Raw genomic sequence first — 55791 nt, 5'->3', positions numbered from 1 at the left:
CTGATCGGCAGGATGCTCGCGCTACCCCAGGGCGCCGCGCTGACTGCACCATTGCCCGGCTGAGGCCCCTCGAGATCGACCACCGGATGGTTGGCAACGAAGGGCGCCAGATGCGCCTTGACGCCGATCGGCCCCATGCCAGGGCCGCCGCCGCCATGCGGGATGCAGAAGGTCTTGTGCAGGTTCATGTGCGAGACATCGGCGCCGATGTCCGCCGGACGCGCCAGCCCGACCTGCGCGTTGAGGTTGGCGCCGTCCATGTAGACCTGGCCGCCCTGGGCGTGGATCGCCGCGCAGATCTCGCGCACGTTCTCCTCGTAGACGCCGTGGGTCGACGGATAGGTGATCATCAGACAGGACAGCCGCTCGCCAGCCTCGGCGGCCTTGCGCTTGAGGTCCTCCAGGTCGACGTTGCCGGCCTTGTCGCAGTCGACGATGACCACCTTCATGCTGGCCATCTGGGCCGAGGCCGGGTTGGTGCCATGCGCCGACGAGGGAATCAGGCAGACGTCGCGCTGCGGCTCGCCGCGGCTCTCGTGATACTTGCGAATCGCCAGCAAACCGGCGAACTCGCCCTGGGCGCCGGAGTTGGGCTGCATGCTGATGGCGTCGAAGCCGGTGATCACGCACAGCCAGCGCTCGAGCTCGTCGATCATCAGCCGGTAGCCGACCGCCTGCTCGCGCGGAGCGAAGGGGTGCACGTTGGCGAATTCCGGCCAGGTGATCGGGATCATCTCGCTGGTGGCATTGAGCTTCATGGTGCAGGAGCCGAGCGGAATCATCGCCTGGTTCAGCGCCAGGTCCTTGTTCTCGAGCTGCTTGAGATAGCGCAGCATCTCGGTCTCGCTGTGGTGCGCATTGAACACCGGGTGGGCCAGGTAGCCGCTGGTGCGCTGCAGCTCATCCGGGATGCCGCTGGGCAGCTCCCCGGCATCGAGTTCGGCGAGGTCCAGACCATGGTCAGCGCCGAGGAAGATCGCCAGCAACTGCTCGACGGTCGCTTCGGAGCAGGTTTCGTCGAGGCTCACGCCGAGCTTGCCGCGGCCCAGCACACGCAGATTGATGCGCGCCGCCACGGCGCTCTCGATGATCGCAGTCTGCGCACCGCCGACCTCGAGCGTCAGGGTGTCGAAGAAGTGCTGGTTGAGCCGCACGACACCCTTGCGCTCCAAGCCGGCAGCCAGCAGGCAGGTCAGCCGATGCACCCGCTGGGCGATACGCTTGAGCCCTTCCGGCCCGTGGTAGACGGCGTAGAAACCGGCGATGTTGGCCAACAGCACCTGCGCGGTGCAGATGTTCGAATTGGCTTTCTCGCGGCGGATATGCTGCTCTCGCGTCTGCAGCGCCATGCGTAGTGCGGTGTTGCCGCGCGCGTCCTTGGACACGCCGATGATGCGTCCGGGCATCGCGCGCTTGTAGTCGTCACGGCTGGCGAAGTAAGCCGCATGCGGACCACCATAGCCCATCGGCACACCGAAACGCTGCGTCGAGCCCAGCACCACATCGGCGCCCAGTTCACCCGGCGGGGTCAGCAGCAGCAGGCTGAGCAGATCGGCCGCGACGCAGGCCAGCGCCTGGCCGGCGTGCAGCTGCTCGATGAACGGGCGCAGGTCGCGGATCTCGCCGTGGGTATCCGGATATTGCAGCAGGGCACCGAACACTTCCTGCTGGGCCAGTTCTTCCAGCGGAGCGACCGTCAGCTCGAAGCCGAAGGCCTCGGCGCGGGTCTGCACCACCGAAATGGTTTGCGGATGGCAGTTCTCGTCGACGAAGAAGCGATTGCTCTTGCTCTTGGCGACACGCCTGGCCAGGGTCATCGCCTCGGCGGCAGCGGTCGCCTCGTCGAGCAGCGAGGCATTGGCCAGATCGAGCCCGGTCAGGTCGATGACCATCTGCTGGTAGTTCAGCAGCGCCTCCAGCCGCCCCTGGGCGATCTCGGGTTGATAGGGCGTGTAGGCGGTATACCAGCCGGGGTTCTCCAGCACGTTGCGCAGGATGACAGCAGGCGTGAGCGTACCGTGGTAGCCCATGCCGATCAGGCTGGTCCACAACTGGTTCTGCTCGGCATAGCCACGCAGCTTCGCCAACGCGGCCGGCTCGTCGAGCGCAGCGGGCAGCGCCAGCTCACCCTGCAGACGGATGGCCGGCGGTACCGTCTCGTCGATCAGCTGATCGCGGCTGCCCAGGCCCAGGGCCTCGAGCATCGCCTGTTGCTCGCTGGCATCCGGCCCGAGGTGGCGCCGCAGGAAGGCGTCAGGTTGCTGAAGTTGTGAAAGATTCGGCATATGCGGCATGGCGGTACTCTCAAAAACCGAAAGCCCCGACGAAGCGGGGCTTTTGCATGGAATCAGGCTTGTGCGCAGGCGGCCTCGTAGGCGGCGGCGTCAAGGAGCTTTTCGAGCTCCGCCGGGTCGCTCGGCTGCAGTCGGAAGAACCAGCTGCCATAGGGATCGCTGTTGACCTGCTCGGGCGAGTCGGTGAGTTGTTCGTTCACCGCGATCACCTCGCCGGAGACCGGCGCGTAGATGTCCGACGCAGCCTTCACCGACTCGACGACCCCGGCCTCCTGGCCGGCGCTCAGGGTGCGGCCGACTTCCGGCAGCTCGACGAAGACCACGTCGCCCAGCGCCTCCTGGGCGTGGTCGGAAATGCCGACGCTGATGCTGCCGTCAGCTTCGAGGCGGGCCCACTCATGGCTGGAGGCGTAACGCAGATCGCTGGGGATGTTGCTCATCTTGTAAGGTCCTCAAGGCTGTCGACAGTGGGTGACGCGGTTGGCGCGAGACGTCTGCCGAATTTACACCAGTACCTTGCCGTGACGCACGAAGGTCGGCTGCACCACGCGTACCGGATACCACTTGCCGCGAATCTCGACCTCGGCGCGCTCGCCGGTGCCGGCCGGCACCCGCGCCAGGGCGATCGACTTGCCAAGCGTAGGCGAGAAACTGCCGCTGGTGATTTCACCATCGCCCAGCCCGGCGACCCGCACAACCTGGTGCGCGCGCAGGACGCCACGCTCTTCGAGAACCAGGCCGACGAGCCGTGGCAGATCGCCCGCAGCGCGTTGCTGCTCGAGCGCCTGGCGGCCGACGAAATCCCGCTCGGCTGGCTCCCAGGCCACCGTCCAGCCCATGTTCGCGGCAAGCGGCGAGACGTCTTCGTCCATATCCTGGCCGTACAGATTCAGGCCGGCTTCCAGGCGCAAGGTGTCGCGCGCGCCCAGGCCGATCGGCGGAATGCCGGCGCCCACCAGTTCGCTGAGAAAGTCCGGCGCCTGCTCGGCCGGCAGAATGATCTCCAGGCCATCTTCGCCGGTATAGCCGGTACGACCGATGAACCAGTCTCCCTCGGCGAGCCCCTGGAAGGGCTTGAGCTGCTCGATCAGGCTGGCACGGTTCTGGTCGACCAGCTCGGCGGTACGCTCGCGGGCGCTGGGCCCCTGGATCGCCAGCATGGCGAGCTCCGGTCGCTCGCGGATCTCTACCGCGAACCCCTCGGCCTGCCGCTGCATCCAGGCAAGGTCCTTCTCGCGGGTGGCGGCGTTGACCACCAGGCGATAGCCCCAGTCGGTGAGGTAGACGATCAGGTCGTCGACCACTCCGCCGCGCTCGTTGAGCATGGCGGTGTACAGCGCCTTGCCGACGCTCTGCAAGCGCGCCACGTCGTTTGCCAGCAGCCGCCGCAGGTAATCGGCAGCCTGCGCACCGGCGACGTCGACGACGGTCATGTGCGACACATCGAACACCCCACAGTCACGACGCACCTGGTGATGCTCCTCGACCTGCGAGCCGTAGTGCAGCGGCATGTCCCAGCCGCCGAAATCGACCATCTTGGCGCCGAGCGCGAGGTGCTGATCGTAAAGGGGAGTACGCTGACCCATGGGTGTCTCCTTCCGGGCAGGTCGCCGAAGCGGCTGGGTGTGACGGGCGATAGGACCGGCCCGCGGGGGGCCGGCGTTCGAATTGGCGCGCATTGTAGCCCCAAGGTCATGACAGGTCACGGCGCGCTGTCGGCGAGCTCAGCGCCTGGCCGAACGGCGTATCAGCAGCACCACCGGCAACAACCCGACCAGCACCAGCGTCAACGCCGGCAGCGAGGCACGCGCCCACTCCCCTTCGCTGGTCATTTCGAAGATGCGTACGGCCAGCGTGTCCCAGCCGAAGGGCCGCATGATCAGCGTAGCCGGCATCTCCTTGAGCACATCGACGAAAACCAGCAGCGCGGCACTCAGGGCGCCGGGCAGGAGCAGCGGCAGGTAGACCCGCAGGAACAGTGCCGGCCCACCGACGCCCAGGCTGCGCGAGGCCTGCGGCAGGGAAGGACGGATGCGCGCGAGGCTGCTCTCCAGCGGGCCGAAGGCAACCGCCATGAAGCGGATCAGGTAAGCCACCAGCAGCGCGCCGAGGCTGCCGAGCAGAATCGGCTTGCCAGCCCCGCCCAGCCAAGTCGACAGCGGAATCACCAGTTCGCGGTCGAGGTAGCTGAACGCAAGCATGATCGCCACGGCCAGCACCGACCCCGGCAACGCATAGCCGAGGTTCGCCAGCCCCACTGCGGCGCGAATCGAGCGCACCGGCGCCTGCCGGCGAGCAAAGGCAAGCAGCAGGGCGACGCCCACCGTGACCGCCGCAGCCAGTCCGCCGAGCGACAGGGTGTGCATGATCAGCGCGGCATATCGCTCATCGAGATCGAAGCGTCCGCGCTGCCACAACCAGGTCAACAATTGCAGGACAGGCACGACGAAGGCACAGAGAAACACCAGCACACACCAAGCGGTCGCGGCGAGCGCCTTCCAGCCGTGCAGCCGATACAACGCCGCGCTGCGCGCGCGCTCGTTTGCCGGCCGCGCCGCACCGCGGGCCCGCCGCTCGCCGTAGAGCACCAGCATCACCGCCAGCAACAGCAGGCTGGCTAGCTGGGTCGCGCTGGTGAGGCTGAAGAAGCCGTACCAGGTCTTGTAGATCGCCGTGGTGAAGGTATCGAAGTTGAACACCGAGACCGCACCGAAGTCAGCCAGGGTTTCCATCAGGGCGAGGGCCAGCCCCGCACCGATCGCCGGGCGCGCCATTGGCAGCGCGACGTGCCAGAACGCCTGTAGCGGCGACTGGCCCAGCACCCGTGCCGCCTCCATCAATCCCTTGCCCTGGGCCAGGAAGGCCGAGCGTGCCAGCAGGTAGACATAGGGATAGAAGACCAGCACCAGCACGACGATCACCCCACCGGTCGAGCGCACCCGCGGGAAGCGGATGTCGCTGCCGAACCATTCGCGCGCCAGGCTCTGCACCGGCCCGGCGAAATCCAGCAGGCCGATGAAGACGAACGCCAGGACATAGGCGGGAATGGCGAAGGGCAGCATCAGCGCCCAGTCCAGCCAGCGCCGCCCGGGGAATTCGCACAGGGCCGTCAGCCAGGCCAGGCTGACCCCGAGCAGCGTCACGCCGATCGAGACCCCGGCCACCAGCGTCAAGGTATTGCCGAGCAAGCGTGGCATCTGGGTTTCCCACAGGTGCGACCAGATCTCGCGGTCGACCTCGTGCCAGCTGAGCAGCAAGACGCTGAGCGGCAACAGAACCAGCGCGGCGACGGCAAAGGCGATGGGATACCAGCGGTGCTCGACGGGATGGGACACTCGGGCCTCGGCAGCAGGAAAGACGACGCCCCCATGGAGGGGGCGTCGAGTATAACGGCATCAGCTCGGCAATCTGCGGGAAAGCGCCCCGGGCGCTCACCCGCACCAGACCTCAGTTCCAGCCAGCGCGATCCATCAGCTTGATCGCTTCGGCCTGGCGCTTGCCGGCGACTTCCACCGGAATGGTGTCGGCCTTGAACTCGCCCCAGCTGGCAACCTCGGCTGACGGCTTCACCGCCGGATTGGCCGGGTACTCCATGTTGATGTCAGCGAAGATGCTCTGCGCCTGCGGCCCGGTCATCCACTCGACCAGCTTGCGCGCCGCTTCAGGATGCGGCGCATGCTTGGTCAGACCGATGCCCGAGAGGTTGACGTGTACGCCGCGGTCGCCCTGGTTCGGCCAGAACAGCTTGGCCTTCAACTGCGGATCGCTCTTGTGCAAACGGCCGTAGTAGTAGGTGTTGACGATCCCCACATCGCACTGGCCGGCATCGATCGCCTGGATCAGCGCGGTATCGTCGGCAAAGACATCGGTGGCCAGGTTGTCGACCCAGCCGCGGATGATTTCTTCGGTCTTCTCCGCGCCGTGGGTCTCGATCATCGTCGCGGTCAGCGACTGGTTGTAGACCTTCTTGCTGGTGCGCAGGCACAGGCGGCCTTCCCAGTTGTCGCCCGCGAGTGCCTCGTAGGTAGACAACTCGCCTTCCTTGACCCGCTGCGGCGAGTAGACGATGGTCCGCGCGCGCAGCGACAGGCCGGTCCAGGCATCGCTGGAGGAACGGTACTGAGCCGGAATGTTCTGCTTGACCACCTCGGAGTCGAGCGGCTGCAGGATGCCCATCTGCTCGGCCTGCCAGAGGTTGCCGCCATCGACAGTCAGCAAGAGGTCGGCAGGCGTGTTCTCGCCTTCAGCCTTGAGCCGCGCCATCAGCGGCGCTTCCTTGTCAGTGATGAACTTGACGGTCACACCGGTCTTTTCGGTATAGGCGTCGAACACCGGCTTGATCAGCTCGTCGATACGCGACGAATACACCACGACTTCATCGGCCGCCTGCACGGCGCCCGACAGGGCCGTCAGGGTCAACGCGGCGAGAAAACCTTTGCTTGCCTGCATGTAGCGTGCCTCTTGCGGAGCTTGGGAGAGCCAAATAATAGTGAATGTTATTTAGCTTCTCAATGCGACATTGGGCGACCGCCTGTCGCAGCGTGTTTCAGGCGCGCGCCAGCTCCGGCAGATCACTGGTCAGGCCCAGGGCCTGCCGTACGAACATCGACTTGAGCTCGGGCAGCGCCTCGACGCCCTTGAGCCCGGCGTTGCGCAACCAGCGCAGCGGCAGCGGATCGGCCTGGAACAGACGCTCGAAGCCCTCCATCGCCGCCATCATCGCCAGGTTGTGCGGCATGCGACGACGTTCGTAGCGTGAAAGCACGCGCAGCTCGCCGGGCCGCTCGCCGCGGGTCAGCGCCGCGTGCAGCACCTCGGCCAGGGTCGCGGCATCGAGCAGGCCAAGATTGACACCCTGCCCCGCCAGCGGATGGATGACGTGCGCGGCATCGCCGACCAGCGCCAGGCCGGGTTGCACATAGCGCTTGGCGTGACGCTGGCGCAGCGGAATGCACAGCCGCGGATCGACCGATTGAATCTCGCCCAGACGATATTCGAAGGCCCGACCCAGCGCAGCGCGGAACGCTTCGTCATCGAGCGCCATGAGCCGGCGCGCCTCCGGCTCGGTGCACGACCAGACAATCGAGCACCAGTGCTGATCGCCGGCGCGCTCGAGCGGCAGAAACGCCAGCGGGCCATCATCGGTGAAGCGCTGCCAGGCCGTGCGCAGGTGGGGTTCGGCGCAGCGCACACTGGTCACGATGGCATGGTGCAGGTAATCCCACTCGCGCGTCTCGCAGCCCGCCAGACGACGCACCGTCGATTGCGCGCCATCGGCCGCGACCACCAATTCCGAGCGGATCCGACGGCCGTCGGCCAGTTCGATCTGCCAGCCCGTGCCATCGCGCTCGAGCGTCTGCAGCGATGCATTGCCGAGCAGCTCGATCTCGCCCCCGGCGCGCAGGGCGTCGAGCAACGCGTCCTGCACCACGCGATTCTCGACGATATGCCCGAGCGCCTCGGCATGCACCGACGCAGCGGAGAAGTGAATCTGCCCGGTGCCTGATCCGTCCCATACCCGCATGTCGGTGTATCGACAGGCGCGGCGGGAGACGATGCCGGGCCAGGCGCCCACGCGCTCGAGGATGCGCTGACTGGCCATCGACAAAGCGCTGACCCGCGGCTCGAAGGGCGCTGCCGCTTCGAAAGCCGGCACCTCGAGCGCGCCGGCATCGACGACCAGAATGCTCAGCCCACTACCGGCCAGGGCCAGCGCGAGCGTACTGCCGACCATGCCGGCGCCGACGATGACCAGATCCGCCTGCATCTGCTTCTCCTTTGGGCGCCCATCGCGCACCGGCTGCAAGATTGTGATTGGTGCCCGCGACTCAGCGCGGTCGTACGCCAAGGCCCATCGCCTGACGGGCGAACCAGCGCTTGGCCGGCGGCAGCAGGTCCAGGCCGATCAGCCCGAGACTGCGCCCGGCCGAGACGAAGGGCCCCGAGTCGCCGAAGAGCCGGGTTACCTGATCGGAAAACCCCACGGTAATCCACTGATCGCGCTGCTGGCGCAGCGCATAGTCATGCAGCAGCGCCGGGTCACCCAACGGCGCACGACTGCTTAGCAGCGCATCGGCCAGTGCATCGACGTCGCGCAGCGACAGGTTGTAGCCCTGCCCGGCGATGGGGTGCAGGCTGTGCGCCGCATTGCCGAGCACCACCAGCCCGCTGCGCACCTGCTCCTCGGCTTCGACCAATGCCAACGGATAGAGGTGGCGTGTACCGACCTGGCGGAAGCCGCCTAGGCGAAAGCCAAAAGCCTGCTGCAAGGCTTCGAGAAACGGCGTGTCATCAAGCAGCGCCAGCTGCTCGGCATCGGCATGCGAGCGCGTCCAGACCAGCGCACAACGATCATCGGGCAACGGCAGCAAGGCCATGGGCCCCTGCTCGGTGAAACGCTCGTAGGCCAGGCCCTGATGCGGCTGGCCGGGCGTGACATTGGCGATCAGCGCCGTCTGCCCATAGGGCCGACGCCGCACATGAATACCCAGCTGCTCGCGCAGGGCCGAACGCCCACCGTCGGCGAGCACGGCGAGTGCGCAGTCGAGCGTCGCGCCATCGGCAAGGGTCAGGCGATAACCCGTCTCGATCGGTTCCAGCGCCGCGACTTCCGCCGGGCAGCGGCGAGTGATGACCGTATCGTCCAGCGCCTGCCAGAGGCAGTGGCCGATCCAGGCGTTCTCGACCACATAGCCGAGCGCCGGCACCCCTTCGTTCGAGGCATCCAGCCGGGTCGCGCCGAACTTGCCGCGCTCGGAGACATGGATGCGCCGGATCGGCTCGGCGCGCCTGGCAATCTCGGCCCAGATGCCGAGGCGCTCGTAGATCAGCCGGGTGCCATAGGACAGCGCCGTGGAGCGGGCATCGTAGCTCGGCTGGTATTCATCGCCAGGTGCGAAAGGCTCGATCAGCTGGATCATCCAGCCGCGTTCACGGGCGCCGGCCTGCAAGGCCAGCGCCAGGCTGGCGCCTACCAGCCCACCGCCGATAATCGCCAGTGTGCTCAAGTCAGAGCCCCTCTTCTCGCACAGCGGCCATCAGCGCCTCGATCTCCTCGACGCGCTTGGGCACGCCGCCGGTCAGAACCTGGCAGCCGGTCTTGGTGACCACGACGTCATCCTCGATGCGCACACCGATTCCCCGCCAGCGGCGCTCGACGTTCTGGTTGTCGGCCGCGATGTAGATGCCGGGCTCTACGGTCATGCACATACCCGGCTCGAGCTCGCGCCAGACGCCGCCCACCTTGTAATCGCCGACATCATGCACGTCCATGCCCAGCCAGTGGCCGGCGCGATGCATGTAGAACGGCTTGTAGGCTTCGCTGGCAATCAGCGCATCGACCTCGCCCTGCAGCAAGCCGAGTTCGACCAGCCCGGCCGTGATGACCCGCACGGTGGCTTCGTGGGCCTCGTTCCAGTGCCTGCCTGGCGCGATGTGCTTGAACGCCTCCTCGTTGGCAGCCAGCACCAGCTCGTAGATGGCCTTCTGCTCTGCCGAAAACCGGCCGTTGACCGGGAAGGTGCGGGTGATGTCGCTGGCGTAGCAGTCGATCTCGCACCCCGCGTCGATCAGCACCAGGTCGCCGTCCTTCAGCGGCTGGTCGTTCTCCCGGTAATGCAGGATGCAGGCGTTGCGCCCGCTGGCGACAATCGAGCCGTAGGCCGGCATCTTTGCCCCGCCCTTGCGAAACTCGTAATCCAATTCGGCCTCGAGGTGATACTCGAACAAGCCAGGGCGCGCCGCTTGCATCGCCCGCACATGCGCCCGCGCGGAGATCTCGGCCGCGGCCTGCATCACCTTCACCTCGGCCGCCGATTTGTACAGCCGCAGATCATGCAGCAGGTGGTCGAGCGCGACGAACTCGCTGGGCGGCTGTGCGCCCTGGCGGGCCTTGGAGCGAATGGTCTTGATCCACTCCATCAGCCGGTGGTCGAACGACTCGTTGCTGCCGATGGCGTAGTAGACGCGCTCGCGACCTTCGATCAGGCCGGGCAGGATGTCATCGATGTCGCCGATCGGAAAGGCATCGTCGGCACCGTAGTCGCGCACTGCGCCGTCCTGACCGGCACGCAGCCCGTCCCAGAGCTCGCGCTCGGGGTCGCGCTCGCGGCAGAACAGCACGTATTCGCCGTGTTCGCGGCCGGGAATCAGCGCGATCACCGCTTCGGGCTCGGGAAACCCGGAGAGGTACTGGAAGTCGCTGTCCTGGCGATAGACGTGCTCGACGTCCCGGTTGCGGATGTACATCGGCGCGGCAGGCAGGATGGCGATACTGTCGGGGCCCATCTGCTCCATCAGCGTCTTGCGCCGACGGGCATATTCCGATTTCGGGATGCGAGTCATCGGGACATCTCAGTGCAAGGAAGGTTTGGCGGTGGGCGGCAGAGGCTTGGCGCATTCGGCGAACAGCAGCAGCGGCGCGACGCGCAGGTACTCCATCACCTCCATGTAGTCGTTCTCGCCGTCCTCGGACTCCTCCAGCGAGTCCTGGATCTGCGCGATGGCAGCGAGATCCTGCAGCACCTCGCGCGCCTCGTCGCTCAGCGCACGATCACCCGCGGTCAGGCCGAAGCCGGCCAGGAAACCCTGACACCACTGGCCGAGGGCCACGGCGCGCTCGGTCAGGCTGGCCTCGTCGCTGGGCAGCAGCAGAACCAGTGCGACGTCCTCGCCGGCCAGTTCGTTCTTGACCATTTCCTGCAGGCCGATCAGCGCCTGCCGGACCGGGCCTTCGGGCATCTCGCCAAGCAGATCGGCGGCATCGGTCAGCCAGGCATCGGGATCGAAACTGGCGCCGGCACAGCTGCGCCCGAGCAGCAGCCCGTGCAGTTCGGCGAGGGAGACGGCTTGCGGAGCGTTCTGCAGCAAACTGGCGAAGGCTGCATAAGGGGAAGCTTGAATCGACATGGCGGCTAGGCGCACCAGAGCGCAATGACTAGAATGAAGGCTCCGTATCCTAGCATCGGCGATTGCGGCAAGACCATCGAAGCCCGGCGGCCCTGCCCGCGCCCCCTAGTAGGAATCCCATGGAAGACGCCGATCTGCGATTGCTGACCGCCAAGCTCGAGCAGCTGATCCAGCGCATCGAGCAACTCAAGGCCCAGAATCGCCTGCTGCAGGCGAACGAGCAGGCCTGGCGCGAGGAGCGCGCTCATCTGATCGAAAAGAACGAAATGGCCCGGTTGAAGGTCGAATCGATGATTTCGCGCCTGAAAGCCCTGGAGCAGGACTCATGACCCAGCCGAACACCGTCACCGTGCACATCATGGACAAGGAATACTGCATCGCCTGTCCGCCCGAGGAGCGCAGCAACCTGGAAGGCGCCGCGCGCTATCTGGATCGCAAGATGCGCGACATCCGCAGCAGCGGCAAGGTGATCGGCGCCGACCGCGTGGCGGTGATGGCTGCGCTGAACATCACCCACGAACTGCTGCACAAGAACGACCAGCTCGACGCCGAAGCCAGCAGCGCCCGCGAGCACGTGCGCATGCTGCTCGAGCGCGTCGACAGCGCCTTGGCTACCGACCCGAACCCCTCAGGCAACTGATCGAACGTCGAGTGAACCATCCTCTGCGCGTCACCGTACGGAAGCCGAGGTCCCGCGCGGCCGGCGGCAGCATGGCGCGCACGTGCAGCCTCGGCGGCCCCTCACTGAAAACCATTCGTCGTAGCGCCGCGATGCCCGATGAAACGGGAACAGATGCAAAAGCATTGAGGTATAATCCCCGCAACTCCCTGGCATGTGCGCCAGTCGGCGATGACCCTCTCCCGATAAGCAACACCATGGAGGCTACACGTGGGACCGGTGTGCATGTCCGCCTGACGGAAAGCCTGAAGGTTCTCTGTAGTCGCCACCTTGAACTCTCGGGTTCAAGGGCCTACGCCGGCAGCGGCATGCTGGGGAGCTACCTTTCATGATCAGCGCCGCGGGCCTGTCTCGCGCCGCTTTACGGCGGCAACTCCGCCAGGCTCGCCGCAGCCTTTCACCGCTCGAGCAACGGCTCGCCGCGCAACGCCTCTATCGCCTGCTCGCCCAACACCCGCTGTTTCGGCGCGCTCGGCACATCGCCCTATACCTGCCCAACGATGGCGAAATCGATCCGCGCCCATTGCTGCGCGCTGCCCAGCGACGAGGAAAGGCCACCTACCTTCCCGTGCTCGATCCATGGCCGCGCACACGGATGATCTTTCAACGCGTACGACCCGGCGAGCGACTCAGGCCGAACCGCTACGGAATACCCGAACCCGTGCGAGCACGCGAAGCTCAGCGGAAGGTCTGGACGCTGGATCTATTGCTGATGCCGCTGGTGGGCTTCGACGAGGCCGGCGGCCGGCTGGGCATGGGAGGCGGCTTCTACGACCGCAGCCTGGCTTACCGCACCCGCCAGAAGAGCTGGCGCAAGCCCACCCTATTGGGCCTGGCCCACGAATGTCAGAAGGTCGACCGCCTGCCGCTTGCGAGCTGGGATGTGGCACTGGATGCGACCGTGACGGACCGAGACTGGTATCGCCCGGAGACCTGTTCGCGCCACGATCCGAATGACTAGCGCTGAGCCTGCGTGGTGGTCTGGAGGACCGGCGCGCCGCCTGGCTCGGCCTGCCGCTCCCAGAGACTCTGCGTGTAGCCGGTGGTGACCACACCGAGCCCGAAGATAAGTACCAAAACCCAGAGAATATCCGGTTTGCGCTTCATAATGATCGCCTCCCCCTGCAAGGCGAATCGTCCACGTCGAAACGGTTTTTTTCGTTCTGGTTTCGACGACCCAACTCAACAGCCGCGGCATTTTCCGTCAAGCAATCGCTCTGCGCAAATGGCGCGTATAGCCGATTGTCGGAGCCGCGACAGAGCTAACAAAAACCCTCCGGAGAGCCGCCATGCACTACTGGCTGATGAAGTCCGAACCTGATGAATTTTCCATCCGCGACCTTGAAAACAGGGGCGCTGGCCGCTGGGACGGCGTGCGCAATTACCAGGCGCGGAATTTCATCCGGCAGATGGCCGCCGGTGACCTGTTCTACTTCTATCACTCCAGTTGCGCCACGCCCGGTATCGCCGGCATAGGCCGAATCACGCGGAGCGCCTATCCCGACCCGCTGGCACTCGACCCACAGAGCGACTATTTCGACCCGAAAGCCAGCGACGCCAACAACCCCTGGAGCGCCGTGGATATCGAGTTCGTCGAACGCTTCGGCGAGGTACTGAGCCTGCCCCTGCTCAAGGCCGACCCGCGCCTCTCCGAACTCGCGCTGGTCAGGAAAGGCAGCCGACTGTCGGTGATGCCGGTGGATGAACAACAGTGGCAGGCAGTGCTCAACCTGCGCGATGCACTGCTCACTGAATGATCAGGTTGTTGAACAGCAGGTCGTCCACCAGCGGCTTGCCCTCTTCCTGCGTGAGCACCTCCTGGACCTGCTTGAGCGCCTCCTGACGCAACTGCTCCTTGGCCTCGACGCTGCCGAGGCTCGCATCGGTCTGCTGAGAGAACAGCATGACCAGCTGATTGCGGATCAGCGGCTCGTGATGCTTGACCTTCTCCTCGGCTTCCTTGCCAGTGATGCGCAGGGCCACGTCGGCCTTGTAGTACTTCAATCGCTCTCCGCCACCATAATTGCCGACCAGCGCAGGCACCAGTGCGTAATAGACGACCTGTGGCGCCCCCTCTTCGGCGGCAGGCTCCTCGGCGCAGACCGGCAGCGCCAGACCTAGGGCAAAGACAAGAGCGATGATGCGCTTCACGGGCGAGCTCCAGAATGAGATTGCGCCAGCATAACCAGTCGAGCGGCGCGACCCAAGCCTGCGAACGGTTTATGCACTGCCATTACAGACGGCCATGCTCGTTGTTCCTGAATCACGGCCGCCTAGACTCCAGGCATCACGGCCGCCAAAAACACCTATAAAGGAACCCCGATGAAAGCCGTTCTCTGCAAAAATTTCGGCCCGCCCGAAAACCTGGTCCTCGATGAGGTGCCCAGCCCGAGCATCAAGCCCAACGAAGTCCTGCTCGACGTGCACGCTGCCAGCGTGAATTTTCCCGACACGCTGATCATCGAAGGCAAGTACCAATTCAAGCCCCCCTTTCCATTTTCCCCGGGTGGCGAGGCGGCCGGCGTGGTCGCTGCAGTAGGCGAGAAGGTCAGCCACCTGAAGCCAGGGGACCGGATCATGGGCCTCACCGGCTGGGGCAGCTTTGCCGAGCAGGTCGCAGTGCCGGCCTACAACGCGCTGCCGATCCCCGACGGCATGGACTTCGAGACCGCATCCGCATTCAGCATGACCTATGGCACCTCGATGCACGCTCTGAAGCAGCGTGGCAACCTGCAACCGGGCGAAACGCTGCTGGTGCTCGGCGCCTCCGGGGGAGTCGGTCTGGCGGCAGTCGAGATCGGCAAGGCCATGGGCGCCCGTGTGATCGCAGCCGCCTCCACCGATGAGAAGCTGGAGACCGCTGGCCAGGCCGGTGCCGACGAACTGATCAACTACACCGAGGCAAGCCTGAAAGAGCGTCTGAAAGAACTGACCGGTGGGCAAGGCGTGGATGTGATCTACGACCCGGTCGGCGGCGGCCTGTTCGAGGAGGCGTTTCGCAGCATCGCCTGGAACGGCCGTATGCTGGTGGTCGGCTTTGCCGCCGGGGAGATTCCTTCGCTGCCAGCCAACCTGCCCCTGCTCAAGGGTGCCGCGCTGGTCGGCGTATTCTGGGGCGCCTTTGCGCAACGCCAGCCGCATGACAATGCCGCGAACTTCAAGCAGCTGTTCGCCTGGTACGCCGAAGGCAAGCTCAAACCAGTGATTTCGCACCGTTACCCACTCGAGCGCACCGGTGAGGCGATTGCCGCGCTGGGGCAGCGCAAGGCGATCGGCAAGCTGGTGGTAACCGTCAGGTAAGGAAGGACGAGGCGGATCGCTCGCGACCCGCCTCAAGGCACTCAGTGCTGTGCCTGACCACCCTGCTGCATCCGCGCCATCTCCTGCGCATAGAGCGCATCGAAGTTCACCGGCGCCAGCATCAATGCCGGGAACGAGCCACGCGTGACCAGGTTGTCGAGCGCCTCGCGAGCGTAGGGGAACAGGATGTTCGGGCAGAAGGCGCCAAGAGTATGGCTCATGGCGCCGGCGTCCAGCCCCTTGATCAGGAAGATGCCGGCCTGTTGCACCTCGGCGATGAAGGCAACCTCCTCGCCCGTCTTGACGGTCACCGACAGGGTCAGCACCACTTCGAAGAAATCGCTTTCCAGCGGTTTCTGCTTGGTATTCAAATCCAGCGCGACGCTCGGGTTCCATTCCTGACGGAAAATCTCCGGGCTCTTCGGTGCCTCGAAGGACAGGTCGCGAACATAGATACGCTGCAGGGAAAATTGCGCGCCCTGCTGCTCGTTCGCGGCGGCACCGTTATTGGCTTGTTCGGTCATTTCATGAGCCTTCTGTTGTGCGTGTCGTTATGGAAGAGAGAGCGGCGCCATCAGGCCTGGAGCAACGCGTCCAGCCGCCCGGCGCGTTCGAGCGCATACAGGTCGTCACACCCTCCGACATGCCGCTCGCCGATCCAGATCTGCGGCACCGACGTGCGCCCGGCCTTGCTCGCCATCTCGGCGCGCAAAGCCGGTTTGCCGTCGACGGCGATTTCTTCATAGGCGACGCCCTTGTTGTCGAGCAGGGCTTTGGCCCGGACACAGAAGGGGCACCAGGCGGTGGTATAGATGACGACCTTGGGCATGTTCACTTGACCACTGGCAGATTGTCGCCGCGCCAGGCCGAGATCCCTCCGGACAGCTTGGCGGCGGTGAAGCCTGCCTTCTGTAGATCCCGGCAGACCGCTCCGGCGTGCTGTCCCATGGCATCGACCACGATCAGGGTCTTGCCCTTGTGTTTTTCCAGCTCGCCCATTCGGCTGACCAGCTTGTCGTGCGGAATGTTCAATGCGTCGACGATGTGGCCGGTGGCGAACTCCTTCTTCGGACGCACGTCCAACACCACGCCCTGGCCACCATTGACCATCGTCGTCAGCTCGCGCGAAGTCAGGCTCTTGCCGCCCTTGCGGGCCTCGGTGATCACCAGCAGCACCAGCAGCACGACGAACAGGCTGCTCAGCACATAGTGGTTAGAGACAAATTCAATCAGGTTAGCGAGCATCAACAGGTACCCAGGCGATAAAATGCGGGCCAGTATACACAGCGCCCCCAGGCGGCTGAACCCTGATCAATCGTGACCTGCAACAGTCCAGACAGTAGACTGGTCGCCTTTTTTCGCCCTGCGCCAAGGAGCCCTCACGCGATGCCTTCCGCACCCAAACCCCTGGTATTGGTCATTCTCGACGGCTTCGGACACAGCGACAGCCCTGACTTCAATGCCATCCATGCCGCCCACACCCCGGTCTACGATCGCCTGCTCGCCACGCAGCCGCACGGCCTGATCTCCGGTAGCGGCATGGACGTCGGGTTGCCGGATGGCCAGATGGGCAACTCCGAGGTCGGCCACATGAACCTTGGCGCCGGCCGGGTGGTGTATCAGGACTTCACGCGCGTCACCAAAGCCATCCGTGACGGCGATTTCTTCAGCAATCCGGCGATCTGCGAAGCCGTGGACAAGGCCGTCGGGGCCGGCAAGGCAGTGCACATCCTCGGCCTGCTTTCCGACGGCGGCGTGCACAGCCACCAGGACCACCTGGTCGCAATGGCCGAACTGGCCGCCAAGCGCGGCGCCGAGAAAATCTACCTGCATGCATTCCTTGACGGCCGCGACACACCGCCCAAGAGCGCCCAGAGCTCCATCGAACTGATGCAGACCACGTTCACCCGCCTGGGCAAGGGCCGCATCGCCAGCCTGATCGGGCGTTACTACGCCATGGATCGCGACAATCGCTGGGAGCGCGTCGAGCAGGCCTACAAGCTGATCGTCGAGGGCCAGAGCGAATTCCACGCCGACTACGCCGTGGACGGCCTGATTGCCGCCTACGAGCGTGGCGAAAGCGATGAATTCGTCAAGGCCACCACTGTCGGCGAGCCGGTGCGCGTCGAGGATGGCGATGCCGTGGTGTTCATGAACTTCCGCGCCGACCGTGCGCGCGAGCTGACTCGCTGCTTCGTCGAACCGGGCTTCAGCGAGTTCCAGCGCGCCCGCACGCCGCAACTGGCAGGCTTCGTCATGCTTACCCAGTATGCCGCGAGCATCCAGGCACCGGCGGCCTTCGCCCCGGAGGCCCTGAACAACGTGCTCGGCGAGTACCTGGCCAAGAATGGCAAGACCCAGCTGCGCATCGCCGAGACCGAGAAGTACGCCCATGTGACCTTCTTTTTCTCGGGCGGCCGCGAAGAGCCGTTCGAGGGCGAAGAGCGCATCCTCATCCCCTCGCCGAAAGTCGCCACCTACGACCTGCAGCCGGAAATGAGCGCGCCCGAGGTGACCGATCGCATCGTCGAAGCCATCGAGAACCAGCGTTACGACGTGATCGTCGTCAACTACGCGAACGGCGACATGGTCGGTCATACCGGCGTGTTCGAGGCCGCCGTCAAGGCGGTCGAGACGCTAGACGCCTGCATGGGCCGCCTGGTCGAGGCATTGGAGAAGGTTGGCGGCGAAGCCCTGATCACCGCCGACCACGGCAACGTCGAACAGATGGAAGATGTCGTGACCGGGCAAGCGCATACCGCCCATACCTGCGAGCCGGTGCCCTTCATCTATGTCGGCAAGCGCAAGGCGAGCATTCGCGAAGGCGGCGTGCTCGCGGACGTCGCTCCAACGATGCTGACCCTGCTGGGGTTGCCGGTGCCGGAGGAGATGACCGGCCATTCGATCATTCAGCTCAACGACTGACGCCATCGGCCGGAAGCCAGACGGGGCGCGATCGCCGCCAAGCTTCCGGCCATGTTTTTAGGCATACTAGGCCGTCCAGTTCCTCCGGTAAGCCCGCATGCTCCGCGCCCTCTTCGCACTGGTAATGCTCTGCCTGGCAGGCTCCGTCATCGCCGACGAGCGTGCGGCCACGCAGCAGCAGATCGAAGCCGCCCGCAAGGACATCGCCGAGCTGCAGAAACTGCTCAAAACCATCGAGCAGGAAAAGACCGGCATCCAGAAGCAGCTCAAGGCTACCGAGAGCGAGATGGGCGAGCTGGAGAAGCAGGTCGATACGCTGCAGCACGAGATCGACCGCGGCGAAGCCGAACTGCAGAAACTGGACGACGAGAAGACCACGCTCGAAGGCGCGCGTATCGAGCAGCAGCGCCTGATCGGCATTCAGGCACGAGCGGCCTACCGCAATGGCCGCCAGGAGTACCTGAAGCTGCTGCTCAACCAGCAGAACCCGGAGAAATTCAGCCGCACGCTGACCTATTACGACTACCTGAGCAAAGCCCGCTTCGAGCAGGTGGCACAGTTCAACGAGACGCTGCGGCAATTGGCCAATGTGGAGGCCGATATCGCCGCCGAACAGGCCAGGCTTGCCGAGCGCCGTGACGGGCTGGAACAGCGCCGTGCGCAGCTGGCCGAGGCTCGCCAGGAGCGTCGCCAGGCGCTGGCCAAGCTCAACCGCGACATCGCCTCACGCGAACAGAAACTGCAGGCCCGCCGCGAAGACCAGGCTCAGCTCGAGCGCGTCCTCAACACCATCGAACAGACCCTCGCCCGTCAGGCTCGCGAAGCCGAGGCGGCGCGTCAGCGTGCGCTGGCAGCCGCGCGTGAGCAGCAGCGCGGGGGTGCGGGTGCCGGGGGCGGCGGCCCTCTGGTATCCAGCGCGGGCAACAGCTTCGGCGGCCCGTTCGCCAAGGCCAAAGGCAAGCTGCCATGGCCAGTCGATGGACGCATCGTCGCCCGCTACGGCACTCCGCGCGGTGGCGACGCTCGAACCAAGTGGGACGGTGTGCTGATCGGCGCGCAGGCCGGCACCCCGGTCCGCGCGGTGCACGGTGGGCGCGTGGTGTTCGCCGACTGGTTGCGCGGCGCCGGGCTGCTGGTGATTCTGGATCACGGCAACGGCTATCTCAGCCTGTACGGCCATAACCAGAGCCTGCTGCGTGACGCCGGCGACATCGTCAAGGCCGGCGACCCTATCGCCACGGTCGGAACCAGCGGCGGTCAGGAGACCGCCGCGCTCTATTTCGCCATTCGCCAACAGGGCCGCCCCAGCGACCCGGCGCAATGGTGCCGCGCGCAAGGTTAGCGCCCCTGATGACTGGAGTTTGACATGCTGCACCTGCGTCGCTTTGCACGTCCTTCCCTGGTGGCCCTGGCCGTCACGCTAGGCTCGTACGGCCTTGCCTGGGCCCAAGAGCCGGCACCACAGGCGGCGGCCGCCGAGCCGCCCGCCACGACGGACAAGGCGCCCTTGCCGCTCGACGAGCTGCGCACCTTCGCCGAGGTGCTCGACCGCATCAAGGCGTCTTATGTGGAACCGGTGGACGACAAGACGCTGCTGGAAAACGCCATCAAGGGCATGCTCAGCAACCTCGACCCGCACTCGGCCTACCTCGAGCCCGATGCCTTCGCCGAGCTGCAGGAGAGCACCAGTGGCGAGTTCGGTGGCCTTGGCATCGAAGTGGGCGTCGAGGACGGCTTCATCAAGGTGGTTTCGCCGATCGACGACACGCCAGCCTCGCGGGCCGGTATCGAGGCCGGCGATCTGATCATCAAGATCGACGGCAAGCCCACCAAGGGCATGTCGATGATGGACGCCGTCGCACAGATGCGTGGCAAGCCGGGCAGCGACATCACTCTCACCCTGGTCCGCGAAGGCGGCAAGCCGTACGACGTCAAGCTCACCCGAGCAGTGATCAAGGTCAAGAGTGTCAAGAGCCAGCTGCTCGAGCCCGGCTACGGCTACCTGCGCGTCACCCAGTTCCAGGTCAACACCGGAGAAGAGGTCGGCAAGGCGCTGGCCCGCCTGAAGAAAGACAACGGCGGCAAGAAGCTCAGCGGTCTGGTGCTGGATCTGCGCAACAACCCTGGCGGCGTATTGCAGGCTGCGGTGGAAGTCTCCGATCACTTCCTCACCAAGGGACTGATCGTCTACACCAAGGGCCGCATTGCCAATTCCGAGCTGCGTTTCTCCGCCGACCCGGCCGATGCCAGCGAAGGCGTACCGCTGGTGGTGCTGATCAATGGCGGCAGCGCCTCGGCATCGGAAATCGTCGCCGGCGCGCTACAGGACCACAAGCGCGCCGTAGTGATGGGAACCGACAGCTTCGGCAAGGGTTCGGTACAGACCGTGCTGCCGCTGAACAACGACCGCGCGCTGAAACTGACCACGGCCCTGTACTACACGCCGAGCGGGCGTTCGATCCAGGCCCAGGGCATCGTTCCGGACATCGAGGTCGCCCGCGCCAAGCTGACCCGCGAGCAGGCCGGCGAAATGCTGCGTGAGGCCGACCTGGCCGGCCATCTGGGCAATGGCAACGGCGGCGCGGACCGGCCGAGCAGCAGTTTTGCCGCCGACAAGGCACGCCCGCAGGACGAGGACTACCAGCTCGGCCAGGCGCTCAACCTGCTCAAGGGCCTGAACCTCACCCGCGGGCAGTGAACGTGGCCCGCGGTTGGCTGGCGCTCGGCCTGGCGTTCAGCCTGGTGGCGCCAGCCTGCCTGGCCGCGGCACCGGCCGAACGGCCTCGTCTGGCACTGGTCATCGATGACCTTGGGCAGAGTTCGGCCCGCGACCGTCGGGTCCTGGCGCTGCCCGGCCCGGTGGCGCTGGCGATCCTGCCCGACACCCCGCATGCCCGGGAATTGGCGATCACCGCAGCGCGTGCCGGCAAGACGGTGATGCTGCACCTGCCCATGGCCCCAGCGGGTGGCCCCTTCGCCTGGCAACCGCAGTTGCCAGGCGCCGAGCGCCAGCGTCGCCTGGAAGCCGCACTGGCCGCGGTCCCGCATGCCAGCGGCGTCAACAATCACATGGGTAGCGCGATGACCGAGCAGCCCGAGGCGATGAGCCAGTTGATGCGTGAGCTGCAGCGACGCCGCCTGTTCTTCCTCGACAGTCGCACCACCCCGCGCACGGTGGCCGCGGCGAGCGCACAACAGGTCCAACTGGCGAGCCTGTCGCGCGACATTTTTCTCGACGACGACGCCAGCCCGGCGGCGGTCGCCGAGCGCTTCCAGGCCGCCGTCGCACTGGCGCGCCGGCAGGGATCGGTGGTCCTCATCGGCCATCCCTATGACAGCACCCTGAGCCTGCTCGAACGCGAGCTACCGCGCCTGGCCGGGCGCGGCATCGACTGGATCAGCCTCGGCCAGATGATCGCCACCCGTGGCAACCGCGCCATGGCCGCACACGGCAAAGGCGGCCGGTATCGGTCGGCCAGCACAATCCGCTGATTTCGAGGTGCCGCCAAGCGCGCGGTCCGTATAACCTAGCGCAGTGGCCGGAGCGCACAGGGGAGCGGGACAGGCATGGATATTCAGTGGTGGTATTGGATCGTCGCGGGCGCCGTACTGATCATCATGGAGCTGGTGGTGCCCTCGTTCTTCATTCTCTGGTTCGGTGTCGGCGCGCTGCTGGTGGCGCTGGCCCTGTGGCTGCTACCCGGGCTTTCGCTGACCGCACAGATCGCCCTGTGGAGCGGCGCCTCGCTGGTCATGGTGCTGCTCTGGTTCCGGGTGTTCGCCGGCGATCGGCTGAAGACCCAGTCCGGCACGGCACAGGGCGAGGTCATCGGCGAGATCGGCTTGCTGGTCAGCGCCGTCGCGCCCTTCCAGCACGGTAAGGTGCGCTTCCAGAAGCCAATCCTGGGCAGCGAGCAGTGGACCTGCATGGCCGAAGAGGCCATCCCCGCAGGCGAACGGGTGCGCATCCTCGCCTTCGAAGGCAACTGCGTGAAAGTTGCACGGACCTGAGCCCGGTTCAAACGGATCAACTCACTCAACAAGGAAGCAGTTTTATGACACCCGGTCTTGTCATTGCGGTCGTGGTCGCGGCCATCATTCTCATCACCATCGCCAAGGGTGTGCGCCTGGTTCCGCAGGGCGACGAGTGGATCGTCGAACGCCTCGGCCGCTACCAGCGCACGCTGATCCCCGGCCTCAACATCCTCATTCCCTACATGGATAACGTCGCCTACAAGCTGGTGACCAAGGACCAGATTCTCGACATCGAGCAGCAGGAAGTGATCACCAAGGACAACGCGGTGATCCTGACCAACGCGCTGTGCTTCGTGAAGGTCACCGATCCGGTGAAGGCGGTCTACGGTGTCACCGACTACAAGTCGGCGATCTCCAACCTGACCAAGACCACCCTGCGCCAGATCATCGGCGAGATGGAGCTCGACGAGGCGTTGTCGTCGCGCGACATCATCAAGGCCAAGCTGCGCGACAGCATGGCCGAGCAGGCCGGCGACTGGGGCCTGACCGTCAAGGGCATAGAGATTCAGGACATCTCGCCGTCGGAGTCCATGCAGCGCGCAATGGAGATGCAGGCCGCCGCCGAGCGCGAGCGCAAGGCAACCGTCACCCGCGCAGAGGGCGCCAAGCAGGCGGCGATTCTCGAAGCCGAGGCGCGCCTGGAATCAGCCAAGCGCGACGCCTCGGCGCAGGTCGAGCTGGCCACGGCTTCGGCCACTGCGATCAAGCTGGTGGCCGAGAGCATCGGCAACGACAGCGGCCCGATGATGTACCTGCTCGGCGAGAAGTACATCACCTCGCTGGAGAACCTTGCCAGCAGCGGCAACGCCAAGATGGTCGTGTTGCCGGCCGACCTGCAGACGACGCTGGGCGGCTTGCTCGGCAAGGCCAAACTGTGATCGGCGGCGACGCCAGCCTGCCGCCGCTCGGGACTCAGTCCAGATAGCGCGCGTTGATCGCGTCCACCGTGCCATCGGCACGCATCTGATCCAGCGCCTGTTGCAGGCGCTGGACGGTCTGGTCGTCGACCTGTTTGTTCAGTGCCAGATAAAGCTCGGCACTGTCGAAACGCAGCACGCGCTTGAGACCGGTTACCCCATCCTGACGTGCCAGATAGCGCCCGGCCGGATCGCCGGTGGCCCAGAGGTCGATCTTGCCGTCGATCAGCTTCTTCACGTTCTCCTGATCGCGCAATGCCAGCTGCGGCTGCAGCCCCTGCCCCTCGAGATGCTCGGCAATCGCGTCGCCCTTGTAGGCACCGATCTGATACTGGCGCGCCTCGTCGAGGCTACGCAGCGTGATCGGGCTGTCGGCGCGCGCCAGCAATACCCAGTCATCCGGCCCGATCGGCCCCACCCATTTGAACAACGCCTCCCGCTCGGGCAGGCGCGCAGTCACGAAGATGCCGTAATCGGGGTTGTCCAGCGTCATCTTGTAGATGCGCTCCCAGGGAAAGCGCAACGTCAGGGTGTATTCGATGCCGGCACGCTGGAACATCTCGCGAACGATGTCGGCGGCGATACCGCTGATGTGCTCGTCACGGGCGAAGTTCTTGCCGTCTTCGGCCATGTTGTACGGCGGGAAATTCTCGGTGAGCAGGTCGATGCGCGGGGTGGGCTCGGCATGCGCCAGCGTGCAGCCGAGCAGCGTGGCGGCCATTGTTGTGATCAGCGCCTTGAACATCTGTGTCGTCCTCCTGGTGACGTCCGCGCTCCGGCGGACAGGTCCTCGTACTCGCTCCCTCTTCAGGGCGCCAACGGCGCCGGGTCACTCAGCGCACCACGATACCGCGGGCGGCGAGGTAGGCCTTGGCCTCCGGAACGGTGTATTCGCCAAAGTGGAAAATGCTCGCCGCCAGCACCGCATCGGCCTTGCCTTCGAGAATCCCATCGGCCAGGTGCTGCAGATTGCCGACACCCCCGGAAGCGATCACCGGCACGCCTACCGCCTCGCTGATGGCGCGGGTGACGCCCAGGTCGTAGCCGCTCTTCACGCCGTCCTGGTCCATGCTGGTCAGCAGGATCTCGCCGGCACCGAGGTCTTCCATCTTTTTCGCCCAGGCCACCGCATCCAGGCCGGTGGGCTTGCGCCCGCCATGGGTGAAGATTTCCCAGCGACCCGGCTCGCCCGGCGCGGAGACCTTCTTCGCATCGATGGCGACGACGATGCATTGCGAGCCGAAACGGTCCGCGGCCTCGCCAACGAAGTCCGGATTGAACACCGCGGCGGTATTGATCGAGACCTTGTCGGCGCCGGCATTGAGCAGGTTGCGGATGTCCTGCACGCTGCGCACGCCGCCGCCCACGGTCAGCGGGATGAACACCTGGCTGGCCATGCGCTCGACGGTGTGCAGGGTGGTGTCACGGTTGTCGACGCTGGCGGTGATGTCGAGGAAGGTGATCTCGTCGGCGCCCTGCTCGTCGTAGCGGCGGGCGATTTCCACCGGGTCGCCGGCGTCGCGAATGTTCTCGAACTGGACGCCCTTGACCACGCGGCCGTTGTCCACGTCGAGGCAGGGAATGATGCGTTTGGCCAGGGCCATGGTCGATCTCTCTCGTTGGGTGGGCATCCACCGGGTCACCGAATGCACGGCGGGCAAGCGAAGCGTTGCCCACCCTACGGCTTACTCGTCCTTCTGTGTGCAGGCTGGATCACGCTTCACCGATCCACCGCAGTTCAGCGCATCACTCGTCCTTGTCTTTCAGGTCGCAGAGCGCCTGCGCCTCGGCGACGTCGAGCGTGCCTTCGTAGATCGCCCGGCCGGTGATGGCGCCGACGATACCCGGCGTGTTGGTATCGAGCAGCTTCTGGATGTCGCCGATGTTATGGATGCCGCCGGAGGCGATCACCGGGATGCGGCTGGCGTTCGCCAGCGCCACGGTCGCCTCGACGTTGCAGCCCTGCATCATGCCGTCCTTGGCGATGTCGGTGTAGACGATCGCCGAGACGCCATCGGCCTCGAAACGGCGGGCCAGGTCGGTGGCCTGAACACTGGAAACTTCCGCCCAGCCATCGGTGGCTACGAAGCCGTCCTTGGCGTCCAGGCCGATGATCACCTTGCCCGGGAAGGCGCGGCAGGCTTCACTGACGAACTCCGGCTCTTTCACCGCCTTGGTGCCGATGATCACGTAGCTGACACCGGCGCGCACGTAGTGCTCGATGGTTTCCAGGGTACGGATGCCGCCGCCGATCTGGATCGGCAGGTCCGGGTAACGCTTGGCAATGGCGGTGACCACCTCGCCGTTGACTGGCTGGCCTTCGAAGGCACCGTTGAGGTCGACCAGATGCAGGCGGCGGCAGCCGGCCTGGACCCACTTGGCAGCCATGGCCACCGGGTCGTCGGAAAACACCGTGGCGTCGTCCATCAGGCCCTGGCGCAGACGTACGCAGGCGCCGTCCTTGAGATCGATAGCGGGGATAATCAGCATGGCTTGAACCTGTTCAAATCAAGTGTCGGTTAAGGGTCAGCTCTTTTCGAGCGCCCACAAGTCGCTTTCGATGCTCTCGAACCGCTCCTTCAGGTGGCTCTGCACGTCGAAGATCGCCTTGTTGTAATACAGCGGCGCGATTTCCCGGGCGAACAGGTCAAGCACTTCCTGCGCCTCGAACGAGCCCAGCTCGAGCTCGAAGCGCTCTTGCAGAAAGCGCTTGATGACCTGTTGCGCCGCCTGCTCCTGAGCGGCATCCAGCGTCAGGACCGGCGGCTTGAGCTTGGCCCGGCTCATTTACCAGCGGCCATCCCAGGCGGCGAAGTTCTGCAGCAGCTGCAGGCCATGGGTGTGGCTCTTCTCCGGGTGGAACTGCACGGCGAAGCGCGAGCCATCGGCCAGCGCGGCGGCGAAGTCGTTGCCGTAATGGCCGCGACCGACCACCTGGCGCGGATTGCCGGCCTCGATGTAGTAGCTGTGCACGAAATAGAAGCGCCCGTTGTCCGGAATCGCGTGCCAGAGCGGGTGGTCGACCACCTGCTTGACCTCGTTCCAGCCCATGTGCGGCACCTTCAGGTGCTCGCCGTCCTCGTGCAGGTCCTTGCCGAAGAAGCGCACCTGACCGGGGAACAGGCCGATGCAATCGACGCCGTCGTTCTCCTCGCTGCGCTCCATGAGCGCCTGCATGCCGACGCAGATACCGAGGAACGGGCGGTCCTGGCTGACTTCGCGAACCAGCTCATCGAAGCCCAGCCGGCGAATCTCGGCCATGCAGTCGCGAATCGCGCCGACGCCGGGAAACACCACGCGGTCGGCCTCACGGATGACCTGCGCATCGCTGGTGATCAGCACGCGGCCAGCGCCAACGTGCTCCAGCGCCTTGGCCACCGAGTGCAGGTTGCCCATGCCGTAGTCGATGACGGCGACGGTCTGCATCACAAGCACCCCTTGGTCGAGGGCATCTGCCCGGCCATGCGCGGATCGAGTTCGATGGCCATGCGCAGCGCGCGGCCGAAGGCCTTGAACACGGTTTCGATCTGGTGGTGGGTGTTGGTGCCGCGCAGGTTGTCGATGTGCAGGGTCACCAGGGCGTGGTTGACGAAGCCCTGGAAGAATTCCTGGAACAGGTCGACGTCGAACTTGCCGACCACCGCGCGGGTGTAGGGCACGTTCATGGTCAGCCCCGGGCGCCCGGAGAAGTCGATCACCACGCGCGACAGCGCCTCGTCCAGCGGCACGTAGGAATGCCCGTAGCGGGTCATGCCCTTCTTGTCGCCGACCGCCTTGGCGAAGGCCTGGCCGAGAGTGATACCCACGTCCTCCACGGTGTGGTGGTCGTCGATGTGCAGGTCGCCGTTGCATTCGATATCCAGGTCGATCAGCCCGTGGCGGGCGATCTGGTCGAGCATGTGCTCCAGGAAGGGCACGCCGATGGCGAAGCGCGCCTTGCCGGTGCCATCCAGATTGATGGTGACCTTGACCTGGGTTTCCAGGGTGTTGCGCTCTACGCAAGCCGTACGTTCGGACATCCACAGCTCCGCTGATCGTGGGGCGAAAAGGGCTGCATTATAGGCGCAAACCCCGCCACGGGGGTATCGCCGCGCTCGGTGGAGGATCGCCTGATGGCGGTGCGTCTGGCGCAGCGCGACGTTATGCTTGGCGCCCCTCACGCAAGAGCCAAGGCCATGCCCGTCTACGTCGAAAACCTTCGCCAGCCAAGCGAGCAAGACCGCCAGGACCTGGCGAAGATCTACGCCGACGCGCCGCAATGGCTCTTCGAGCCGCATGCCGATACGCAAGCGCTGATCGCAGCCGGATTGGCCGCCGGCACGCTCATCGCCGGTCGTTTCAATGACCGCCTGCTGGGCGCTGCACTGCTGACCCCTGGCGACCGCGCCTGGCACCTGTCGCACCTGTGCGTGCGGCGCATCACCCGCCAGCGCGGTGTCGGCCGGCGGCTGCTCGACGAAGCCCGCCGCATGGCCAGCGAAGCCGGTTGCGAGCTGCGCCTGAGCGCCCCCGCCGGGCACCTCGAAGCCAGCGCTCTGGCCGCCCGCACGCACCTTCCGCTGGACCCGCTGGCGCCACAGTGAGCCTGCGCGGAACCCGCTCGCCGTGACTCGCTCCAAGCCCTGCCGGCCCGACGTCAAATGGCGCAGCGCTATACTCCGGCCTCGCTTCTACAACGATTCCGACACAAGGACCCGTCCATGAAATCGCTCGGCAAGATCCTCGGGCTGCTTGCCCTCGGCCTACTGCTGATCCTCGTTGCCCTGGGCTTCGCCCTGACGCACCTGTTCGATCCCAATGACTACAAGGATGAAATCCGCGAACTGGCTCGCGAACGGGCCGGGCTGGAGCTCAACATCAAGGGCGACATCGGCTGGAGCCTGTTTCCCTGGCTAGGCCTGGAACTGCACGACACTACGCTGGCCAGCGCACGCACGCCCGAGCAGCCCTTCGCCGATCTGCGCATGCTCGGTCTGTCCGTGCGGGTGCTGCCGTTGCTGCGCCGCGAGGTGCAGATGAGCGACATTACCGTCAACGGCCTGAACCTGATGCTCGCACGTGACGAGCAGGGCCATGGCAACTGGGAGGGGCTCGGCGAGTCAGCGACCGGCCCCGCCGCAGCCGCTGAGCCATCCCCGAACCAAAGCGAGCCTGCCCGCCCGGCCAGCGAGGCACGCCCGGGCAAACCGATCCAGCTGGACATCGACAGCCTGACCGTCAGCGATGCGCGAGTGGCCTACCACGACGCGCGCAGCGGCCAGCAGTACAGCGCCGAGGGGATCGAGCTGAGCACCGGCGCGATCCGCGAGCGCAGCGCCATCCCGGTCAAGCTCAGCGCGTTCTTCGGCAGTAATCAGCCGGTGATGCGCGCCCGCACCGAACTGCAAGGCGAGCTGCGCTTCGACAACGAACTGCGCCGCTACCAGCTGGATAACCTGCGTCTAAATGGCGAGGCCTCCGGTGAGCCGCTGCAGGGCAAGACACTGGCGTTCAGCGCGCAGGGCCAGTTGCTCGTCGATCGGGCCGCGCAGATCGCCGAATGGACCGGCCTGAAACTGACCGCCAATCAGTTGCGCGGGTTGGGCGAACTGAAGGTCCGCGACCTGGAAAGCGAGCCAAAGCTTTCCGGCGCGCTATCGATCGCCGAGTTCGATCTGGGCGATTTCCTCGAAGGGCTCGGCCAGAGCCTTCCGCCCATGGCCGACGCCAACGCCCTGACCAAAGTCGAACTGGTCACGCATCTGAACGGTACGCCCGAGAGCCTGCTGCTTGAAGAACTCAAGCTGCAGGTCGACGACAGCCACTTCACCGGCCGGCTCGGCATCAGCGACTTCAAGCGCCAGGCCCTGCTCGTCGAGCTGAAGGGCGACCGTCTCGACCTCGATCGCTACCTGCCGGCAACGCCGGCCGAACAGGGCGCCAGCCAGGCGCGCAAGAGCGAAGTCGAGCAGACCGAAGCGAGCGCCATCGGCAGCGGTACCACTCCTCTGCCGGACAAGCCCACCCAGCAGGCCTGGAGTGCCGAGAAGGTGCTGCCGGTCGATCGCCTGCGCAGCCTGGATGCGTCCGTGACGCTGCTGCTCGACAGCCTCAGGCTCGAGCGCCTGCCGTTCGAAGGAGTCAGCCTCAAGGCGCGTGGAAAGGGCGGCCTGCTCACCCTTGAGCACTTGCGTGGCGGCCTGTTTGGCGGGCGCCTGGAGTCCAGCGCCAGCCTCGATGCACGCCCGGCGCAACCGACGATCAAGGTGCACAAGAGCCTCAGCCGGATACCGGTCGAACGCCTGCTCGAAAGCCAGGGAGAAAAGGTCACGCTCAAGGGCCTGCTGAATCTCGACGGTGATCTCACCACGCTCGGCAATAGCCAGAAGGACTGGGTGGACAATCTCAACGGCACCCTCGGCTTCATCGTCGACAACGGCGTGCTGGTCGATGCGAACCTCGAGCAGCAACTGTGCCGCGCCATCGCCACGCTCAATCGCAAGGAACTCGGCAGCGAACCGCGCGCCAAGGACACTCCCTTCCGCGAGCTGAAGGGCAATCTCCGACTGCGCGACGGCGTGGCGAACAACCCCGACCTCAAGGTCAGCATCCCGGGCCTCACGGTCAACGGCAACGGCGATATCGACCTGCGCGTACTCGGCATGGACTACCGCGTCGGCATCGTCATCGAGGGCGACAAGGGCGCGATGCCTGACCCGGCCTGCCAAGTCAACGAGCGCTATGTCGGCGTCGAGTGGCCGCTACGCTGCCGCGGCCCGCTCGAACTGGGCGCCAAGGCCTGTCGCTTCGACAAGGATGGCCTGGGCAAGATCGCCGCGCGTCTGGCCGGCGAGAAGCTCAGCGAAAAGATCGAGGAAAAGCTCGGCGACAAGGTCAGCCCGGAGCTGAAGGACGCGCTCAAGGGACTGTTCAAGCGATGACGCCCGAGCAGTTCGGCGACGCGGTGCTCAGCTGGTACGACCGCCACGGCCGCAAGGACCTGCCCTGGCAGCAGGGCATCACGCCCTACCGCGTATGGGTCTCGGAGATCATGCTGCAGCAGACCCAGGTCGGCACCGTGCTCGGTTACTTCGATCGCTTCATGGCCGCGCTGCCGGATGTACAGGCGCTGGCTGCGGCCTCCGAGGACGAGGTACTGCACCTGTGGACCGGCCTCGGCTACTACAGCCGCGCGCGCAATCTGCACAAGACCGCGAACCTCGTCGTCGAGCGCCACGGCGGCGAGTTCCCGCGCGACGTCACGGCGCTCGCCGAGCTGCCCGGCATCGGCCGCTCCACCGCGGGCGCGATCGCCAGCCTGTCCATGGGGCTGCGCGCGCCCATCCTCGACGGCAACGTCAAACGCGTACTGGCCCGCTACACCGCCCAGGCCGGCTATCCCGGCGAGCCAAGGGTCGCCAGGCAGCTCTGGGAGGTCGCCGAGCGCTACACACCGATGCGACGCGTCAACCACTACACCCAGGCGATGATGGATCTTGGCGCCACGCTCTGCACACGCAGCAAGCCGAGCTGCCTGCTCTGCCCGCTACGTGACGGCTGCAAAGCCCATCTGCTCGGCCGCGAAACGGCCTTTCCGGAACCGAAACCGCGCAAGGCGTTGCCGCAGAAGCGCACCCTGATGCCATTGCTGGCCAATGAAGACAACGCCATCCTGCTCTATCGCCGCCCGTCCAGCGGGCTTTGGGGCGGCCTCTGGAGCCTGCCGGAGGTCGACGACCTGGGCGAGCTGCAGCCCCTGGTCGAACGACACGGGCTGCAACTCGAGGAACCGCATGGGCTACCCGAGCTGACCCACACGTTCAGCCATTTCCAGCTCGCCATCGAACCCTGGCTGATCAGGGTCAAGTCCGCCGGCCATGTCGTGGCCGAGGCCGACTGGCTCTGGTATAACCTCGCCTCCCCACCTCGCCTCGGGCTCGCCGCCCCGGTGAAAACGCTGCTCAAGCGCGCCGCCGCCGAACTGATTGCAGGAGAGACGCCATGACCCGCACCGTGCACTGCCGCAAGTACAACGAAGAGTTGCCGGGCCTCGACCGCCCGCCCTATCCGGGCCCCAAGGGCGAGGATATCTACAACAACGTTTCGAAGAAGGCCTGGGAAGACTGGCAGAAGCACCAGACCATGCTGATCAACGAGCGGCGCCTGAACATGATGAACGCCGAGGACCGCAAGTTCCTGCAGGCTGAAATGGACAAGTTTCTCTCCGGCGAGGAGTACGCCAAGGCCGAGGGCTACGTTCCGCCGAGCGAGTGACCGGCGCAGCGAAGCCCGTCTTATCGCAGCGGGCGACGCTAAGCACCCGTCCCGACTGGAAAAAATCTTTTTCCTCGCGCTTGACAGGCAAAGGCCAAATCCGTCTAATAGCGCCCCGTTGCCCAGGTAGCTCAGTTGGTAGAGCAGGGGATTGAAAATCCCCGTGTCGGCGGTTCGATTCCGTCCCTGGGCACCACCTTTCGTTTTCAGGTGGTGTCAGCATCACCCGAAAGCCCACAAGAAGCCCGCCCCGTGCGGGTTTTTTGTTGTCTATACTTCCCGTGGAAACCCTTGTAAGCCCCAACATTTGGGGGCCTAATAGGTGGCCTGTCCGGTTCGGTCAAAAAAAGGCCCCCAACCATGGAAGCGACAATAGACAGCAAGGCGCTATATGCCCTGCAACCGAAGCCCAAGCCGTACAAGACAGCCATAGGCCACGGCCTGTATTTGCTGACCAAACCGAACGGCTCGAAGCTATGGCGGCTCAAGTATTACTTCGAACGACGCGAACAGACGCTTTCGATTGGAGCCTTCCCTGCCGTTAGCCTCGCTCAAGCTATCAAGGCCAGCGACGCCGCACGCGCCGCACTCAAGAGCGGCACCAACCCGAACGCGGCCCGTAAAGCTGAGCGCGCCGAGCGCAGCCAACAAAGGGCACGCGCCAAAGCCTTTCGCCTCGTCATGTCGCTGGATCACGCGCTGACCATCGAGACACCCCGCCAAATTCTTAGCCTGACGCCCGAGCAGACCGCCGCCGTGCGCGCCTTCCTGCTGGCCACACCGGAGGGCACCAGCCATGCCGCTGACTGATAGCGCCATCAAGACAGCCAAGCCAAAGGAAAAGCCGTTCAAGCTGAGCGACGGGCACGGGCTGTATCTGGAGGTCACGCCCACCGGCTCTAAGCTGTGGCGCCTCAAGTACCGAATTGCCGGGAAAGAAAAGAAGCTCGCCATCGGCGCATATCCTGCCGTGTCTCTACAACAAGCCCGCCAGAGGCGCGCAGAGGCACGCGAGCTGCTAGCCCAAGGGGTTGACCCTAGCGCAGAGAAAAAAGCCGCCAAACAAGCGCAACGGGCCGATGGCGTGACATTCGAGACGCTGGCGCGGGAGTGGTACGCCTACAACGCGCCACGCTGGGCCGAAAGCACCGCCTACAAGGCGAAGCTGTACATGGAAAACGACCTGATACCCGGCATCGGTGCGCGCCCGGTTAAAGCCATCACCCGCCCGGAGCTGGTCGAGCTGGTGCGTAAGGTCGAAGCGCGTGGCACGCTGAACGCCGCTGGCAAGATTCGCCAATGGCTACACCAGATATTCCGCTACGGCCTAGCGAAAGGCGCAGTCGAAGCCAACCCGGCCACCGATCTGGACGTGGTAGCCGCACCGCCGAAAGCCACCCGGCACCATCCGCACGTTGCGTTTGCCGAACTGCCTGAGCTGCTGGGCAAGATCGAATCGACCACGCTCAACACGCTGACCCGCTGCGCCATCCGCTTGCTGGTGCTGACAGCCGTTCGCCCTGGGGAGCTGCGCCAGGCGCCTTGGGCTGAGTTCGACCTGGACGGCGCGACCTGGACCATTCCAAAAGCGCGCATGAAAGCCCGCCGCCCGCATGTGGTGCCCCTGCCCCGCCAAGCCGTTGCGATCCTGCGCCAGCTCAAGGAAATCACGGGCGATTACCCGCTAGTGTTTGCCGGGCAGCAGAACCCAGACCGGCCAATGTCTGAAAACACGATTAACAAGGCGCTGCGCCTGATGGGCTACGAAGGCCGCCAGACCGGCCACGGCTTCCGTCACTTGCTGAGTACCGAACTCAACGGACGCGGCTACAACCGCGACTGGATCGAGCGCCAGCTAGCCCACGGCGACAACGACGAAATCCGCGACACCTACAACCACGCCACCTACCTGGAGCAGCGCCGGGAAATGATGCAAGCCTGGGCTGATTCAATAGACGCGCTATGTGCTGGCGCCAATGTGGTGAGCATCAAGCGCAAGGCTTAACGGTTTTGGCTGGCCTAGCTCGACGGAGCGAAAAGCGGACTTCCCACCCGCCTGGTCAGCCGATCTATTTGGTAAGTGGGGCGCCTGGGAGGGCGGCGAATGGCATACATACCGAAGCGGGTCCTGTACGACGAATTTTCCGAAGAAGGGGTTTACGGAGTAACGGCACGTCAGGCGCTGGAAGCTGCAATTGACGGCTTGCTGCCGGCCTACCACCTGGTTTTTTCTCCGGTCACTCTTTATGAGTACACCCGAGGCGCCCCAGACCCGCTCACCAGAAATTACAAGAAATGGCACGGGCTAACTGTCCGGGTTCCTCTAGGCGTTCTCTATACCTTGAACTTCTATCCTGAGCATTGCTTCCGAGACGATGAAGGAAATGCATCTGCCGTGATTGTATCGGGGCCTCTCGGTACTCCAGATATGCATCCTGCAGTACCGGTCAGTGATGAGTATTTGCTGTGGCCTGAAGGGAAACCCGTAACCTTTGACCGCTCTCGCCTATTCTTCTTGCGGGAAGATTTGGAAAGTTTCGCTAACGGTACGAGCTGCCAAGTTGCAGACAGCAAAATTGCAAGCAGCGCCGCTGGCCAGCAGGTCATTGAACTTGAAAAGCCGTCTCATTCGTTACTGATTGCCGCCCTTTTGGAGCTTCTGAAAAAGCCCAGACCGACCGCGCTAAACCAGGAGGGGGTCAAGAGCCTGTTATTGGAGCAGTACAGCTGGCGCGGGCTGCGCAAACGCAACTTAGAAACCATGTTCGCAGCGGCCAACCGGGCCTCAGAAGAGGCTCGAAAAGCCACCGAATAACAGAGCCGCAATTGCGGTTTTCTGTTCCGCAGTTGCGGTTACTTACGCCCTTTCGCTGTATTGAATGCCAATCGTGTTCAACAAAGCCCAAGAGGCAACACGATATGGCCGCACATACCAACCCCGTCCAACTTCCCCGCCGCTTCATCAAGCTGGCCCAAGTGAAGGAGTACACCAGCCTTTCCACATCCGAAATTTACCGGCGCATTGCTGCCGGAACCTTCCCGAAACAGGTAAAGCTGGGGCCGAAATCGAGCTGTTTTGTTGAGTCGGAAGTCTTGGCCTGGTGCGAGCAGATGGCCGCACAGCGCGAGGTGGCCTGAAATGAAAAAGGCCACCCGTTCCGAAGAACTGAGCAGCCTGTCGCACGGCCAGCATAACACCTCCCCCACCTTGCTGGCGTCCGTGCTGGCATACCTGATTTTCGATGGATCGCTGAACAAGTACGAAGCCGCCAAGCAGTTGGGCGACTGGAGTTTGCACAGCACCATTTCCGATCTGGCGAACAAGTACGGGCTGAGCATCAAGCGCACCCCGGAGAAGGTTTTGCGCGCTCGCAATCCCGTCACCCGCTACAGCATCACCGAAGGCCACCGCCGCCACGCCCGTGACGTTCTGGTGAAGCTGGAGCAGCGCAAGAAGGGGGCCGAATGATGATTACCTTCCCCACCCTTGCCAGCCAGCACCAGCGGCGCTATGGTTCGCCCGTCACGGTCAATCCCGTGGCCGGGCGTAGGAACCCGAACAACGAAAGGCGCACAAGCGCCAAAGCCAACATGGGCGCTTTTTTGTTGCCTGTGTTTTATGGCGGCTGTGCGCGGGCACGCTTCGGCGTGGCCGGTGCCCTTTCGTGCCGGTTTCCTACCCCGCGTACAGCTGCCACCCCAGCCCGTAGGAAGGCCGGTGGCAGTTCCCCAACGAAAGGAGCTGCAACCATGCAAACCACCCGCAATCCGTCCACCCATGCCGCCGCCTGGAAGGCCCGCGCCTTCGCTGCGCTGCGTTCCGATTCGTCCCTGTCCGTTCGTCTGCGCCGCTACAACGAAGCGATGGCCCGCGCCCGTTCCCTGGAAACCGTAGGGGGTGTGCAATGAGCAGTCGCATCGCCGCTATGGCCAGCATCGCAGACGACGCAATCGAGCAGGTCCGCTATGGGCAGGAGCACGCCCGATGGCTCGCCGCCCTGATGACTGCGATTCACCTAGAGCTTGAGCCAAGCCCCGCGCTGCTGAAGGCACGCGCAAGGCGTGTGCAGGATTTGGCCAGCTTGGGGCAGTACCTGGCCGACGATCTGGCTAACTACATGGATTGCCGCGCCAGTGAGCTGCAAGAGAAGGCCGACGCCGTAGGGGGTGCCCAATGAGCGCCGTCTGCTGGAGTCACCTGCTACCCGACCCTTTGCGCATGGGCCGTCTGTCCACTGATGATCTGGACGCCATCGAGCGCACCGCTGAATGCGAGGCGCTGACCGTGGCCCACGGCATCGCCGCAATCGGTGAGCTGCTGGCCTGGACTGCCGACGCTGGCGAGCTATCCAACGATACCGCCCGCAATATCGGCTGGCTTATCAACTCACTCGGCACGCTTAGCGGCAGGCTCGCTGACGTAGCGAACGGCGCTGAGTACGAGCTGGAGCGCCGCAAGGCCACCGCACCGACCCCGAGCGCAGAGGGCTAACACGATGACCATTCAAAACGGCGCCTGCGCGCCGAGGGGATCGGCTTGCCTGGAGAAAGCTGAATTGGCCTTCCGCGACGCGCTGCAAGCCACGTTCGGGCCGCTGGATTGGCTGCCAGTAGCAGACGGCACCATTCACCGTTTCCGCGTGCCAGACGACAAGCCCGGCACGCTCAACGGCTGGTATGTCTTGCACCTGGACGGCATCGCGTCTGGTGCGTTCGGTAGCTGGAAGGCGGGAGGTTCGAGCACCTGGAGCAGCCGCAAACCAGCCGATCCGATGGAGGCCGAATTGATCCGCCAGCGGGTTGAGCAGGCCCGCCACCAGCGCGAAGCGGAGCAGCACCAGCGACAGCAGACGGCAGCCATCGAGGCACAACGGCTGTGGAGCACCAGCGCCACGGCTGATCCGCATCACCCTTACCTGATCGCCAAAGGCTGCCAGCCGCACGGCCTGCGCCAGCGCGGCGACGTTCTGCTGGTGCCGCTCTACCTGGGGCGCGTACTGGTCAACCTGCAACGCATCGCAGCGGACGGCGGCAAGCGGTTTCTGTCCGGGGGCCGGGTGAAGGGCTGCTATTCGCCCATCGGCACACTGGAGCCAGGCCAGCCGCTGTACGTCTGCGAAGGCTGGGCAACCGGCGCAACCATCCATGCCGAAACCGGCGCCGCCGTGGCCTGCGCCATGAATGCGGGCAACCTGCTGGAAGTCGGGCGCCAGCTTCAACGGCACCACCCGGACAGCCCGTTGATTATCGCGGGGGATGACGACCGCCAGACCGAAGCCGAGGGCAAGGGGAACCCCGGACGCGCCGCAGCCACCCAAGCCGCCGCCGTCCTGGGCTGCGGACTGGTGCTGCCACCCTTCCCCGCTGATGCCCCGCTGGAGCTTTCCGACTTCAACGACCTAGCCAACTGGAGGGCCGCACAATGAGCGCCGCCATCGTTACCCCGATTGTGCCGGAAGCCGCCGCGCCAGCCATCGAGCGCCCCTGTTACCGGGTGTATGAACACACCATCACATTGGACGGCGTGAAGCTGCGCCCCGGCGTCTGGTATCACGGGCAAAGCCTGGACAAGCAAAGCGGCGAGTATCTGCCGTTCGATGAATGGCTGTGCGGGCCTTTGCACGTCGAAGCCGTCACCCGCAACGAAGGCCAGGACGGCGATTACGGGCGCCTGCTGCGATTCCGCAACGCCGACCGCCGCGAACTGACCTGGGCAATGCCCAACGAGCTATTGGCGGGCAAGCCCGATTCGATCCTGTCCGTTCTGCTGGGCATGGGCCTGGATGTGGACTACCAGCGCCGCGCCAAGGTCTGCCAGTACATCGCCGCGCAATACCCAAAGGATCGCGTGGTAGCGGCCACATCTACCGGCTGGCACACACGCGAACTTTTCATCATGCCGCGCCAGAATATCGGCAAGGGCAAAGCGATATTCCAGAGCGAAGCCGCCAACGGTGACGACTACCGCCAAGGCGGAACGCTGGAAGGCTGGCAAGACAGCATCGGCGCCAAGTGCGAGGGCAATCCGTTGCTGGCGCTCGGCGTCTGCGCATCGCTTGCCGGGCCGCTGCTGTACCACGTTCAACGGCAAGGCGGGGGCTTTCACATCGTCGGTGATTCCAGCACGGGCAAGAGTTCCACCGTTCTGGCCGGGGCTTCGGTATGGGGGAACGGTGAGGACTTCAAGCGCACTTGGCGGGCTACCGGCAACGGGCTGGAAGGCATCGCCAGCCAACGCAATGACACGCTGCTGGCGCTGGATGAGATCGGCGAGGCCGACCCACGGGAGATAGGCGCCGTGGTCTACGCAATGGCGAACGGCACCGGCAAGGCCCGAGCCACCCGCAACGGTTCGGCACGGGCTGCGAAGCGCTGGCGCGTCATGCTGTTTTCATCCGGTGAGCTGGGGCTATCGGCGCTGATGGCCGAAGGTGGCAAGCGCAGCCGGGCCGGGCAGGAAATCCGCCTGCTGGATATACCCGCCCGACGCGCTTTCGGAGCCTGGGACAACTTGCACGGCATGACCGGGGGCCGGGAGTTTTCCGACGCGATCCAGCTCGCCAGTGTGACCCACTACGGGCACGCCGGGCCGCAGTTCATCCGCAAGCTGCTGGAGCTTGGCGAGCAAGACGGCCTGCCCGCGCTGCTGGCGCAGTTCTGCGCGCAATACCCCAGCACCAGCGGACAGGAGAGCCGCGCTGCCGAACGCTTCGCCCTGGTAGCTATGGCGGGGGAGCTGGCTATCAGCTTTGGCATTTTGCCCGTACCGGCTGGAGCCGTCCGTAATGCCATGCTGGAGCTGTTCGAGGTATGGCGAGCAGGCCGGGGGCAAGGCCCAAGCGAGGACCGGCAGATATTGCGCGCCATCGCTGACTTCATCGCCCGCCACGGCGACACCCGGTTTTCATCCGCCGACGATCCCGAAGGCGAAGCTAGGGACCGCGCCGGATATTGGGAGGACAGCCCCACCGGGCGCCTGTACCTGTTCAACCGCCCCGGCCTGGAGGAAGCCGCCAAAGGTTACGACCTGGGGCGCGTGGTGCTGGCACTGGAGTCGGTCGGAGCAATTGCCAAGCGTGAACCGGGCCGCGCTCAAGCCACCAAGCGACTGCCCAGCGGGCGCAAGGAAAAACTGTACTGGATCGACGCCGCCAGGCTGGAGCCGGAACAGTAAACGAACCTTGCATTTTCTGCTGGGGACAGTGGGGACAGCGGGGGCGCCCTAGTGCCGCAAGGGCTAGAGCTGTCCCCACCCGCTGCAAAGGCAAGGGGACAGTGGGGACAGGCCGGGCAATTTGTCCCCTTTGTCCCCACCCACTGACAGGCATAGGGGACAGCTACAGCCCGCGCCGTTACTGGCTGCCCCCTTTGTCCCCTCTGTCCCCACGGCAAAACACGAAAGGAAAGCGAAATGAGCGCACTTCGCCAGCTTGCCGAACACCTGGGGCTATCGAGCGATACGCGACCAGCACCAGCTACCGCACCCGTCCAACCCGCTGCCAACGATCCGCAGCAGCCGACCAGCGCACCAGCACGACCAACCGCACCAGAGGCCACCAGCGAGCCGAAGCGCGCCGCCTGGAGGATCACCCGAGCAGGCCAGCCGATTGGTTACATGGTCGGACAGCCAATGACCTATTCCGAAGCCCTGGCCGCCGCTCGCTGGCGCTGGGCTGATGCCGAACTAGACGGCGCACCAAAGGAGCCAAACCCATGAAAGCCAGCCAGATTCGAGCGCTCGCCAACATAGCCGACAAGCCAGGCGCCAGCGTGAGCACGCAGCTAATTGCCATGCGCCGGGTATGTCGCCTTTTTTGTCATGAGCGCGCAACGATCCACCAAGAGCGCCGCGCCTTGCGCCGGAAAGCCGCCAAGCTGAGAGCCTTTCTGCCATTCACTGCCGCAGCCATTGCCGACCTGGAGCAGCAAGCCAGGGAGCACGAAGCCGAATCGCTGGAGGGCATGAACCGGGCGCTGATCGGGATAGGCCGGGCCGTCCTCCTGCAAAGCGCCAGCACCACGGCGGCGTTGGGCTTCGACCGGCTGTGCGATCTGCTGAGCGTGAACCCCACGCATCGAGCACAAGCGATCCGCGACGGTGACACCGGGCTACACGAACTGGTGTTTATTGCCTGCCTGGAGGACAGCGCAACCGATCACGGCACGGCCTGGGGAGACGGCGGACCGCTGTATCAAGCCTGCCTACTGGCTATGGCTGACTTCATCCGCAACGCACCAGAGGGAGCGCTACCCGATCCGTTCGCACCCGGCGCCCCCTTCGGGCCGAAGCTGCCGCCCGTGCTGCGCGTGGTTTGATCGCAGGCGCCACGGATGGCGCTACCCCCACCCCCGTTAGGTTCTCCCCCGCCCCGGCACCGTCACGGGTGATTCGCGCCCCGCCTTTTCGCTTCATACGGACATTTTCAGACCGCCCCCGCTTCCGGTTCCGCTTTCCGCTGGAAGCCCCGCCAGCGCAACCACCAACGCCGCCATCCACGCGGAAACGACCGGCACCAGTTGGCTATTGGCCAGCACCAGCGCCCGACCTGCGAAGCCTGGAGCGAGACAACGAAACAACAACCAACCCACCAGCCAGCGCCGTATATAGCGAACGGTCACGGCACGAATCACCCGCAATGGGGGCGCCCCCTTGGGAGGACCCAACACCACGGGGAGGGCCGGTTGAAAGTCTGAGCAAGCGCAATGCCCGAACGACGGGGGGAGCCAGATTTTCGCGCCGTCATAATTCAGATTTAAAAACGGGCAATGCGATGGCGCTGTAAATCCCCCTGATTCGGGGCATTTAAAGTGACCCTGAACCACCTTTGCGCCTGACAGCAGGTCACAGGTTCGCAACCGCTTCGCGCAACTGGTTCGCAAAGCCGGTACGCACGGAAACTACGCACTTTCACGCGCACTTTTCACGCACTACCCCGTTTTGGGGAATCGACCCATGAATGCCAGTTAAGTGACCAGTACGCGCGCGAGGCCGAAAGGCTTTTAGGGACTCCGAAAACACCGGAGGGCGATATTGGGGCGAGGTGAACATCGAGATCGCAACAAGGCGAAATGGTAAGGACACTGTATGCCATGAGCAGCGCGTCGCATGCGGCTTGGATCATTCAACCTTATCTGGCAGATTCCAGAGTCAGTTATTCAAAGTCTATGGAGAGGCGAACTATGGAGCTTTACCGGCTAACCGAAGCGGGACGCAAATTGGAGATAGGCTATCGCCGCAACGCACGGATAGCGCTCGAAGCACTCGGACCCACGTTTACTGAGACCAGAGCTATGGACGCACTAGCCGTGCTCGACGCATTCAATATGCTTGGCAAGGGGACACCAGCCAGCTTTTGGCATCGATTCACGGCACAAGGTGCCCACTCGCACAAGACACCGTTTATCGAGCGCGTTTCTGATTGAGATAGGGGCACTTTTCGTTTTGGGGGCATTTTTGGGGGCATCGACAAACTAGCGAACCCAATAAACCTAGCAACTGCGCCGCCTGTAGCAGATGGTTCGGTTCCGTCCCTGGCACCACCTTTCGTTTTCAGGTGGTGTCAGCATCACCCGAAAGCCCACAAGAAGCCCGCCTAGTGCGGGTTTTTTGTTGTCTGCATTTTTTGCCCGTGACCGCCCATAGCCAGCCCTGGCTCACCCCTCATCTTGCATCGCTCGCAGAGATCTGCGCAGCGGCCACCCTTCACCATTTCTTAAATGAGAAATATGCGCATTATCTGCTGACATTGCTTTACGTTTACCTTACATTGCCGCGCCGACCGAAATCACAAATCCAATTCAGGGAGCGCCCACGTGTCTGGTAAATCGAATCTGTACCTGTCTGCTTCGCTGGCAGTCCTTTCTCTCTATGCTCTGCCAAGCCTCGCCGAAGACGCCAAGGAGCTCGAGGCGATCACCATCAGCGCCACGCGCGCAGGCAGCGAGGCGGGCAAGACGCCACAAAAGATTACGGTCATCACGCGCGAGCAGATCGAGCAGCAGCTGGCGATTACCTCCGACCACGGTGCAGTGCTGAGCAACCTGATTCCCTCCTACTCGCCGAGCCGGCAGAAGATGACCAGCGCCGGCGAGACCTTTCGCGGGCGCTCGGCGCTGATTCTGATCGACGGCGTGCCCCAGTCCACGCCGCTGCGCGACAGCCAGCGCGACGGCTATGTGATCGATCTATCGATGGTCGAACGTATCGAAGTGATCCATGGCGCCAGCGCCGAGCATGGCCTGGGCGCGACCGGCGGGATCATCAACTACGTCACCCGCCGTCCGGCCAGCGGAACGCTGCGCCAGCACGCCGGCGTGAGCGTCACCGCACCAGGCGACTACGATTCGGAAGGCCTGGGCTACAAGCTCGATTACCGTGTCGAAGGTACCCAGGGCAACCTCGACTACCTCGCCTCGGCCAGCTGGCAGACCCAGGGCATGTTCTACGACGCCCATGGCGACCTCATCGGAGTCGACGATACGCAGGGCGACGTGATGGACTCGACCAGCCACGACCTGCTGCTCAAGCTGGGCTATTGGCTGGACGACAATCAGAGCCTCGGTCTGATGATCAACCGCTATCAGGTCGAGGGTGAGCACGACTATGTGAACGTTCCGGGCGATGCCGACGCCGGAATTCCGGCCACTTCGCGCAAGGGCGAACCGCTCGGCAAGGCGCCGCAGAATGAAGTGCTGGCCACCAGCCTGACGTACAAGAATGCGGACTTCCATGGCAACGAATTGGGCCTACAGCTTTACAGCCAGCGCTTCCGCGCCCGCTTCGGCGGCGGCTACAACGGCACCTTCCAGGACGCCGCCATCGCGCCGCTGGGCACCTTGTTCGATCAGTCGCAGAACGAGTCCGACAAGTTCGGCGGCAAGCTGACGCTGAGCCGCGACGGCCTGCTGGACAACCACCTCAAACTCACTGGCGGTCTGGACGTGCTGCAGGACACGACCAGCCAGCAGCTGATCCTGACCGACCGCGAATGGGTGCCGGAAACCGTGTTCCGCAACTATGCGCCGTTCCTTCAGGCAGAGATCCGCGCGCTCGAGCAACTGACCCTCTTTGCCGGGGTGCGGCATGAGTTCGCCGAGCTCGAGGTCGACAGTTTCCGCACCATCGCCTCGACCAACCGCCCGCTGGGTGGCGTCGCGGTCGAAGGCGGCCAGCCCAACTTCGAGGAAACCCTCTACAACGCCGGCCTGGTCTGGCAAATGAATGACTGGGCGCAGCTGTTCGCCAACTACTCGGAAGGCTTCGGCATGCCCGACGTCGGCCGCGTACTGCGCGGCATCGGCACACCAGGCACCCGCGTGGACGAGTTCCTCGACCTGCAGCCGATCGTGACCGAGAACCGCGAAGTCGGCCTGCGTCTGAATCACGGCCCGTTCGACGCCGAGATCAGTTACTACGAATCGGACGCCGATCTGGGCTCGCGCCTGAACAGCGTTGGCGGCGTCTATCAGGTCCGCCGCGAGCGGACCGAAATCGACGGCATCGAATTCACCGGCGGCTGGCAGGTCAACGAGGCGCATCGCCTGAAGCTCAGTTATGCCCAGGTCAACGGCCAGTCGGACACTGACGGTGACGGCAAGGTCGATACCGATCTCGATGGTGCGAACATTTCACCGGATCGCTATGGCCTGAGCTGGCAGGCCAACTGGAACGACAATCTGCACAGCCTGCTGCAGGCCAACCACTATGCCAGCCGTAGCTTCGACACGCCGGGTCTTGAATTCGATGGCTACACACTCGTGGATGCCTCGCTCGGCTATCGCCTGCCGATCGGCGAAGTCAGCCTGGGCATAGAGAACCTGTTCAACCGCGACTACCTGACCTACTACACCCAGGCAGCCAACAGCGGATCGGACGTCACGCGTAACGGCCGGGTGTTCAACGGCCGTGGCCGCACGTTCACGCTCGGCTATCAGGTCAGCTTCTGACCGACCGCCGGTTCTCGTCTGGTGCTATAGCGACACGCGAGAACCGATCTTGGCGGCGCGCAAGCGGCCTTACGCTATGCTCTGCGGGGAGGGTCAGGAGGCCTGGTTTTCAACAGGAGCATGCCGTGCGGAGCGTTGCCTCGACGATTCTGGCCGGGATGGCACTCATCCTGGCCATGCCCGCGGGAGCCTGGCAATTCGTGACCGAGGATTTCCCGCCGTTCACCTACCCGGCCACGCACAGCGCACCAGGCAGCGCCGATGCCGCAGGCGCAGGTCCGATGGCCGAGGTGGTCCAGGCTGTCTGCGCCAGGCTGGCGCGGCCCTGCTCGATCACCGTCTACCCTTGGCGCCGCGCTCTGGCGCTGGCCGAGGCCGGCCAGGTCGACGGGATATTCACGGTCATTCGCTCACCGCAGCGCGAACAGGCCTTCCACGTCTCGCGCATGCTGGTGACCTCGCACTATGGCCTCTATGGCTTGAACGGCAGCGCCTTCGTCTATCACCAGCCGATGGATCTGGCCGGGCGCACGCTGGGGGTCTACGGCCCCTCGGGCACCTCCATCGTGCTCCGCGAGCAGGTGCGCGACGTACCGGACGTGCACCTGCAGCTGGTCGCCGACAACCGCCGGCTGTTACAGATGCTTGCCGCCGGCCGCTTTGGCGCGGACGGCCTCGCCGCGGTCAATCAGGATGTCGCCTGGCACCTGATCGATGAACTGCAGCTGGACAATCTGCGCGAAGTCGGCGTACTGGCGACCGTTTCCTATGGCATCGGGCTGTCGCGCAAACGCGTCGGGCAAGCCGAGTTCCAGCGCTTTGCCGATGCGCTGGCCACCGCCATGGCCGACGGCAGCGTGGCGGCCATTCTGCGGCGCTATCAACTCGAACCGGCGGACTAGTTCGGCACTCACCAGGCAAAAAAGCTGAATCATTGGCCGCTTGCGACCGTCTATCTGAAGAGGCGTTCTGCCAGCGCCACTTCAGCCGACCGACCTGGAGACAGCCCCATGGATAGAAAACTACCCAAGGCCATCATCGTCTATCCGGTGTTCATTCCCGCCGTCGCGATCACTCTGCTGCTGGTGATCGGAACAATCAGCAACCCGAGCCTCGCCGCGCAGACCTTCGATGCCGTACTCGCCTACATCACCCGCTCGTTCGGCTGGTTCTACATGCTTTCGGTGGCGTTCTTCCTGATCTTCATCGTCGGCATTGCGCTCACCAAATGGGGCAACATCAAGCTCGGCCCGGACCATGCCGAGCCGCAGTACAGCTTCCCCGCCTGGTTCGCCATGCTGTTTTCCGCCGGCTACGGAATCGCCCTGCTGTTCTTCGGCGTCGCCGAGCCGGTACTGCATTACTCGACACCGCCGGCCGGTGCACCGGAAACCGTGGACGCGGCCAAGCAGGCCATGCAGATCGCATTCTTCCACTGGGGTTTCCATATCTGGGGCATCTTCGGCATCGTCGGCCTGGCGCTGGCCTATTTCGCCTTTCGTCACGGCTTGCCGTTGTCGCTGCGCTCGGCGCTCTATCCGCTGATCGGCGACCGGATCTATGGGCCGATCGGCCACTTCGTCGATGTACTGGTGATCCTCGGCACACTGTTCGGCATCGCCACCACGCTGGGCCTGTCGGTCACCCAGATCAACGCCGGCCTGAATTACCTGTGGCCCAGCATTCCGGTAAGCGAGTGGGTACAGGTGGTGGCGATCGTCATCATCACGCTGATGGCCATCGCCTCGGTGGTCGCCGGGCTCGACAAGGGCGTGAAAAACCTTTCGCTGCTCAACATCCTGCTCGCTACCCTGCTGATGCTGTTCGTGCTCGCGGTCGGGCCGACCATCTTCATTCTCGAAACCTTCCTGCAGAACACCGGCAGCTACCTGAACAATATCGTCGAGCGCACCTTCAACCTGCAGGCCTACAGCCGCAGCGACTGGATCGGCAACTGGACGCTGTTCATCTTCGGCTGGACGATCTCCTGGTCGCCTTTCGTCGGCCTGTTCATCGCCAAGATCAGCCGCGGCCGCACGATCCGCCAGTTCGTCTTCGGCGTGATGATCGTGCCGACGCTGTTCACCTTCTTCTGGTTCTCGGTGTTCGGCGACACCGCCCTGCACCTGATCATGGTCGAGGGCTATACGGCGTTAATCCAGGAGGTCCAGGCCGACCATGCCATCGCCCTGTTCAAGCTGTTCGAACAGCTGCCGCTGAGCGCCTTCGCCTCGCTGCTGGCGGTGATCCTGATCGTCACCTTCTTTGTGACGTCCTCGGACTCCGGCTCGCTGGTCATCGACTCGATCGCCGCTGGCGGCGCGGCGCAGACGCCCGTCTGGCAGCGCGTGTTCTGGGCCAGCATCGAAGGCCTGGTCGCCGCAACGCTGCTGCTCGCCGGCGGGCTCAGCGCATTGCAGACCATGGCCATCACCAGCGGCCTGCCGTTCTGCGTTCTGATGATGCTGATCGCGCTCGGCATGTGGCGCGCGCTGGTGATCGAAGGCCACCAGCTCAACCTGCAATCGCAGGCGCAGGGCGGCCGGCTCAGCGCGACCGGGCCAGGCGTCTGGAAGCGCCGCCTGGCCGGCCTGGTGAATTTCCCGGCGCGTGAGGAAGTCGAGGCGTTCATGGGCTCGACGGTGCTCAAGGCCATGCGCCGCGTGCAACGCGGCCTCGTCGAACAGGGCTGGCCCGCCGAAGTGCACGTCGACGAGCAGAATGCGCGGCTGTATCTGGAGGTGATCAAGGACGACCAGCTGGATTTCATCTACGAAATCCGCCTGATGAGCTACGCCACGCCCTCGTTTGCGCAGCCGACCAGTGCCGACGGCGACGAGCATTACTATCGCGCCGAGGTGTTCCTGCGCCGTGGCGGCCAGTCCTACGACATCTATGGCTATGACCAGCAGGACATCATCAGCGACATCCTCGATCAGTTCGAGAAGTACCTGCACTTCCTACACATTTCACCCGGCAGCCTGCCCTGGCGCATGGAAGAGCACGACGAGATGCTCAACAACGAGGCACAACAGCCTGCGCGCTGAACCGTTGCCGGGCGTTTTTCTCGACCGTTCGGACAGTTTGGCGGGTTGGCGTACAAGCTGCGTGATAGGCGCTTTTCGCCGCCTGACTGCGGTCGCAGCGACGCGCTTCGCGCTTGGCGACCGCCCGAGCGCATGCTAGCTTTGCGCCTCGCCAGGATGGCGAGCCGCCCGCCGGAGCGCACACATTCGAAAACCAGGCCACAGGGGCTAGAGCCGGCCTGCACAGAGGAACACGCATGGCCGAGGCCATACCCGCACTGGAAATCCGCAACCTGCACAAGCGCTACGGCGATCTGGAAGTACTCAAAGGCATCTCGCTGACCGCTCGCGATGGCGATGTGATTTCCATCCTTGGCTCTTCGGGCTCCGGCAAGTCCACCTTTCTGCGCTGTATCAACCTCCTGGAAAACCCCAACGAGGGCGAGATCTACGTCGCTGGCGAGCAGCTCAAGCTCAAGCGCGACAAGGCAGGCGATCTGGTCGCGGCCGATGGCAAGCAGCTCAATCGCATCCGCAGCGAATTGGGCTTCGTCTTCCAGAACTTCAATCTCTGGCCGCACATGACGATTCTCGACAACATCATCGAGGCGCCGCGTCGCGTGCTCGGCCAGAGCAAGGCCGAGGCCACCGAGGTGGCCGAGGCGCTGCTGGCCAAGGTCGGCATCGCCGACAAGCGCCACGTCTATCCGAACCAGCTCTCCGGCGGCCAGCAGCAGCGCGCGGCCATCGCCCGCACCCTGGCGATGCAGCCGAAGGTAATCCTCTTCGACGAGCCCACCTCGGCGCTTGACCCGGAGATGGTACAGGAAGTGCTTAGCGTAATCCGGTCGCTCGCCGAGGAAGGCCGGACCATGCTGCTGGTCACCCATGAGATGAATTTCGCCAAGCAGGTCTCCAGCGAGGTGGTATTTCTTCATCAGGGGCTGGTCGAGGAGCACGGAACGCCCGAGCAGGTATTTGACAACCCGCAATCGGCGCGCTGTAAACAATTCATGTCCAGCCATCGTTAACGGAGCAACAACTGCATGAAGAGCTATAAGAAGATCCTGCTGACCGCCGCCGTTTCCCTGGTCCTCGGTGCTCAGGCATTCGCCGCGGAAAAACTCAGAATCGGCACCGAAGGGGCCTACCCACCCTTCAACCTGATCGACGCCAGCGGCAAGGTAGTCGGCTTCGATCTCGATATCGCCCACGCGCTGTGCGCCAAGATGAAGGTCGAGTGCGAAGTGGTCACCTCCGACTGGGACGGCATCATTCCCGCACTGAACGCCGGCAAATTCGACTTCCTCGCCGCCTCCATGTCGGTCACCGAAGAGCGCAAGCAGGCGGTGGACTTCACCGATCACTACTACACCAACAAGCTGCAGTACGTGGCGCCCAAGTCGGTGGACTTCAAGACCGACAAGGACTACCTGGACGGCAAGGTCATCGGCGCCCAGCGGGCCACCATCGCCGGCACCTGGCTGGAAGACAACCTCGACGACGTGGTTGACATCAAGCTCTACGACACCCAGGAAAACGCCTATCTGGACCTTGCTGCCGGACGCGTCGATGGCATCCTCGCCGACACCTTCGTGCAGTGGGAATGGCTCAAGAGCGACGCCGGCAAGGACTTCGAGTTCAAGGGCGAGCCGGTATTCGATGACGACAAGATCGCCATCGCCGTGCGCAAGGGCAACGACGAACTGCGCGAGCGCCTGAACAAGGCTCTGGCCGAAATCATCGCTGACGGCACCTACAAGCAGATCAACGACAAGTACTTCCCGTTCAGCATCTACTGATCCAACCGAACCGAGGCCCGGCATGACGCCAGGCCCCGAGGCAGGCGGCGCCGGTCACAAGCGGGCGCAGACCTCTCTCGGGGCCGGAATGCCGGGCTTCGGTGTTTGAGCGACTATGATTCCCGACCTTCACGGCTTCGGTCCGGCGCTGGCCGCCGGCACCTGGATGACCATTCAACTGGCCCTGGCCTCCCTTGCACTCGGGCTGGTGCTCGGCCTGCTCGGCGCCTTGGCCAAGACCTCACCGCTCAGCGCGTTACGCTGGCTGGGCGGCACCTATTCGACGATCGTTCGCGGCGTACCCGAGCTGCTCTGGGTGCTGCTGATCTACTTCGGTACCATCGGCCTGGTACGCGCGATTGGCGAGCTGTTCGGCATCGAGAACCTGGCGCTCAGCCCGTTCGTCGCCGGCACCATCGCCCTCGGCCTGTGCTTCGGCGCCTATGCCACCGAAGTGTTTCGCGGCGCGTTGCTGGCGATTCCCAAGGGCCATCGTGAGGCCGGCCTGGCGCTCGGTCTGGGCAAGCGGCGCATTTTCCTGCGCCTGATCCTGCCGCAGATGTGGCGCCTGGCGCTGCCCGGCCTGGGCAACCTGTTCATGATCCTGATGAAGGACACCGCGCTGGTCTCGGTAATCGGTCTCGAAGAGATCATGCGCCAGTCGCAGATCGCCGTGACCGCGAGCAAGGAGCCATTCACCTTCTTCCTCGTCGCCGCCTTCATCTACCTGTGCCTGACCATCCTGGCGATGACCGGCATGCATTTCCTGGAAAAACGCGCCGGCCGCGGCTTCGTGAGGAGCGCCACATGAGTTGGGACCTCTTCATCAAGTGGCTGCCGAGCTTTCTCGAAGGCGCCTGGCTGACGCTACAGCTGGTGGGCATCTCGGTGATCGCCGGGTTGATCTTCGCCTTACCCCTGGGCATCGCGCGGGCCTCGCGGCATTTCCCGGTGCGCGCCCTGCCCTATGCCTACATCTTTTTCTTTCGTGGCACGCCGCTACTGGTCCAGCTGTTTCTCGTCTACTACGGCATGGCGCAGTTCGACGCGGTGCGCCAGAGCGCGCTCTGGCCGTACCTGCGCGACCCGTACTGGTGCGCGATCATCACCATGACCATGCACACCGCCGCCTATATCGCCGAGATCATTCGCGGCGCGATCCAGAACGTGCCGCACGGAGAGATCGAGGCCGCACGGGCGCTGGGCATGTCGCGCAGCCAGGCGCTGTTGCACATCATCCTGCCGCGCGCCACGCGCATCGGCCTGCCTGCGTACAGCAACGAGGTGATCCTGATGCTCAAGGCCAGCGCCCTGGCCAGCACCATCACCCTGCTGGAACTGACCGGCATGGCCCGCAAGATCGCCGCGCGCACCTACATGCATGAGGAAATGTTCCTCACCGCCGGCCTGATCTACCTGGTGATCGCCTTCATCCTCATGCAGGGTTTCAAGGCACTCGAGCGCTGGCTGCGGGTCGACGCCTGCCAGGGGCGCTGACCGGCACCGGCTGCTGTGCAGCCGGGCGCACCGTTTCATGCCGGCGCTCGGGCGAATCCCTGAGCGTCCCAGCGGTCTGACCCACCTGTCCGATCTTGCCAAGGAGCCAAACCATGCTCGTCGATATCCAGCGCATCGAAATGGGTCAACTCGCCTGCTGGCGCCTGCGCCGCGGCAGCAGTGAGCTGCTGGTCGCCGAACAGGGCGCTCAGATACTCCGCTACGGCCAGGACGGCATGGAGCCCGTCATCTGGCTCAGCGAGCAGGCGACCTTCGAGCGTGGCCAGCCGGTACGTGGCGGCATCCCGGTCTGCTGGCCCTGGTTCGGCGATCTGGCACGTAATCCACAAGCGATCCGCAACCAGTATGCGGGGACCCAGAGCGCACCGTTCCACGGTCTGGTGCGGGCCATCGACTGGCAGGTGGTGACCAGCGCCTGCGAAGCGGATGCCGCCACCATCGAACTCACCTGCGCCGCGGCGGCCGCCGGCGAGCTGCCCGGGTGGCCACACCGGGTCGAGGTCACCCTGCGCATCCGCCTCGGCGAAGCGCTGGAAGTGAGCCTCAGCAGTCGAAACCTCGACGATCATCCGGTCAGCATCAGCCAGGCCCTGCACAGCTACCTGGCCACGGCTGACATCCATCAGACGCGCGTGGCCGGCCTCGACGCCTGCCCCTATGTCGATACGCTGGCCGACTGGCAGAACCATGAACAACAGGGCGACCTCAGGTTCCATGGCGAAACGGACCGCATCTATCTGGCGCTGGCCGACACGCTCACGCTCGTCGATACCGCTGGAAGGCGCAGCCTCCAGCTGCTGAGTACAGGGTCTCGCTCGGCAATCCTCTGGACCCCCTGGATCGAGAAGTCCAAGCGCCTGTCGCAATTTGCAACCGATGCCTGGCAGCGCATGCTGTGCATCGAAACCGCCAACGTCCTCGATGATGCCCGCCGACTCGCGCCCGGCGAGTGCCATACCCTTGGCGTTCGCTTTCTGGCTAATTCGCAGGCCTAACAAGCCTGCCACATCTCCGCCGTGAACCAGCGCACCCTTGCCTGTAAGTAATTGCCGACTATTGCGTGACCAACTTCAATGGCCTGCGACTTTTCTTTTTAATTTGAAGAAAATCACAGTTCTTAAAGTTCCACCTCATTTCAGAACAATATTAATCGCTGCTACACGAGTCACGTTTTAACGCTTGAGGAAGGCGCCAGGGCCCGTCTAGGATGCACGCCCCATAAGGCTTGCGCAATTTGTTGCGCAAACAGCTGCGCAACTTTCTGCGCCGCCTGCCTTTTATGGCCCGCTTAATCGGATATTAAGTATTGGCCGCCGAGTTCACGGATGAACTTAGAGTCACGATGACCTTTTCTTCTGCGCTGAGCAAACATTATCTTCAGCTGGTTACTCGCCCGATCGGCGAGGCGAGCTTCGCGGGCGACGACGTACGTTACAGCAGCGAGTTCGAGCTGCTCGAGCATGAGCTGGCCAAGGCGACGGCCGTGCATGCAACCGCGGTGATCGACTGGCAGAAGGTTCGCAGCGGCTGCGAGCTTCTGCTCGAGACCCAGTCGAAGGACCTTCGCATTGCAGCCTGGCTCGCCTGGAGTCTGTACCAGCGCGAGTCCTTCAGCGGGCTGCATGCCGGACTCGAGGCCATCCATCGCCTCTGTGCCGAACATTGGCACACGTTGCATCCCCGCAAGCCGCGCACCCGCGGCGCCGCGATCAGCTGGCTGGTGCCGCGACTCGAGCAGGTCCTGACCGACGAGGTGCCGGTCGGTGAGCAGCTCGCCCTGTTCCGCGCCCTCGCCGATAGCCTGCACGGCCTGGAAGCCTGCCTGTCCAATGCGCTGGGTGAAGACGCTCCGCTGCTGTTGCCGCTCTGCCGCCAGCTCGACGGCATGATCCGCAGGGCCACACAGGACAAACCCCAACCCGGCGCGGTCGGCGCCGCCATCGCTCAGGTCAAGCAGGTCGCCACGCAAGTGCTGAGCGGCAGCACACCAATCGACAGCGACAAGGACGCACAAAAAACCCTGCGCGCCTTGCAGGAACAGGCCCGCCCGCTGGCCGCCTGGTGGCTCAAGCAAAAGGCCACCGACCTCAAGCCGCTGCGCCTCTCGCGCACCCTGCTGTGGCTCGGCATCGAGGCGCTGCCCGAACGCAACGCCGAACAGATCACTGCGCTGCGCGGCCTGCCCACCGACAAGCTGGCCAGCTTCAAGGAGCGCTTTGACCAGGGCGCCTTCGCCGAACTGGCCGTGGATCTGGAAACCAGCATCGCCCGCGCACCCTTCTGGCTCGACGGCCAGCGGCTGGTCTGGGAATGCCTGCAGGCCCTCGATGCACCGCTGGCCATGCGTGAGGTGGAGATTCAGCTGGCGCTGTTCCTCCAGCGGTTGCCCGGCCTCGACGAGCTGCGCTTCCACGACGGCGTGCCTTTTGCCGATGCCGAGACCCGAGCCTGGATCGCCAGCCAGGTATTGCCGCACCTGCAAACGCCGGACACGCACCGCGAGCCGACGCCGGTTGCAGCAGGCCAGCTGCCGGCCTGGGAAAGCGCACTCGAACAGAGCCTGCCCCTGCTACGCAAGGACGGCCTGAAAGCCGCTGTGCAGCAACTCAAGGCCGGCCTGGCCGGCGCCCACGGCGGACGTGAGCGCTTCCACTGGCAGCTCGCCCTGGCGCGCCTGTGCATGCAGGCGAAGAAACACGAACTGGCCAAGACCCAACTCGAATCACTCGACCAGACGCTGAGCGCCACCGGCCTTGGCGACTGGGAACCCGATCTCGCCCTGGAAGTGCTGCGCCTGTTGCACCACTGCTGCGAAGTGCTGCCGCAGAACCACGCGGTACGCGAAAGCAAGGACGAGATCTATCGCAGGCTGTGCCACCTCGATCTCGAGGTGGTGCTCGATTAGGCCCCCGGGCCACCCATTCAAGGAGAACACCCATGGCCAAAGAAGGCTCGGTAGCCCCCAAGGAACGCATCAACGTCACCTTCAAGCCCGCCACCGGCGGCGCTCAGGAAGAGATCGAACTGCCGCTGAAACTCATGGTGCTCGGCGATTTCACCCAGCGCGCCGACGATCGCAAGATCGAAGACCGCAAGCCCATCGCCATCGACAAGAACAGCTTCGATGAAGTCCTGGCCAAGCAGGAGCTGAACCTCACCTTCGGCGTGCCGAACCGCCTACAGGACGAGCAGACCGATGACGAGCTGGCGGTGCAGCTGCGCATCAACTCGATGAAGGACTTCAACCCGGCCAACCTGGTTGAGCAGGTCCCGGAGCTGAAGAAGCTGATGGAGCTGCGCGACGCCCTGGTCGCCCTCAAGGGCCCGCTGGGCAATGCCCCGGCCTTCCGCAAGGCCATCGAAAGCGTGCTGGCCGATGACGATTCGCGCGAGCGCGTGCTCGGCGAGCTGGGCCTGGCCGCGAAAGAACACCTGGACGCCTGATCACCTGGACAAGGAACGCCAACACCATGAGCACTAGCGCAGCAGCCGTCGACAGCGGCAACAACCTCGCCGACCTCGGCATTCTCGACCGGATCATCGCCGAGACCAAACTGACCCCTGACGACGAGGCCTACGACATCGCCAAGCGCGGCGTATCGGCCTTCATCGAAGAACTGCTCAAGCCACAGAACGAGCACGAGCCGGTGAAGAAGGCGCTGGTCGACCGCATGATCGCGGAGATCGACGCCAAGCTCAGCCAGCAGATGGACGAGATCCTCCATCATCCGCAATTCCAGGCGCTCGAATCCTCCTGGCGCGGCCTCAAGTTGCTGGTCGACCGCACCAATTTCCGCGAGAACATCAAGCTGGAAATCCTCAACGCCTCCAAGCAGGACCTGCTGGATGACTTCGAGGACAGCCCGGAAGTCGTCCAGTCGGGCCTGTACAAGCACATCTATACCGCCGAGTACGGCCAGTTCGGTGGCCAGCCGGTCGGCGCGCTGATCGCGAACTACTTCTTCGACCCGAGCGCCCCCGACATCAAGACGATGCAGTACGTGGCATCGGTCGCCAGCATGTCCCACGCGCCCTTCATCGCCGCCGCTGGCCCGAAATTCTTCGGCCTGGAAAGCTTCACCGGCCTGCCGGACCTGAAGGACCTGAAGGATCATTTCGATGGCCCGCAGTTCGCCAAATGGCAAAGCTTCCGCGAGCAGGAAGACGCCCGCTACGTCGGCCTGACCGTACCGCGCTTCCTCCTGCGCAACCCCTACGACCCGGAAGACAACCCGGTCAAATCCTTCGTCTACAAGGAAAACGTCGCCGGCAGCCACGAGCACTACCTGTGGGGCAACACCGCCTACACCTTCGCCAGCCGCCTGACCGACAGTTTCGCCAAGTTCCGCTGGTGCCCGAACATCATCGGCCCGCAGAGCGGCGGCGCGGTGGAAGACCTGCCGCTGCACCACTTCGAGAGCATGGGCGAGATCGAGACCAAGATCCCGACCGAGGTGCTGGTCTCCGACCGCCGCGAATATGAGCTGGCCGAGGAAGGCTTCATCGCCCTGACCATGCGCAAGGGCAGCGACAACGCCGCGTTCTTCTCGGCCAACTCCGCGCAAAAGCCGAAGTTCTTCGGCAACAGCGAGGAAGGCAAGAACGCTGAGCTGAACTACAAGCTCGGCACCCAGCTGCCGTATCTGTTCATCGTCAACCGCCTGGCGCACTACCTGAAGGTGCTGCAGCGCGAGCAGATCGGCGCCTGGAAAGAGCGCACCGACCTCGAACTGGAACTGAACAAGTGGATCCGCCAGTTCGTCGCCGACCAGGAAAACCCCAGCGCCGAAGTCCGCAGCCGCCGGCCGCTGCGCGCCGCCCAGGTCGTCGTCAGCGATGTAGAAGGCGAGCCGGGCTGGTACCGCGTCAGCCTGAACGTGCGCCCGCACTTCAAGTACATGGGCGCCGACTTCACCCTGTCGCTGGTCGGCAAGCTGGACAAGGAATAAGCACTTGAACGGATACGGCAGCCTCTTCGAGCGCCTCGGTGGCGACGCCGATCGGCGCGCCGGCTGGAGCCGCGAGATCGCGGCGATGGCCTCGGTGGCTGCCCATCTGACCAAGATGCTCAGCACCCGGGCGGGCAGCGTGCAGACGCTGCCCGACTACGGGTTGCCCGATTTGAACGACATGCGCCTCTCGCTGCACGACTCGCTGCAGCAGGCGCGTGCCGCCATCGAACGCTTCATCGAAGCGTACGAACCCCGCCTGCGCCAGGTCCGTGTGGTACCGCTGCCGCGCGATCACGATCCGCTCACGCTCGCCTTCGCCATCGAAGGCCTGCTGGAGATCGAAGGCTGCAAGCGACAGGTCAGTTTCTCCGCACGCCTGGACGGCAGCGGCCAAGTCAGCGTGGAGTAAGGAAGCGCCATGTCCGGTAAACCCGCCGCCCGCCTGGGCGACCCCACCGCCTGTCCCGTCCCGGGTCATGGCAACAACCCGATCGAAGCCGGCTCGCCCGACGTGCTGTTCGACGGCCTGCCGGCCGCACGCATGGGCGACGCCTCGGCCTGCGGCGGAGCGATGGCCAGCGCGGTGATACCCACCGTGCTGATCAATGGCAAGCCGGCTGCGGTGGTGGGCAGTGTGGGCAACCACGGCAATGTCGTCACCGCCGGTTCGGGTACGGTGGTCATCGGCAGCAGCCACAACGCGGCGCCCTTCCTCGCGCCTGCCGCCCTTAGAATTGCCAAGGCAGTTACTGCGGCGGCCGCTGTCGCCGAGGCCTTTCGCTCATCTGAACCGATAGCCCGCACCTGGCAGGAAGAGCCGGGTGACCTCGCGCCGTTGGGCGTTGAAGAGGAAGACGAAGAAGAGGAGCTGGCCGAGCAGCCGCAGCAACAGGCGCGCCAGGCCATCACCCTGCGAATCGGCGTGTTCTTCGACGGTACCGGCAACAACCTGGCCAATGCGGCGGTGACCGAAAAGTGTCGCCAGGACGACCTGACCCTGCTGGACGAGCGCACCCTCGGCGAAGTCGTCGAGTATTGCCGGGCTCATGGCTTCAGCGACAGCGAAGGCAAAGGCTTCTTCACCCAGACGCCGGACAATAGCTACGGCAACGCGCCGAGCAACGTGGCGCGGTTGTTCGACCTGTACCAGGACGATGCGACTCGGAGCCTGGCGGGAGGCGAGCGCAGCGCCAGTATCAAGGCTTATCTCGAGGGGATCGGCACCAGCAGCGGCGAA

60 protein-coding genes, 1 tRNA gene and 1 other RNA gene (2 of these 62 cut by a window edge) are annotated in these 55791 nt (G+C 64.5%); 41 read left to right on the top strand and 21 right to left on the bottom strand.

Features of this window, described 5'->3' with window-relative positions; genetic code table 11:
- The 9 genes from gcvP to CL52_RS01205 form a co-directional block, all read right to left on the bottom strand.
- Window positions 1-2294, bottom strand: partial view of an aminomethyl-transferring glycine dehydrogenase gene (gene gcvP, locus CL52_RS01245; RefSeq protein ID WP_043217934.1) — the 5' portion only. The gene continues 583 nt to the left of window position 1, outside the view; the window shows 2294 of its 2877 coding nt (coding positions 1-2294); the start codon lies at window positions 2292-2294; the stop codon falls past the left edge of the window.
- Between the two features lie 53 nt (window positions 2295-2347).
- Window positions 2348-2734, bottom strand: coding sequence for a glycine cleavage system protein GcvH (gene gcvH / locus CL52_RS01240; RefSeq protein WP_041108720.1), 387 nt, complete (start codon window positions 2732-2734; stop codon window positions 2348-2350).
- 63 nt (window positions 2735-2797) lie between these two features.
- Window positions 2798-3880 carry a glycine cleavage system aminomethyltransferase GcvT gene (gene gcvT, locus CL52_RS01235; protein ID WP_041108722.1) on the bottom strand — a complete coding sequence of 361 codons (1083 nt, stop codon included), beginning with the start codon at window positions 3878-3880 and terminating at the stop codon, window positions 2798-2800.
- 138 nt (window positions 3881-4018) lie between these two features.
- Window positions 4019-5629, bottom strand: coding sequence for an ABC transporter permease (locus CL52_RS01230; protein ID WP_041108724.1), 1611 nt, complete (start codon window positions 5627-5629; stop codon window positions 4019-4021).
- A 112-nt stretch (window positions 5630-5741) separates the two neighbouring features.
- Window positions 5742-6743: an extracellular solute-binding protein gene (locus CL52_RS01225; protein WP_043217933.1), complete on the bottom strand. Its 1002-nt coding sequence runs from the start codon at window positions 6741-6743 to the stop codon at window positions 5742-5744.
- A 97-nt stretch (window positions 6744-6840) separates the two neighbouring features.
- Window positions 6841-8061: a 2-octaprenyl-3-methyl-6-methoxy-1,4-benzoquinol hydroxylase gene (locus CL52_RS01220; RefSeq protein WP_043217932.1), complete on the bottom strand. Its 1221-nt coding sequence runs from the start codon at window positions 8059-8061 to the stop codon at window positions 6841-6843.
- 61 nt (window positions 8062-8122) lie between these two features.
- A complete protein-coding gene (gene ubiH, locus CL52_RS01215; RefSeq protein WP_041108730.1) occupies window positions 8123-9301 on the bottom strand; it encodes a 2-octaprenyl-6-methoxyphenyl hydroxylase in 1179 nt (392 codons plus the stop codon).
- Between the two features lies 1 nt (window position 9302).
- Window positions 9303-10637: a Xaa-Pro aminopeptidase gene (gene pepP / locus CL52_RS01210; protein WP_043217931.1), complete on the bottom strand. Its 1335-nt coding sequence runs from the start codon at window positions 10635-10637 to the stop codon at window positions 9303-9305.
- Window positions 10638-10646: 9 nt separating this feature from the next.
- On the bottom strand, window positions 10647-11201 hold the full coding sequence (locus CL52_RS01205) for a YecA/YgfB family protein (protein WP_043217929.1): 555 nt from the start codon (window positions 11199-11201) through the stop codon (window positions 10647-10649).
- Between the two features lie 119 nt (window positions 11202-11320).
- Between CL52_RS01205 and CL52_RS01200 the strand changes: the two genes are divergently transcribed.
- The 4 genes from CL52_RS01200 (at window position 11321) to CL52_RS01190 (ending at window position 12841) form a co-directional block, all read left to right on the top strand.
- Window positions 11321-11530, top strand: coding sequence for a TIGR02449 family protein (locus tag CL52_RS01200; RefSeq protein ID WP_041108734.1), 210 nt, complete (start codon window positions 11321-11323; stop codon window positions 11528-11530).
- Entirely contained in the window at window positions 11527-11841 is a 315-nt protein-coding gene (locus tag CL52_RS01195; protein WP_041108737.1) for a cell division protein ZapA, read from the top strand. The genes CL52_RS01200 and CL52_RS01195 overlap by 4 nt, the downstream gene beginning before the upstream one ends.
- A 182-nt stretch (window positions 11842-12023) precedes the next feature.
- Window positions 12024-12202, top strand: a non-coding RNA gene (gene ssrS, locus CL52_RS20390) — 6S RNA.
- Between the two features lie 6 nt (window positions 12203-12208).
- Window positions 12209-12841, top strand: a complete 633-nt coding sequence (locus CL52_RS01190) for a 5-formyltetrahydrofolate cyclo-ligase (RefSeq protein ID WP_052264503.1) — start codon at window positions 12209-12211, stop codon at window positions 12839-12841.
- Here the strand turns inward: CL52_RS01190 and CL52_RS21280 are convergent.
- Window positions 12838-12987 (bottom strand): hypothetical protein, encoded by a 150-nt coding sequence (locus tag CL52_RS21280; RefSeq protein ID WP_165562265.1) that lies wholly within the window; start codon window positions 12985-12987, stop codon window positions 12838-12840. The genes CL52_RS01190 and CL52_RS21280 overlap by 4 nt on opposite strands.
- Before the next feature lie 182 nt (window positions 12988-13169).
- On the opposite strand from CL52_RS21280, the gene CL52_RS01185 reads away from it, so the two are divergent.
- Window positions 13170-13637, top strand: coding sequence for an EVE domain-containing protein (locus tag CL52_RS01185; RefSeq protein WP_041108739.1), 468 nt, complete (start codon window positions 13170-13172; stop codon window positions 13635-13637).
- Here the strand turns inward: CL52_RS01185 and CL52_RS01180 are convergent.
- Window positions 13627-14031: a flagellar basal body-associated protein FliL gene (locus tag CL52_RS01180; RefSeq protein ID WP_041108741.1), complete on the bottom strand. Its 405-nt coding sequence runs from the start codon at window positions 14029-14031 to the stop codon at window positions 13627-13629. The genes CL52_RS01185 and CL52_RS01180 overlap by 11 nt on opposite strands.
- A 171-nt stretch (window positions 14032-14202) precedes the next feature.
- On the opposite strand from CL52_RS01180, the gene CL52_RS01175 reads away from it, so the two are divergent.
- Complete coding sequence (locus tag CL52_RS01175) at window positions 14203-15180, top strand: NADPH:quinone oxidoreductase family protein (protein WP_043217927.1); 978 nt, start codon at window positions 14203-14205, stop codon at window positions 15178-15180.
- Window positions 15181-15221: 41 nt separating this feature from the next.
- On the opposite strand, the gene secB is transcribed toward CL52_RS01175, so the two are convergent.
- The 3 genes from secB to CL52_RS01160 are packed head-to-tail and all read right to left on the bottom strand — an operon-like array spanning window position 15222 to window position 16425.
- The gene (gene secB / locus CL52_RS01170; RefSeq protein WP_043217925.1) at window positions 15222-15704 is read right to left on the bottom strand and encodes a protein-export chaperone SecB; all 483 of its coding nucleotides are present in this window, start codon (window positions 15702-15704) and stop codon (window positions 15222-15224) included.
- A 50-nt stretch (window positions 15705-15754) separates the two neighbouring features.
- Window positions 15755-16009 carry a glutaredoxin 3 gene (gene grxC, locus CL52_RS01165; protein WP_041108746.1) on the bottom strand — a complete coding sequence of 85 codons (255 nt, stop codon included), beginning with the start codon at window positions 16007-16009 and terminating at the stop codon, window positions 15755-15757.
- Window positions 16010-16011: 2 nt separating this feature from the next.
- Window positions 16012-16425 carry a rhodanese-like domain-containing protein gene (locus CL52_RS01160; protein WP_041108748.1) on the bottom strand — a complete coding sequence of 138 codons (414 nt, stop codon included), beginning with the start codon at window positions 16423-16425 and terminating at the stop codon, window positions 16012-16014.
- Window positions 16426-16566: 141 nt separating this feature from the next.
- Here CL52_RS01160 and gpmI point away from each other — a divergent pair, with 141 nt between their 5' ends.
- The 6 genes from gpmI to CL52_RS01130 all read left to right on the top strand — a co-directional run bounded on the left by gpmI (window position 16567) and on the right by CL52_RS01130 (window position 23018).
- The gene (gene gpmI, locus CL52_RS01155) at window positions 16567-18105 is read left to right on the top strand and encodes a 2,3-bisphosphoglycerate-independent phosphoglycerate mutase (protein WP_043217924.1); all 1539 of its coding nucleotides are present in this window, start codon (window positions 16567-16569) and stop codon (window positions 18103-18105) included.
- 97 nt (window positions 18106-18202) lie between these two features.
- On the top strand, window positions 18203-19447 hold the full coding sequence (locus tag CL52_RS01150; RefSeq protein WP_043217923.1) for a murein hydrolase activator EnvC family protein: 1245 nt from the start codon (window positions 18203-18205) through the stop codon (window positions 19445-19447).
- Window positions 19448-19471: 24 nt separating this feature from the next.
- Window positions 19472-20803, top strand: coding sequence for a S41 family peptidase (locus CL52_RS01145; RefSeq protein WP_043217922.1), 1332 nt, complete (start codon window positions 19472-19474; stop codon window positions 20801-20803).
- Between the two features lie 29 nt (window positions 20804-20832).
- The gene (locus CL52_RS01140; protein WP_052264611.1) at window positions 20833-21597 is read left to right on the top strand and encodes a divergent polysaccharide deacetylase family protein; all 765 of its coding nucleotides are present in this window, start codon (window positions 20833-20835) and stop codon (window positions 21595-21597) included.
- A gap of 75 nt (window positions 21598-21672) precedes the next feature.
- The gene (locus CL52_RS01135) at window positions 21673-22116 is read left to right on the top strand and encodes an NfeD family protein (RefSeq protein ID WP_043217918.1); all 444 of its coding nucleotides are present in this window, start codon (window positions 21673-21675) and stop codon (window positions 22114-22116) included.
- A 44-nt stretch (window positions 22117-22160) separates the two neighbouring features.
- On the top strand, window positions 22161-23018 hold the full coding sequence (locus CL52_RS01130) for an SPFH domain-containing protein (protein ID WP_041108760.1): 858 nt from the start codon (window positions 22161-22163) through the stop codon (window positions 23016-23018).
- A 34-nt stretch (window positions 23019-23052) separates the two neighbouring features.
- Here CL52_RS01130 and CL52_RS01125 read toward each other — a convergent pair whose 3' ends face one another.
- From CL52_RS01125 to hisB, 6 genes are all read right to left on the bottom strand, one after another.
- Window positions 23053-23802 (bottom strand): substrate-binding periplasmic protein, encoded by a 750-nt coding sequence (locus CL52_RS01125; protein ID WP_041108762.1) that lies wholly within the window; start codon window positions 23800-23802, stop codon window positions 23053-23055.
- Window positions 23803-23890: 88 nt separating this feature from the next.
- Window positions 23891-24661 carry an imidazole glycerol phosphate synthase subunit HisF gene (gene hisF, locus CL52_RS01120; RefSeq protein ID WP_043217917.1) on the bottom strand — a complete coding sequence of 257 codons (771 nt, stop codon included), beginning with the start codon at window positions 24659-24661 and terminating at the stop codon, window positions 23891-23893.
- Window positions 24662-24803: 142 nt separating this feature from the next.
- Window positions 24804-25547, bottom strand: coding sequence for a 1-(5-phosphoribosyl)-5-[(5-phosphoribosylamino)methylideneamino]imidazole-4-carboxamide isomerase (gene hisA / locus CL52_RS01115; protein WP_043217915.1), 744 nt, complete (start codon window positions 25545-25547; stop codon window positions 24804-24806).
- 36 nt (window positions 25548-25583) lie between these two features.
- Window positions 25584-25844: a DUF2164 domain-containing protein gene (locus tag CL52_RS01110; protein ID WP_003303327.1), complete on the bottom strand. Its 261-nt coding sequence runs from the start codon at window positions 25842-25844 to the stop codon at window positions 25584-25586.
- Window positions 25845-26483 carry an imidazole glycerol phosphate synthase subunit HisH gene (gene hisH / locus CL52_RS01105; RefSeq protein ID WP_003282884.1) on the bottom strand — a complete coding sequence of 213 codons (639 nt, stop codon included), beginning with the start codon at window positions 26481-26483 and terminating at the stop codon, window positions 25845-25847.
- Window positions 26483-27076, bottom strand: a complete 594-nt coding sequence (gene hisB, locus CL52_RS01100; protein ID WP_041108772.1) for an imidazoleglycerol-phosphate dehydratase HisB — start codon at window positions 27074-27076, stop codon at window positions 26483-26485. Before hisB ends, hisH begins: the two co-directional genes overlap by 1 nt.
- Before the next feature lie 156 nt (window positions 27077-27232).
- Here hisB and CL52_RS01095 point away from each other — a divergent pair, with 156 nt between their 5' ends.
- From CL52_RS01095 to CL52_RS01025, 16 genes are all read left to right on the top strand, one after another.
- On the top strand, window positions 27233-27640 hold the full coding sequence (locus CL52_RS01095; protein ID WP_043217910.1) for an acetyl-CoA sensor PanZ family protein: 408 nt from the start codon (window positions 27233-27235) through the stop codon (window positions 27638-27640).
- Between the two features lie 117 nt (window positions 27641-27757).
- Window positions 27758-29977, top strand: coding sequence for an AsmA family protein (locus CL52_RS01090; RefSeq protein WP_043217908.1), 2220 nt, complete (start codon window positions 27758-27760; stop codon window positions 29975-29977).
- Window positions 29974-31041 carry an A/G-specific adenine glycosylase gene (gene mutY, locus CL52_RS01085; RefSeq protein ID WP_043217906.1) on the top strand — a complete coding sequence of 356 codons (1068 nt, stop codon included), beginning with the start codon at window positions 29974-29976 and terminating at the stop codon, window positions 31039-31041. The genes CL52_RS01090 and mutY overlap by 4 nt, the downstream gene beginning before the upstream one ends.
- Window positions 31038-31310, top strand: a complete 273-nt coding sequence (locus CL52_RS01080) for an oxidative damage protection protein (RefSeq protein ID WP_041108776.1) — start codon at window positions 31038-31040, stop codon at window positions 31308-31310. Before mutY ends, CL52_RS01080 begins: the two co-directional genes overlap by 4 nt.
- A gap of 120 nt (window positions 31311-31430) precedes the next feature.
- A tRNA-Phe gene (locus CL52_RS01075) sits at window positions 31431-31506 on the top strand.
- A 164-nt stretch (window positions 31507-31670) separates the two neighbouring features.
- The gene (locus CL52_RS01070; protein WP_041108787.1) at window positions 31671-32120 is read left to right on the top strand and encodes an Arm DNA-binding domain-containing protein; all 450 of its coding nucleotides are present in this window, start codon (window positions 31671-31673) and stop codon (window positions 32118-32120) included.
- On the top strand, window positions 32107-33315 hold the full coding sequence (locus CL52_RS01065) for a tyrosine-type recombinase/integrase (protein ID WP_041108789.1): 1209 nt from the start codon (window positions 32107-32109) through the stop codon (window positions 33313-33315). Before CL52_RS01070 ends, CL52_RS01065 begins: the two co-directional genes overlap by 14 nt.
- A gap of 99 nt (window positions 33316-33414) precedes the next feature.
- Window positions 33415-34125: a hypothetical protein gene (locus CL52_RS01060; protein ID WP_041108791.1), complete on the top strand. Its 711-nt coding sequence runs from the start codon at window positions 33415-33417 to the stop codon at window positions 34123-34125.
- Between the two features lie 104 nt (window positions 34126-34229).
- Complete coding sequence (locus CL52_RS01055) at window positions 34230-34448, top strand: helix-turn-helix transcriptional regulator (RefSeq protein ID WP_041108793.1); 219 nt, start codon at window positions 34230-34232, stop codon at window positions 34446-34448.
- Window position 34449: 1 nt separating this feature from the next.
- Window positions 34450-34779 (top strand): hypothetical protein, encoded by a 330-nt coding sequence (locus tag CL52_RS01050; protein ID WP_052264502.1) that lies wholly within the window; start codon window positions 34450-34452, stop codon window positions 34777-34779.
- Window positions 34780-35060: 281 nt separating this feature from the next.
- Entirely contained in the window at window positions 35061-35219 is a 159-nt protein-coding gene (locus CL52_RS21275) for a hypothetical protein (protein ID WP_167134062.1), read from the top strand.
- On the top strand, window positions 35216-35488 hold the full coding sequence (locus CL52_RS01045) for a hypothetical protein (protein WP_041108795.1): 273 nt from the start codon (window positions 35216-35218) through the stop codon (window positions 35486-35488). The genes CL52_RS21275 and CL52_RS01045 overlap by 4 nt, the downstream gene beginning before the upstream one ends.
- A complete protein-coding gene (locus CL52_RS01040) occupies window positions 35485-35802 on the top strand; it encodes a hypothetical protein (protein WP_041108797.1) in 318 nt (105 codons plus the stop codon). The genes CL52_RS01045 and CL52_RS01040 overlap by 4 nt, the downstream gene beginning before the upstream one ends.
- Before the next feature lie 4 nt (window positions 35803-35806).
- The gene (locus tag CL52_RS01035; RefSeq protein ID WP_052264501.1) at window positions 35807-36736 is read left to right on the top strand and encodes a toprim domain-containing protein; all 930 of its coding nucleotides are present in this window, start codon (window positions 35807-35809) and stop codon (window positions 36734-36736) included.
- Window positions 36733-38484, top strand: a complete 1752-nt coding sequence (locus CL52_RS01030) for a DUF927 domain-containing protein (RefSeq protein WP_041108799.1) — start codon at window positions 36733-36735, stop codon at window positions 38482-38484. The genes CL52_RS01035 and CL52_RS01030 overlap by 4 nt, the downstream gene beginning before the upstream one ends.
- A gap of 539 nt (window positions 38485-39023) precedes the next feature.
- The gene (locus CL52_RS01025) at window positions 39024-39626 is read left to right on the top strand and encodes a hypothetical protein (RefSeq protein WP_041108801.1); all 603 of its coding nucleotides are present in this window, start codon (window positions 39024-39026) and stop codon (window positions 39624-39626) included.
- A gap of 93 nt (window positions 39627-39719) precedes the next feature.
- Here the strand turns inward: CL52_RS01025 and CL52_RS20970 are convergent, their stop codons facing one another.
- Window positions 39720-39929 (bottom strand): hypothetical protein, encoded by a 210-nt coding sequence (locus CL52_RS20970; RefSeq protein WP_139048001.1) that lies wholly within the window; start codon window positions 39927-39929, stop codon window positions 39720-39722.
- A 1194-nt stretch (window positions 39930-41123) separates the two neighbouring features.
- Here CL52_RS20970 and CL52_RS01020 point away from each other — a divergent pair.
- The 13 genes from CL52_RS01020 to CL52_RS00960 form a co-directional block, all read left to right on the top strand.
- Complete coding sequence (locus CL52_RS01020) at window positions 41124-43256, top strand: TonB-dependent receptor (protein WP_041108805.1); 2133 nt, start codon at window positions 41124-41126, stop codon at window positions 43254-43256.
- 158 nt (window positions 43257-43414) lie between these two features.
- Window positions 43415-44158 carry a substrate-binding periplasmic protein gene (locus CL52_RS01015; protein WP_043222848.1) on the top strand — a complete coding sequence of 248 codons (744 nt, stop codon included), beginning with the start codon at window positions 43415-43417 and terminating at the stop codon, window positions 44156-44158.
- A 108-nt stretch (window positions 44159-44266) separates the two neighbouring features.
- Window positions 44267-46303, top strand: a complete 2037-nt coding sequence (locus CL52_RS01010; RefSeq protein WP_043217903.1) for a BCCT family transporter — start codon at window positions 44267-44269, stop codon at window positions 46301-46303.
- A 236-nt stretch (window positions 46304-46539) separates the two neighbouring features.
- Window positions 46540-47313, top strand: a complete 774-nt coding sequence (locus tag CL52_RS01005) for an ABC transporter ATP-binding protein (protein WP_041108811.1) — start codon at window positions 46540-46542, stop codon at window positions 47311-47313.
- A 15-nt stretch (window positions 47314-47328) separates the two neighbouring features.
- The gene (locus tag CL52_RS01000; protein WP_041108813.1) at window positions 47329-48084 is read left to right on the top strand and encodes an ABC transporter substrate-binding protein; all 756 of its coding nucleotides are present in this window, start codon (window positions 47329-47331) and stop codon (window positions 48082-48084) included.
- A 115-nt stretch (window positions 48085-48199) separates the two neighbouring features.
- On the top strand, window positions 48200-48895 hold the full coding sequence (locus CL52_RS00995) for an ABC transporter permease (protein WP_041108814.1): 696 nt from the start codon (window positions 48200-48202) through the stop codon (window positions 48893-48895).
- Complete coding sequence (locus tag CL52_RS00990) at window positions 48892-49581, top strand: ABC transporter permease (RefSeq protein ID WP_043217900.1); 690 nt, start codon at window positions 48892-48894, stop codon at window positions 49579-49581. The genes CL52_RS00995 and CL52_RS00990 overlap by 4 nt, the downstream gene beginning before the upstream one ends.
- Before the next feature lie 113 nt (window positions 49582-49694).
- Window positions 49695-50597 (top strand): D-hexose-6-phosphate mutarotase, encoded by a 903-nt coding sequence (locus CL52_RS00985; protein ID WP_043217898.1) that lies wholly within the window; start codon window positions 49695-49697, stop codon window positions 50595-50597.
- A gap of 347 nt (window positions 50598-50944) precedes the next feature.
- The gene (gene tssA, locus CL52_RS00980) at window positions 50945-52507 is read left to right on the top strand and encodes a type VI secretion system protein TssA (RefSeq protein WP_043217897.1); all 1563 of its coding nucleotides are present in this window, start codon (window positions 50945-50947) and stop codon (window positions 52505-52507) included.
- Window positions 52508-52539: 32 nt separating this feature from the next.
- Window positions 52540-53046: a type VI secretion system contractile sheath small subunit gene (gene tssB / locus CL52_RS00975; RefSeq protein ID WP_041108822.1), complete on the top strand. Its 507-nt coding sequence runs from the start codon at window positions 52540-52542 to the stop codon at window positions 53044-53046.
- A gap of 26 nt (window positions 53047-53072) precedes the next feature.
- Complete coding sequence (gene tssC, locus CL52_RS00970) at window positions 53073-54551, top strand: type VI secretion system contractile sheath large subunit (RefSeq protein ID WP_043217895.1); 1479 nt, start codon at window positions 53073-53075, stop codon at window positions 54549-54551.
- A 4-nt stretch (window positions 54552-54555) separates the two neighbouring features.
- Complete coding sequence (tssE, locus tag CL52_RS00965; protein ID WP_041108826.1) at window positions 54556-54963, top strand: type VI secretion system baseplate subunit TssE; 408 nt, start codon at window positions 54556-54558, stop codon at window positions 54961-54963.
- 9 nt (window positions 54964-54972) lie between these two features.
- A protein-coding gene (locus CL52_RS00960; RefSeq protein WP_043217894.1) for a PAAR domain-containing protein crosses the window boundary here: on the top strand, window positions 54973-55791 show its beginning. Its footprint extends 1101 nt past the window's final position; the window shows 819 of its 1920 coding nt (coding positions 1-819); it begins with the start codon at window positions 54973-54975; its stop codon lies beyond the right edge, outside the window.

The sequence above is a fragment of the Stutzerimonas balearica DSM 6083 genome (assembly GCF_000818015.1).
Lineage (GTDB): Bacteria > Pseudomonadota > Gammaproteobacteria > Pseudomonadales > Pseudomonadaceae > Stutzerimonas > Stutzerimonas balearica.
The sequence above is the reverse complement of the archived record's forward strand: the minus strand, read 5'-3'. Positions and strand labels throughout refer to the sequence as shown.

Coding starts and splice junctions, on each gene's coding strand:
- gcvH (WP_041108720.1), bottom strand. CDS start 2,734: ATGAGCAACATCCCCAGCGATCTGCGTTACGCCTCCAGCCATGAGTGG.
- gcvT (WP_041108722.1), bottom strand. CDS start 3,880: ATGGGTCAGCGTACTCCCCTTTACGATCAGCACCTCGCGCTCGGCGCC.
- CL52_RS01225 (WP_043217933.1), bottom strand. CDS start 6,743: ATGCAGGCAAGCAAAGGTTTTCTCGCCGCGTTGACCCTGACGGCCCTG.
- CL52_RS01220 (WP_043217932.1), bottom strand. CDS start 8,061: ATGCAGGCGGATCTGGTCATCGTCGGCGCCGGCATGGTCGGCAGTACG.
- pepP (WP_043217931.1), bottom strand. CDS start 10,637: ATGACTCGCATCCCGAAATCGGAATATGCCCGTCGGCGCAAGACGCTG.
- CL52_RS01205 (WP_043217929.1), bottom strand. CDS start 11,201: ATGTCGATTCAAGCTTCCCCTTATGCAGCCTTCGCCAGTTTGCTGCAG.
- CL52_RS01200 (WP_041108734.1), top strand. CDS start 11,321: ATGGAAGACGCCGATCTGCGATTGCTGACCGCCAAGCTCGAGCAGCTG.
- CL52_RS01195 (WP_041108737.1), top strand. CDS start 11,527: ATGACCCAGCCGAACACCGTCACCGTGCACATCATGGACAAGGAATAC.
- CL52_RS01190 (WP_052264503.1), top strand. CDS start 12,209: ATGATCAGCGCCGCGGGCCTGTCTCGCGCCGCTTTACGGCGGCAACTC.
- CL52_RS21280 (WP_165562265.1), bottom strand. CDS start 12,987: ATGAAGCGCAAACCGGATATTCTCTGGGTTTTGGTACTTATCTTCGGG.
- CL52_RS01185 (WP_041108739.1), top strand. CDS start 13,170: ATGCACTACTGGCTGATGAAGTCCGAACCTGATGAATTTTCCATCCGC.
- CL52_RS01175 (WP_043217927.1), top strand. CDS start 14,203: ATGAAAGCCGTTCTCTGCAAAAATTTCGGCCCGCCCGAAAACCTGGTC.
- secB (WP_043217925.1), bottom strand. CDS start 15,704: ATGACCGAACAAGCCAATAACGGTGCCGCCGCGAACGAGCAGCAGGGC.
- grxC (WP_041108746.1), bottom strand. CDS start 16,009: ATGCCCAAGGTCGTCATCTATACCACCGCCTGGTGCCCCTTCTGTGTC.
- CL52_RS01160 (WP_041108748.1), bottom strand. CDS start 16,425: ATGCTCGCTAACCTGATTGAATTTGTCTCTAACCACTATGTGCTGAGC.
- gpmI (WP_043217924.1), top strand. CDS start 16,567: ATGCCTTCCGCACCCAAACCCCTGGTATTGGTCATTCTCGACGGCTTC.
- CL52_RS01150 (WP_043217923.1), top strand. CDS start 18,203: ATGCTCCGCGCCCTCTTCGCACTGGTAATGCTCTGCCTGGCAGGCTCC.
- CL52_RS01145 (WP_043217922.1), top strand. CDS start 19,472: ATGCTGCACCTGCGTCGCTTTGCACGTCCTTCCCTGGTGGCCCTGGCC.
- CL52_RS01135 (WP_043217918.1), top strand. CDS start 21,673: ATGGATATTCAGTGGTGGTATTGGATCGTCGCGGGCGCCGTACTGATC.
- CL52_RS01130 (WP_041108760.1), top strand. CDS start 22,161: ATGACACCCGGTCTTGTCATTGCGGTCGTGGTCGCGGCCATCATTCTC.
- CL52_RS01125 (WP_041108762.1), bottom strand. CDS start 23,802: ATGTTCAAGGCGCTGATCACAACAATGGCCGCCACGCTGCTCGGCTGC.
- hisF (WP_043217917.1), bottom strand. CDS start 24,661: ATGGCCCTGGCCAAACGCATCATTCCCTGCCTCGACGTGGACAACGGC.
- hisA (WP_043217915.1), bottom strand. CDS start 25,547: ATGCTGATTATCCCCGCTATCGATCTCAAGGACGGCGCCTGCGTACGT.
- CL52_RS01110 (WP_003303327.1), bottom strand. CDS start 25,844: ATGAGCCGGGCCAAGCTCAAGCCGCCGGTCCTGACGCTGGATGCCGCT.
- hisH (WP_003282884.1), bottom strand. CDS start 26,483: ATGCAGACCGTCGCCGTCATCGACTACGGCATGGGCAACCTGCACTCG.
- hisB (WP_041108772.1), bottom strand. CDS start 27,076: ATGTCCGAACGTACGGCTTGCGTAGAGCGCAACACCCTGGAAACCCAG.
- CL52_RS01095 (WP_043217910.1), top strand. CDS start 27,233: ATGCCCGTCTACGTCGAAAACCTTCGCCAGCCAAGCGAGCAAGACCGC.
- CL52_RS01090 (WP_043217908.1), top strand. CDS start 27,758: ATGAAATCGCTCGGCAAGATCCTCGGGCTGCTTGCCCTCGGCCTACTG.
- mutY (WP_043217906.1), top strand. CDS start 29,974: ATGACGCCCGAGCAGTTCGGCGACGCGGTGCTCAGCTGGTACGACCGC.
- CL52_RS01080 (WP_041108776.1), top strand. CDS start 31,038: ATGACCCGCACCGTGCACTGCCGCAAGTACAACGAAGAGTTGCCGGGC.
- CL52_RS01070 (WP_041108787.1), top strand. CDS start 31,671: ATGGAAGCGACAATAGACAGCAAGGCGCTATATGCCCTGCAACCGAAG.
- CL52_RS01065 (WP_041108789.1), top strand. CDS start 32,107: ATGCCGCTGACTGATAGCGCCATCAAGACAGCCAAGCCAAAGGAAAAG.
- CL52_RS01060 (WP_041108791.1), top strand. CDS start 33,415: ATGGCATACATACCGAAGCGGGTCCTGTACGACGAATTTTCCGAAGAA.
- CL52_RS01055 (WP_041108793.1), top strand. CDS start 34,230: ATGGCCGCACATACCAACCCCGTCCAACTTCCCCGCCGCTTCATCAAG.
- CL52_RS01050 (WP_052264502.1), top strand. CDS start 34,450: ATGAAAAAGGCCACCCGTTCCGAAGAACTGAGCAGCCTGTCGCACGGC.
- CL52_RS21275 (WP_167134062.1), top strand. CDS start 35,061: ATGCAAACCACCCGCAATCCGTCCACCCATGCCGCCGCCTGGAAGGCC.
- CL52_RS01045 (WP_041108795.1), top strand. CDS start 35,216: ATGAGCAGTCGCATCGCCGCTATGGCCAGCATCGCAGACGACGCAATC.
- CL52_RS01040 (WP_041108797.1), top strand. CDS start 35,485: ATGAGCGCCGTCTGCTGGAGTCACCTGCTACCCGACCCTTTGCGCATG.
- CL52_RS01035 (WP_052264501.1), top strand. CDS start 35,807: ATGACCATTCAAAACGGCGCCTGCGCGCCGAGGGGATCGGCTTGCCTG.
- CL52_RS01030 (WP_041108799.1), top strand. CDS start 36,733: ATGAGCGCCGCCATCGTTACCCCGATTGTGCCGGAAGCCGCCGCGCCA.
- CL52_RS01025 (WP_041108801.1), top strand. CDS start 39,024: ATGAAAGCCAGCCAGATTCGAGCGCTCGCCAACATAGCCGACAAGCCA.
- CL52_RS01015 (WP_043222848.1), top strand. CDS start 43,415: ATGGCACTCATCCTGGCCATGCCCGCGGGAGCCTGGCAATTCGTGACC.
- CL52_RS01010 (WP_043217903.1), top strand. CDS start 44,267: ATGGATAGAAAACTACCCAAGGCCATCATCGTCTATCCGGTGTTCATT.
- CL52_RS01005 (WP_041108811.1), top strand. CDS start 46,540: ATGGCCGAGGCCATACCCGCACTGGAAATCCGCAACCTGCACAAGCGC.
- CL52_RS01000 (WP_041108813.1), top strand. CDS start 47,329: ATGAAGAGCTATAAGAAGATCCTGCTGACCGCCGCCGTTTCCCTGGTC.
- CL52_RS00995 (WP_041108814.1), top strand. CDS start 48,200: ATGATTCCCGACCTTCACGGCTTCGGTCCGGCGCTGGCCGCCGGCACC.
- CL52_RS00990 (WP_043217900.1), top strand. CDS start 48,892: ATGAGTTGGGACCTCTTCATCAAGTGGCTGCCGAGCTTTCTCGAAGGC.
- CL52_RS00985 (WP_043217898.1), top strand. CDS start 49,695: ATGCTCGTCGATATCCAGCGCATCGAAATGGGTCAACTCGCCTGCTGG.
- tssA (WP_043217897.1), top strand. CDS start 50,945: ATGACCTTTTCTTCTGCGCTGAGCAAACATTATCTTCAGCTGGTTACT.
- tssB (WP_041108822.1), top strand. CDS start 52,540: ATGGCCAAAGAAGGCTCGGTAGCCCCCAAGGAACGCATCAACGTCACC.
- tssC (WP_043217895.1), top strand. CDS start 53,073: ATGAGCACTAGCGCAGCAGCCGTCGACAGCGGCAACAACCTCGCCGAC.